The sequence below is a fragment of the Pantoea sp. ME81 genome (genome assembly GCF_903970985.1).
In the GTDB taxonomy this organism is placed as follows: Bacteria; Pseudomonadota; Gammaproteobacteria; order Enterobacterales; family Enterobacteriaceae; genus Pantoea; species Pantoea communis.
Genome location: NZ_CAJCKS010000023.1, coordinates 1 through 45,318, shown reverse-complemented (window position 1 = coordinate 45,318; position 45,318 = coordinate 1). Strand labels below are relative to the sequence as shown.

Below are 45,318 nucleotides of genomic sequence, written 5' to 3'. Positions count from 1 at the left end.
CTCCAGCCCATCGAGGCTTTTAGATGCAAATGTGGTAAATACCACTCACAGCGCTCACACATTTTGCCAAAAAGGGCACAAATGTTGATGGCCTTAGCCCCTCTGCTGCTGCAAGGGCTATCCGCAGCGCTGAGGCTTTTACGTTGGGCCAGGAGATCCACGCAGGGATGCGTGGATCAGTTCGGGGCCGACCAGGGATGGTCGATCCCCGAACGGTCCGTCGGCACGACGTGGAAGCCGAGGGCACCGCGTTAGCGGCGCGAGGACTGCCCGGCAGCAGCAGAGGGGCTAAGGCCCGCACCAACACCCTCCTGGCCTTTAGCCCTTAGCCACGTCATCACCTCACAACGGCTCGGTCTGCGCCTCCACTACCGCTAACGCCACCATATTCACAATGCGCCGAACCGATGCAATCCGCGTCAATACATGCACCGGCTTGCTGATCCCCATCAACACCGGCCCCACCGTCACGCCTTCCGAACACGACACACGTAACAGGTTATAACTAATACGCGCCGCTTCCACGTTCGGCATAATCAGCAAATTAGCCGTGCCTTTCAGCGGACTGTCGGGCATCAGTTCACGGCGGATACTCTCCACCAACGCCGCGTCGCCGTGCATCTCACCGTCGATCTCCAGTTCCGGCGCACGGCTTTGAATCAGCGCCAACGCCTCGCGCATTTTACGCGCCCCCGGCGCATTAGACGTGCCAAAGCTGGAGTGCGACAGCAGCGCCACGCGCGGTTCAATACCAAAGCGACGCACTGTTTCGGCCGCCAGCAGCGTGATATCCGCCAGCTGTTCCGCACTGGGATCTTCATTCACGTAAGTATCGGCAATAAAAGTGTTACCGCTTGGCAGCAGCAGTGCGTTCATCGCCCCGGCGACTTTCACGTCATCGCGGAAACCAAACACCTTCTCCACCACATCGTAATGCTCGCGGTAATCGCCAATGGTGCCGCAAATCAACGCATCGGCTTCGCCACGATGTACCATGATTGCACCGATCAAGGTTGGATTACCGATCACCGCACGCTGGGCGGTTTCCGGCGTCACACCGCGCCGTTTCATGATCTGGTAATACTCGTTCCAGTATTCTTTAAAGCGCGGGTCGGACTCGTTGTTGACGATCTCAAAATCTTTACCCGCTTCAATTTTTAATCCTTGCTTCTGAATACGCATCGCAATCACGTTTGGACGACCAATCAGAATCGGCTTCGCCAGCCCCAGTGATACCAGCTCCTGCGTCGCATGCAGTACGCGCACCTCCTCCCCTTCGGCCATCACCACGCGTTTCGGATCTTTGCGTGCCTGCGAGAAAATCGGCTTCATAAACAGGTTGGTTTTATACACAAATTCGGTGAGCTGCTCGCGATAGGCATCAAAGTCAGCGATGGGCCGCGTCGCCACGCCGGACTCCATCGCCGCTTTCGCCACAGCAGGCGCGATCTGCACAATCAAACGCGGATCAAACGGTTTCGGGATCAGATATTCCGGTCCAAAACTCAGATCCTGATCATCATAGGCGGAGGCCACCACATCGCTCTGCTCGGCCTGCGCTAAGGCCGCAATCGCATGCACCGCCGCCAGTTTCATCTCTTCGTTAATTGCCGTGGCACCCACATCCAGCGCCCCGCGGAAAATAAACGGGAAACACAGCACGTTGTTCACCTGATTGGGGAAATCTGAACGTCCGGTACAGATAATCGCATCCGGCCGTACCTCTTTGGCCAGCGGCGGCATGATCTCCGGTTCGGGATTGGCGAGCGCCAGAATGAGTGGATTGGGTGCCATTTTCTTCACCATCTCTGGCGTCATCGCTTTCGGACCCGAGCAGCCGAGGAAGATGTCCGCACCGGCAATCACCTCATCCAGCGTACGCGCGCCTTTATCTTCTATGGCGTACTCGGCTTTGGTCGGCGTCATATTGGGTTCACGATCGCGGTAAATCACCCCTTTGGAATCACACACCACAATGTTGTGCTTCTGCATGCCGAGCGCCACCAGCAAATTCAGGCAGGCAATCGCCGACGCGCCTGCGCCAGACACCACCAGCCGCACATCTGAGATGGCCTTTTTCACGATGGTCAAACCGTTTAGCACCGCCGCAGTACAGATAATCGCGGTCCCGTGCTGATCATCGTGAAACACCGGAATCTTCATGCGCTCACGCAATTTCTGCTCAATGTAAAAGCACTCAGGCGCTTTGATATCTTCGAGGTTGATGCCGCCAAAGGTCGGCTCCAGCGCGGCGATCACCTCAATCAACTTATCCGGGTCCAGCTCATCCACTTCGATATCGAACACATCAATGCCGGCGAATTTCTTGAACAATACTCCTTTGCCTTCCATCACCGGCTTACCGGCCAGCGCACCGATATTGCCGAGACCGAGCACTGCCGTGCCGTTCGAAATCACCGCCACCAGATTGCCGCGTGCGGTGTATTTGTGCGCCGCCAGCGGATCGGCAGCAATCTCGAGGCAAGGTGCCGCCACACCCGGCGAATAGGCCAGAGCTAAATCACGCTGCGTCGCCAGCGGTTTGGTGGGGGAAACCTGAATTTTTCCGGGAGTGGGATATTGGTGGAAATCGAGCGCACTTTGCTTGAGTTGATCGTCCATTTGGCATCCTTTGGCACGGCTGAAGAACCACCAGTATAGGAATCTGCGGCACAAAAGAGGGTGAAGGCGCTCAAAGAACGAGGGCACAGATTGCCACGGCTTCGCCTGCGGCTTTGGCGCAGCCTGCTATCCTTAATGGTGGCAAAACACGTAGCTGAACCGATCAGGCACCCCCTTCCGTGACAGATGCCCTTCAGCGCCACAATCAGAGAAAACGCATTTTCTTCGTGCAACGTCTGTAGCACTGTGTTGAGCCACGACTCAACAGGAAAGGGCACGACTCGTTTGCCCACATTATTGCTAATCAAGGAGTTAAGCGATGAACCAGCTAGATGCATTGAAACAGTTCACCACCGTGGTGGCGGACAGCGGCGACATCGAATCCATTCGCCATTACCACCCGGAAGACGCGACCACCAACCCTTCGTTGATCCTGAAAGCTGCCGGTCTCGATGCTTATAAACATCTGATTGATGACGCTATCGACTATGCGAAAAAACAGGGCGGCAGCAAAGAGACGCAAATTATCAACGCCAGTGACAAAGTGGCGATCAACCTCGGTATGGAAATTCTGAAAAGCGTACCGGGCCGTGTTTCGACCGAAGTAGATGCGCGCCTCTCCTTCGATCGTGGCATGTGTGTCACCAAAGCGGAGAAACTGGTACGGATGTATGAAGAGAACGGTATTGATCGTTCGCGCATCCTTATCAAACTGGCCTCAACCTGGGAAGGGATCAAAGCCGCTGAAGAACTGGAGAAAAACGGTATCCAGTGTAACCTGACGCTGCTGTTCTCCTTTGCGCAGGCGCGTGCCTGTGCTGAAGCGGGCGTGTTCCTGATCTCCCCGTTTGTCGGCCGTATTTATGACTGGTACAACTCACGCAAACCGCTCGACCCGTATGTGGTGGATGAAGATCCTGGCGTGAAATCTGTGCGTCGTATCTACGATTACTACAAAAAGCATCGTTACAGCACCGTGATCATGGGAGCCAGCTTCCGTAAGGTTGAACAGATTCAGGCGCTGGCCGGCTGTGACCGTCTGACCATCTCCCCTAACCTGCTGGAAGAGCTGGCGAACAGCGATGCACCGCTGGAACGCAAGCTGGAGCCATCAACCGAAGGCTTCCACCAGCCTGCTCCGCTCTCTGAAGCCGAGTTCCGCTGGGAACATAACCAGGATCCGATGGCAGTGGAAAAACTGTCTGACGGCATCCGTCAATTCGCCATCGACCAGCAGAAGCTGGAAGATGTGCTGGCATCACGCCTGTAAATCACCACACTTCTCACGCCGGACGGGCGTCTGCCCGTCCGCTATTGCCCAATCACAAGGGAGTACCCTATGTCTTCACGCAGAGAGTTGGCTAACGCGATTCGTGCTTTGAGTATGGATGCGGTACAGAAAGCAAATTCCGGTCACCCCGGTATGCCGATGGGAATGGCTGATATCGCCGAAGTGCTATGGCGCGACGTTCTCAAACACAATCCCAACAATCCGGCGTGGGCTGACCGCGACCGCTTTATCCTCTCCAACGGCCACGGTTCGATGCTGCAATACAGCCTGCTGCACCTCACCGGTTACGATCTGCCGATGGAAGAGCTGAAAAACTTCCGCCAGCTGCATTCCAAAACCCCTGGCCATCCGGAAATTGGCTATACGCCAGGCGTGGAAACTACCACAGGTCCGTTGGGACAGGGTTTGGCCAATGCGGTGGGCATGGCCATTGCCGAGCGCACCCTGGCGGCGCAGTTTAACCGTCCCGGCCACGACATCGTCGATCACTACACCTATGTGTTTATGGGCGATGGCTGTTTGATGGAAGGTATTTCACATGAAGTCAGCTCGCTGGCCGGCACCCTCGGTCTCGGCAAACTGATTGGTTTCTACGATCATAACGGCATCTCGATTGATGGTGAAACCGAAGGCTGGTTCACCGATGACACGCACAAACGCTTCGAAGCCTACAACTGGCATGTCGTCGGCAGTGCAGAAGGCATTGATGGGCACGATCCGGAAGCTATCGCAGCCGCCATCAAAGAAGCGCAGAGTGTCACCGACAAGCCTTCGCTGATTATCTGCCGCACGGTCATTGGTTTTGGGTCGCCGAATAAAGCCGGTAAAGAAGAGTCACACGGCTCGGCACTGGGCGAGCAGGAAGTGGCCTTAACCCGTCAAAAACTCGGCTGGCACTATCCACCGTTTGAAATCCCGAAAGAGATTTATCAACAGTGGGATGCCAAAGAAGCCGGCAGTCAGCGAGAGAAAGCCTGGGATGAGAAGTTTGCTGCCTATAAAGCGGCACATCCAGATCTCGCCGCTGAGTTTAGCCGCCGTCTGGACGGGGTGATGCCCGCGCAATGGAGTGAGGCGACTCAGGAATTTGTTGATGAGTTGCAGGCCAATCCGCATAAAATCGCCAGCCGTAAAGCGTCGCAAAACACACTGGAAGTGTACGGCAAGCTGCTACCAGAGTTGTTGGGTGGCTCTGCTGACCTTGCGCCAAGTAACCTCACTATCTGGTCAGGTTCGAAATCGATTAAAGAAGACATCGCCGGTAACTACATCCACTACGGCGTGCGCGAATTTGGTATGACAGCGATTGGCAACGGTATTGCCCAACACGGCGGCTTCATTCCGTATACCGCCACCTTCCTGATGTTTGTTGAGTACGCGCGTAACGCGGTGCGCATGGCAGCGCTGATGAAAGCGCGTCAGGTGCTGGTGTATACCCATGACTCGATTGGTCTGGGCGAAGATGGCCCAACCCACCAGCCGGTGGAACAGCTCGCCAGCCTGCGCGTAACACCGAATATGAGCGTCTGGCGTCCGTGCGATCAGGTGGAAACTGCCGTGGCATGGAAAGCCGCTGTTGAGCGCCATCATGGCCCGACCGCGCTGATTCTGTCACGTCAAAATCTGCTGCAGCCAGAGCGCAGCAAAGCACAGGTGGCCGATATCGCTAAAGGCGGCTATGTGTTGCAGGATTGCGCGGGCACACCAGAAGCGATCATCATCGCCACCGGATCTGAGATTGAAATCGCGCTGGGCGCGGCGGATAAACTCGGTGCCAGCGGCCACAAGGTGCGCGTGGTGTCCCTGCCCTGCACCGACGTGTTCGACAAGCAGGATGCGGCCTACCGCGAATCGGTGCTGCCCTCCGGCGTAAAAGCGCGCGTGGCGGTAGAAGCGGGTATCGCCGATTACTGGTTCAAATACGTCGGCCTGGATGGCGCGATTGTCGGCATGACCACCTTCGGTGAGTCTGCACCGGCAGGCAAGCTGTTCCCGGAATTTGGCTTTACGGTGGAAAATATCGTGAGCCATACCGAAGCATTACTCAAGCCGCACTAATCGATCCGGCCCTGCGTCTTTTGACGTAAGGGCCGTTTTTTGATCACAGCCTGATACAGAAAAAAATCCTCCCTTCCCTCTTCACGCCTCGCACAAACTGATTACTATAAGCTTTCCTCCGAATCCTGTTGCGGACGCTTTCCCGTTGAAAAAACGTACTCCTTTTTTACTGGCCTTAATGGTTTCAGTGCTTCCATTAAAAAGCATGGCGCAGACGGTAGCCGATCCGCTGCTGGCCTCGCAGATCGTTGATCGTTATGCCGAGCATATCTTCTATGGCAGCGGCGCAACCGGCATGGCGCTGGTGGCGATTGATGGTAATCAGCGCGTATTTGCCAGCTTTGGCGATACCAGCCCTGGCAATAACGTGCGCCCTCAGCTCGACTCCGTGATTCGCATCGCCTCGCTGAGTAAGTTGATGACTAGCGAAGTGATGGTGAAAATGGCGGAACGCGGACAGATTCGCCTTGATGACCCGTTGAGCAAGTATGCTCCGGCTGGCGCACGCGTCCCGAATTACAACGGTCAGCCGATTCGCCTGATCAACCTCGCCACCCATACCGGCAGCCTGCCGCGTGAGCAGCCGGGCGGCAAACCGCATCGTCCCGTGTTTGTCTGGCCAACCAAAGCCGATCGCTGGCAGTGGCTGCAGGGTGCACAACTGAAAGCCACGCCAGGAACACAAGCCTCCTATTCCAACCTCGGCTTTGACCTGCTGAGTGATGCGCTGTCGAAAGCGGCAGGCACGCCTTATCCCGCCCTGCTGCAACAGCTGGTGACGCGTCCGCTGGGAATGAAAGACACCACCTTTACGCCATCCCCCGATCAGTGCCAGCGCCTGATGATCCCTGAGAAAGGGGCCAGCCCGTGCAATAACACCCTGGCGGCAATTGGCAGCGGTGGCGTGTATTCAACGCCGGATGATATGGGCCGCTGGATGCAGCAATTCCTCAACTCGGCGGTTAATCACCGCACGCCGCAGATTGATCGTCTGCAAACGCTGATCTATCGCCGTGACCAGTTGACCAAAGTGGAAGGTATGGATGTGCCTGGCCGTGCCGATGCCTTAGGCATGGGCTGGGTGTATATGGGGCCAAAAGAGGGACGTCCAGGGATTATCGAAAAAACCGGCGGCGGCGGCGGCTTTATTACTTACATGGCGATGGTGCCACAGAATAACGTCGGAGTATTTGTGGTGGTGACGCGTTCACCGCTGTCACGCTTCACACCGATGAGCGATGGCGTGAATAATCTGTTGGCGGAGTTGGTGGGCAATCAAAATGGCTCACCGATGATGATCAATGCCATACCTTCCCCCTAGATAGTTCGTGATGCAGAAAGGCGGCAATTGAATGAATCCCCAGGAGCTTACATCAGTAAGTGACTGGGGTGAATGAAAACAGCCAACGCATCTGCAGTGCGAATTATGACGGGGGCTGGCTGACCCACAGCGTGGGCCATTTATCACTGCTATGCCATGCGTCACAGGTTTTCTCTTCAGCATACTCTGCCAGCACAAAGTCATTTCCGTCGAACTGCCAACGCGTGGCGACACCACAATCTCCCAGACCGCGGCCTTTACTGAAGGTGTAAAGCAAACCGCTGCTGGCATCGAATTCAGCGTTCACCAACTCCATCTGATTGTCACTGCGTCCGGGTGGCGTGAATGGCAAGGTCAACGTCAGCCCGCGAGCAACGTAAGGCTGGCTACGCGTCACCTCAAAGGCCAAATCAATCACGTTATAGGCACCGGCTTCACAACTGATCAAAAGCAGCGCTTTGGTGTCGGTGAGCGGCGCTACACTCACTTCTCGTCTCAGCGGATCGAGCGAACAGTTGTCGGTATTAACCCGCCAGGTACCGTAATCAATTAACCCGCTGGTTTCTTCCTGAGTTAACGGCGCTGGCTGCGGTAAGCGAGCGGGCAGTTGCGGTACCTGCGGCACAGGGGGAACGTCCGATGGCGCGCGATCGCCCCGCTTCACCCAGGCGCTGGCGCCATTTACCCGCCCCTGAACGTCATCCATCAACAATAGCGCGGCTTTCATACCGCTGAGTGGGATAGTGGCTTTAGCCTGATAGGTCAGTTGCATAGTATGGGCATCCAGCGTTTGCGCCAGAAATTCGTCGATGGCGATGGCATTACTGGTGGCGAGATGGTGTGGCTCCACGCTCCAGTGTTTGAGGTCTGGCGTCAGGCGACGTTGATCCAGCAGCAAATTTTCCTTCAGCGGTCCGCCGGGCAGCTCTCCGCTGTACGCGCTGCCGTAATCAATACGCAGCAGCGGGCGATCGTTAACGCCAGCGCCACGTGATAGGGTCATCACTAATCCGTTGTCCCCCGGAAAGCTGCGTGCCACGCAAAAAGCCGCGTTGTTACAGGTGAGTTGCCAGTCAGAAAATGACTTTTGCAATGGCTCAGCCTGAACGCACGCGACAAACACAAAGGGCAATAAAAGCAGCGACTTCATCCAATAAGACATCAAAAAAAAAGGTCCCCAAATTCCCTGAAAAGAAATCATAGCGTAACGACAACGTGGTCAGCAGGCCGAAACTGTGAGCTGGCCCTAAAAGTGGTACTAACTGCTGAAAAAGCCGTCGCCTGAGGGCGATCTGAGGCTGGAGAAGCAAGAATTCCATCATCCGTTTCGACTGATTTCCGCTCAATCGGATTCGTCGGACTATGGAGTCATGTTTGTCTGAAAGCGTGTATCTGGGTAATACCTCCGTCCGCTCGACGTCATGCCGTCAAAGACGGGTTTGGCTAAAAACAATTTAGCGCACATCACAAATCGGTCAAATACACACAAACGGTCATACTCGGTCATGATAAGGTGTTTTCATACGGTAATAATTGTTTGCTACCGATCCCCCGATTTAGCGCTAACACGCGTGTTTATGTGAATCAGATCTCTATTACATGAAAAATAGATATCTCATTTACATAAAAATTTAACCCATATCACTCTAACGTCGCCGGGCATTTTGACCACTGCGGACTCGTGCGCAGTCCACATTTTCCCGCTGCGGTATCCAGTACTTTATAGCCATCGGAGGGAAGTCATGTTGCCGATTGAAAGACAGCAGCGAATTATTGACGAACTAAATTTAAATGGTCGGGTTATTGTCGCTGAATTAGTCACGTTGTGTCAGGTTTCGCAAGAAACGATTCGTCGTGATTTAACTCAGCTGGAGAAACGTGGGCTGTTGCAACGTAGCCACGGCGGTGCAGTACCAGCAAAACGACAAGCCGCTAACATTCAGGGGAATACGAGGGGTGTTAACGAGTATGAATTATCTTTCCGCCAGCGCATGAATGAACATGTAGATGCAAAGATGGCAATAGCCAAACGTGCACTCGATTTCATCAGCCCCGGCGATTGTATATTACTCGACAGTAGCACCACTTGCTGGTATTTGGCGCGACAGCTACCGGATATTGAATTAACGGTATTAACCAACTCTATCAGAATAGTGCAAACCCTTGCGGCGCGCGGCAGTATCCGCACCATCTGTCTGGGGGGAGAATATTCTGACCGTTATGAAGATTTCCACGGTGTTGTCGCTGAACAGCCTTTACGGGAATTTCAGATCAATAAGATCTTTTTTTCCTGTAGCAGTTTAGGCAATGACGGTTATTTACGTGAAGGTAACGAAAACAACGCACATTTAAAACAACAGATGTTACTGGCAGCAGAAAGAAAACATCTTCTGCTGGATGCCAGTAAATTCCTGCGGCCCTCATTCGCGCGTATTTGTCATTATCGCGATGTGGACTTTCTCATCACTGACCAATTAAAAGACAAAGAGCTGGAACAAGAATTAGCCTGGAACGGCGTCAATATTATTGATTGCTCACAGCGCAACAATTCAATGCAGCTTATAAAAAATTAATCCGGAGTCTTTATGAAAAAACATCTTATCGCCTGTTCTCTGCTTGCTCTGTTTGCCGCTACCGGCGCGCACGCTGCTGACAAATTACGCATGGGCATCGTGGTGAAAATTGGCGGTATTCCATGGTTCAACGCCATGGAAGCGGGCATCAAGAGTGAAGCGGCGAAACGCGGCATTGATGCATGGATGGTAGGCCCAACCGCCGCCGACCCTGCCCTGCAGGTGCGTGCGATTGAAGATTTGATTGCGCAGAAAGTCGACATTATCGGCGTAGTGCCGAATGACCCGAAAGTGCTGGAACCGGTACTGAAACGTGCACGTGAAGCCGGCATTCAGGTGATCACCCACGAATCACCGGATCAGAAAGGCGCGAACTGGGACTTCGAACTGGTGGATGCCCCGACACACGGCATCAACCACATGAAAGCGCTGGCGAAATGCATGCATGAAGAGGGCAAATACGCCATGTACGTCGGCAGCCTGACTGTGCCACTGCATCAACAGTGGACCGATGCCGCGCTGAACTACCAGAAAGAACACTACCCGAAAATGCAGATGGTGACCGACAAGTTCGGCGTCGGCGAATCGCTGGATGACTCCATCCGTACCACTAATGAACTGATGTCCAAATACCCGGATCTGAAAGGCATTATGGCGTTCGGCTCACAGGGCCCAATCGGTGCCGGTCGTGCAGTGATGAACCGCAACAAGATTGATCAGGTGTGCGTCATTGGCGCCTTCAGCCCAGGCCAGGGTGCTTCACTGGTGCAGCGTGGCGCGATCAAAGGCGGCTACATCTGGAACCCGCAAACCGCTGGCGAAGTGTTCATACGTATCGCCGACATGATGCAGAAGAAAGAGCCGATCACCGACGGGATGACCATCGACGGTCTGGGCAAAGTGAAAGTTGACGAGGCGACCCACACCATCCTCGGTAACAACACCGAAAGCCTGGATAAAGAAAACCTGCCAAAACTGGTGAAAATGGGGCTGTAATGATGAAAGAGGTGATCCCACAGACGTTAATTGCGCTCGACAACCTGTCGAAAACATTTGGTGGCAACCGCGCACTGAGCGATATCTCGCTGAGCTTACTGGCGGGCGAAGTGCACTGCCTGGCTGGCACCAACGGCTGTGGCAAGAGCACCTTAATCAAAGTCATTTCCGGGGTACACGCTCCGGACAGTGGCAGCCGCATTACCCTGGGTGATGGCCCGACCTTCCCGCGTCTGACCACCCGTCAGGCGCGTGATTTCGGTATCCAGGTGATTTATCAGGATCTGTCGTTGTTCCCGAATTTGAGTGTGGCCGAGAACATCGCCTTTGAGCACAATCTTAATGGCCTGCTCGGCTGGCACCGCAAGGCGAAGCTGCGTGAAACGGCAACCCGTATTATTGAAGAACTGAAATTCGATCTCGATTTGGATGAGAAAGTCTCGGCGCTGTCGATTGCTGCACGTCAGCAGGTGGCGATTTGCCGTGCACTGGTCGCCGATGCGCGCCTGGTGATCATGGACGAACCGACGGCTTCTCTGACCCGCACCGAAGTAAACCAACTGCTGCGCACTGTGCGCTACCTGAAAGACAAAAACATCTGCGTGGTGTTCGTCAGCCACCGTCTGGATGAAGTATTAGAGATTTCGGATCGCGTGACCGTGATCCGTGACGGACGCAAGATGGGCTGCTGGCCCGCTAAAGAGATGACGCCACATCATCTGACTGAACTGATGACCGGGCTGAAACTCGATTATCAACTGAAAGCCCCAACGCGTAATGCTGATCGCGCCATTCTCGAAGTCGAGAACCTGACACGCGCCGGTCAATACCATGACGTCAATTTCAAGCTGTATCAGGGCGAAGTACTCGGCCTGTGCGGCCTGCTCGGCTCCGGTCGTACCGAACTGGCACTGTCGCTGTTTGGCATGACCAAACCCGATAGCGGCAAAATCTGGCTCGACAGCAAGCCCGTGCGTTTCCGGGGCCATGAAGATGCCATCAAAGCCGGTATCGGTTATGTCTCCGAAGACCGCTTAACCCTCGGTCTGGTGCAGCAGCAATCGGTGGCCGACAACATGGTGCTGCCGATCCTCGACAAACTGCAAAACCGTTTTCACATCATCGACGAATACCGCAAGAACAAGCTGATCCTGCAATGGATTCAACAGCTCGGTGTGCGCGTGGCCGATCCGAATCTGGCGATCTCTACCCTGTCCGGGGGTAACCAGCAAAAGATCGTACTCGCGAAATGGGTGCTGACCCAGCCGCGCATTTTGATTCTGGACTCGCCGACCGTGGGCGTGGATGTCGGCGCTAAAGCCAGCATCTATCAGTTGATCCACGAGCTGGCGAAAGAGGGTCTGTCGATCATTCTGATTTCCGATGAAGTGCCAGAGGTTTGGTACAACTGCGACCGCATTCTGCACTTCCGTGATGGCACCGTTCATGCCGAATACCAACCCGATACCGTTGAGCAAGAACAGCTGGCGGAGGTGATCAATGCCTGATTTTTCTCGTTTACGCCCGCACTCCAGTCAAGGCTGGCTGGCGTGGGTGCTGCTGGCTTTCATCCTGTTTTTCTCGGTGGCCAGCGACCAGTTCCTCTCCGTACAGAACCTGCTGGACCTGGCAGAAAGCTACGCGGTGACCGGCATCTTTGCTCTCGGTCTGTTTGTGGTGCTGGTGACCGGCGGCATCGATATCTCCTTCGCCGCCGTGGCGTCGGTGGTGCAATACCTGATCGCTTCGCTGTTTGTGCAGTTCCAGTTTGATAACGCGGCGCTGAGCATCCTGCTGGCGATTATCTGCGGCACCACCTTTGGCGTGATTAACGCCCTGCTGATTACCTCGCTGCGCGTGGTGTCGATCATCATCACCATCAGTATGCAGTCGCTGCTGTTTGGTCTGCTGATGTGGGTGACCGGCGGTAAGAGCCTTTATTCCCTGCCGGACTGGTGGATCACGCTGCGCAGCGTGCTGCCCTTCACCTGGCAAGGCAACAGTTTCCAGATTGGTTTGCCGCTGATCACCATGCTGGTGATTGCCGGGCTGACCGCGCTGCTGCTCAACAAAACCAACCTCGGCCGCCAGCTGTATGCGGTGGGCGGCGATGCGGAATCCGCACGTCGTATCGGGATTCGCGTCGGTCTGATTCACGTCTTCGCTTACGGCTGGCTCGGTGCGATGGCGGCGATTGGCGGGCTGGTGCAGGTGTATCGCATGGGTGAAGTGGTGCCGAATGCGTTAGTCGGTGGCGAGCTGGATGTGCTGGCGGCCACGGTACTGGGCGGTGCCAGCCTGATGGGCGGTAAAGGTACGGTGAGCGGCACACTGATGGGCGTGTTCCTGATCGCCATCCTGAAGAACGGCCTCAACCTGATTGGCGTCTCCAACTACTTCATGAACATCGTGGTAGGCGGCGTGATCATGGTGGCGATTACCGTCACTCACTACAAAAAACGTAAAGAAACTGACGTCAGTTTCGTCTGACAGGAGCATTCACATGAAATCACTCTCTGCTCTGCGTCCGGACGGCACCAATATTGGCCTGATGCTGCTGATTGCGCTGGCGCTGGCAATCTTCACCTTCATGCTGCCGGGCCGCTTTATGACCGACTCGACCTTTATGAGTATGGCGTTCCAGCTGCCGGAACTGGGCTTGCTGACGCTGGCAATGTTTATCGCCATCCTCAGCGGCGGCCTGAACCTGGCGATTATCGCTACCGCTAACCTGACCGCACTGTTTATCGCCTGGACGCTGATGAGCGCCCTGCCCGCCGATGCCGGCACCGGTCAGCAACTGCTGTGGCTGTTTATCGCCATCGTCGGCGCAATGCTGATTGCTGCCTTTATCGGTGTCATCACTGGTGTGATGGTGACGCGAATTGGTGCTCACCCGATTCTGGTGACGCTGGCAACCATGATGACGCTGAACGGCATCGGCATCTGGCTAACCAAAGGTGCCGCTGTCAGCGGCATGCCATCGGTGGTGCAGGCACTCGGTTCCAACACGCTGTTGGGTATGCCATTGCCGTTATGGGTGTTCCTGATTGCCGCTGCGCTGCTGGCGCTGTTCCTGGGCAAAACCCGCGCCGGTAAATGCATCTACATGGGCGGCAGCAACATTAACGCCACCTGGTTCAGCGGCATCAACACGCATCGCATGGTGGTACTGGTGTACGTCATCTCCAGCCTGCTGTGCGTGTTAGCCGGATTGATCATGATGGCGCGCTTTAACTCAGCGCGTATGGGCTACGGCGATGCATATCTGCTGCTGACCGTGCTGGCGATTATTCTCGGCGGCACCGACCCGAACGGTGGCTTCGGCCGCGTTACGGGTGTGGTACTGGCGCTGATTGCCCTGCAAGTGCTCTCTACCGGTTTCAATCTGATGAACATCAGCCAGCACGTAAGCCTGGCGATGTGGGGCGCAGTGCTGATTGTGGTGTTGGCCTTCAAACAATTCAAAGCCCGTTTTAATGAACATCGTGCCGTCAAGCTGAGCAAGCTCGCTGCGGCCCTTAATCCTCTGACCGAAAAAAAGGAAGTCTAATGCGTATTCAAGTCTCCCCGTCGTTGATGTGTATGAATCTGATGGAGATCAAGCACCAGCTGGAAGTGCTGGACTCCCGCGCAGACTTCCTCCATATCGATATCATGGACGGTCACTACGTTAAGAACATCACGCTGTCGCCGTTCTTTATTGAGCAGATTCGTCCACACACCAAAGTGGCGCTGGATGTGCATTTGATGGTGGAACACCCGACCGACTTCATTGAAGTGATTGCCAAAGCGGGTGCCGACTACATCTGCCCACATGCAGAAACCATTAACCGCGATGCGTTCCGCGTGATCAACCTGATTCGCAGCTTTGGCAAGAAAGTCGGCGTGGTGCTGAACCCGGCCACACCAGTGTCGTTTATCCATCACTATATTCATCTGCTGGACAAAATCACCGTGATGACCGTGGATCCTGGCTATGCCGGACAGCCATTCATCCCGGAAATGGTCGCCAAAGTGCAAGAACTGAAAGCCCTGAAGCAGCAGCATGGCCACAAATATCTGATTGAGATCGATGGTTCCTGCAACACGCGCACTTACAACACGCTGGTTGGAGCAGGTGCAGAAGTACTGATCGTCGGTACCTCGGGCCTGTTTAACATCCATGACGATCTGGCAACGGCCTGGGACATGATGCGTGACAGCATTGATGAAGCTCAGGGCCTGGCGAAGGTATCCGCATGATTCCACGCTGGCTGGGCATCGACATTGGCGGCACCGGCACACGTCTGCAGCTGATGGAAGAGGGACGCATCTGGTCCAGCTTCCGCAAGGTGCCGACGGCCAGCTGGGCGCAGCAGCCCGACGCATTGACGGCACTCGGGCAGTTAATCAGTGAAACACTGGAGCAGCAACCGGTGAGCGGCGTGATGCTGGGATTGCCGGGCATTCTCAGCCGCGATCGTCAGCAGGTGATTTCGCTGCCGTTTATTCAGGCGCTGGATCATCAGCCTGTGGCGGCGATCCTCACCGAGCGTCTTGGCGTGCCAGTGGCGATGGATAAAGATGTTAACCATCTGATGATGTGGGATTTAATGCAGCTGGAACAGTTGCCGGATATCGCGGTAGGTTTGTATCCCGGTACCGGTATGGGCAACAGCTTGTGGATCAATGGTCGCTTTTACCACGGCCAGCACGGCGGCGCGGGTGAATTGGGCCATGTGCCGATTGCCGGTAACGATCTACCCTGCCCGTGCGGCAACCGGGGTTGTGCGGAGACGGTGACTTCGGGCAATTGGTTGAGTCACTGGGCTAAGGCTCACGTGCCGAATACCGATATGTCGGCGCTGTTTACGCAACATGGCGACCATCCGGAGTTGCAGGCATTTGTTTATCGTTTGGCGCAGCTGATTGCCACCGAAATGAACATCCTCGATCCCGAATACCTGATTCTGGGTGGCGGAGTGCTGGCGATGGCGGACTTCCCGCTGGCGCAGTTACGCAGTCAGATTCAGCAGCATCTGCGTCCACCGGCCACGCGTGACAATTTGAAGATCGTGTTTAGTCAATCCACCGATCACACCGGCTGTCGCGGTGCCTGTTTAGCCGCCGAACGCCTGTTCAGGAGTGCATGATGAAAGGAAAAGTGTGTGTGTTTGGCTCGTTCAACCTCGACGTCGTCGCGGTGATGAACCGCTTCCCGATGCCGGGTGAATCACTGACTGCCCATAACAGCATGATGGGACCGGGCGGCAAAGGCGCAAACCAGGCCACGGCGGCGCTGCGTGCCGGGGCGCGCGTGCACTATATCGGCAAGGTCGGTAATGATGATTTTGGCACTTTCGCCCGTCGTCACCTCGAAAAAACCGGCTTTGATGCGATTACGCTGTTTACCTGTAAAGAGAAGCCTACCGGCAACGCACTGATTTATGTGGCCGGGGATGATGCTGAGAACATGATTTCGGTGTTCCCAGGCGCGAACACCACGGTGACGGCGGCGGAAGTGTCGCGCTGTCAGCCTACGGTAGCCGCAGCGGATATCTTGTTGGTGCAGCTAGAGAACAACCTGAATGCCATTCAGCGCATGATTGATAATGCGCGTGCGGGTGGCACCTTTGTGATTTTAAATCCGGCGCCGTGGCAAAAAGTGAGTGATGCACTGCTGGCGAAGGTGGATTTACTGACGCCCAATAGCACCGAAGCGATGCAGATTACCGGCGTAAAGGTGACGGATTTTGCCAGTGCGCAGAAAGCCGCAGAAGTGATGCACCGCAAAGGCGCGCGTCAGGTGATTATTACCCTGGGGATGGCGGGCGCCCTGTTGTCCAATGCGGAACAGCAGCCGCTGCGCATTCCGCTGTTCCCGGCACAACCGCTGGATACCACCGGCGCGGGCGATGCGTTTAACGGCGCGCTGGCAGCGCGTTTAGCTTCGGGTGATGAACTGCCACAGGCGGCTCTGTTCGCATCGGCGTTTGCTTCGTTGTGTGTCGAGCGTTCTGGTGCGGCTAATTCAATGCCGTCGTACGCCGAAGCGCTGGCGCGTATGCAGGCACATCCGGAGTGCGTACCAGAGCCGTTGGAAGTGATGGCTTGAATGACTGTGGGCGGCCATGAAAGTCGCCCTTAGTGATGCACCGGTTAGGCTTTTAACCAACCTGCAATCTGCGCATACTGCAGCAACATGATCGCTTTACCGTCGAGGATGCGGCCATCTTTCACCATCGCCAGCGCTTGCGGAAAAGGCAACTCCAGCACGGTAATCTCTTCATCTTCTACGCCACCACCGGCATTAGCGCGCATTGCATCGCTATACTCTGCCGCGAAAAAATGGACGATTTCTGTTACGCCACCCGGTGACATATAGGCTTCAAAGAGCTTCTCGACCTTGCCGACCTCATAACCGGTCTCTTCGATGGCTTCTTTGCGGATGCAATCTTCCGGCGTGTCGTTATCCAGCAGTCCCGCGCAGGTCTCAATCAATTCACCGCTGGCATTACCGTTAACGTAAGTCGCAATGCGGAACTGACGAATCAGCAGCACGGTATTTTTATCGCGGTTATAAAGCAGGATGGTGGCGCCGTTGCCGCGATCATAGACTTCGCGTTTGTGGCGGATGACTTCGCCGTTGCTACGGGTCAGTTCGTAGGTGAAGTTACGCAGGATAAAGTAATTATCTGACAGTAACTTATCTTTAATGATGTTGATCTTTAACGACATGGCCGCTCCACCGCTTAATGAGGGAGCCTGAGATAATAGGCGTTAGCGGCGGGGAAAACTATCTGAATTCGTGCGGTCAGTGCGCATTGAAGGGCGAAAACGGTCGCGCAATAAATTGCGCCGCTACGGCAAGGTGCAGTGAGTGGTAGCGGCGCGATTTATCGCGCGAATGGATGACAATGCGAAAATCAAAAACCGTTCTTCTGCTCGCTCATATCCGGCAGGTGATGCGCAATTCCTTTGTGGCAATCAATACAGGTTTGCCCATCCTCCACCGCTTTGCTGTGCATTTTTGCTGCCACCGTCTTCTGCGCGGTGAAATCCATATACTCGAAGTTGTGGCAGTTTCGGCACTCCTGCGAATTATTGTTCTTCATCCTGCGCCACTCATTCTGTGCCAGCTCGATACGCGTCTCTTCAAACTTCTGCGGTGTGTCGATCAGGCCGAAGATCTTGGCGTACACCTCTTTGCTGGCTTGCAATTTGCGCAGCATTTTCGGACCCCATTCGTGCGGCACATGGCAATCCGGGCAGGTTGCACGCACACCGCTGCGGTTGTTGTAGTGCACCGTCTGCATATACTCCTGATACACGTTGTTGCGCATCTCATGGCAGCCAATGCAGAACTGCTCGCGGTTGGTCATCTCCATTGCGGTATTAAAACCGCCCCAGAAAATAATCCCACCGGCAAAACCCAAAATCAGCAGCGTGCCGAGTGCTAAGCGGCTGGGGCGTCGCCACCAGCGCCAGATGCGTAATAATCTCTGTTTCATTGATAACCTCACTGCCCAAAGCCGTTAGCCGGTTTAAAGGTGTTCTCCACCACCGGTTTAGCATCGGTTTGCGGGACGTGGCACTGCAAACAGAAGTAGCGGCGCGGCGATACCGTGCTGCTCACCAGGCCATCACGATCGGTAAAGTGTGTTGGGCTCACGCGCGGTGCGCCGGTGGTCAGGTAACTTTGCGTGCCGTGGCACTGCAGGCAGCGGTTGACGTTTTTCGTCACCTGGTAGCCATCGACGCTGTGCGGGATCACCGGCGGCTGATTCACGTAGTTCAGCGGTTTGCGGCTCTGCTCTTTCGGCTGATGGATCGTGCCCTGCTGCGTGGCCGTGACTTCCGGAGATTGTGTGAGATCCACGCCATGACCCGCGTAAACCACGCCGCCCAGCGTCAGGGCGGCAACGGTGATAAGAGTAAATAAGGGTTTCATTGCATCCTGCCTTAAATTTTGACCAGCTTAACGGCGCATTTTTTGTAATCGGTCTGCTTCGATAGCGGATCGGTGGCATCCAGCGTGACGTTATTGGCCAGCACGCCGGCATCGAAGAACGGCATAAACACCAGCCCTTTTGGCGGTTGATTACGTCCGCGCGTTTCGACCGTGGCGACGGTTTCGCCACGGCGTGACACCACGCGGACCTTCTCGCCACGGCGGAAACCGCGATCTTTGGCGTCAAGCGGATGGATATACAGCAGCGCCTGCGGCACGGCACGATGCAACTCCGGCACGCGACGCGTCATGGTGCCGGTGTGCCAGTGTTCCAGCACGCGGCCGGTACAGAACCACATATCGTACTCGGCGTCCGGTGCTTCAGCGGGTGGCTCATACGGCAGGGCAAAAATGGTGGCTTTGCCATCTGGCTTGCCATAGAAACGCACGCCCTCGCCCGCTTTGACGTAGCTGTCAAAGCCTTCGCGGTAGCGCCAGCGCGTCTCTTTGCCATTCACCACCGGCCAGCGCAATCCGCGCGCTTCATGATAGGCATCGAATGGCGCCAGATCGTGACCGTGTCCGCGACCAAAGCTGGCATACTCTTCAAACAGGCCTTTTTGGATGTAGAAGCCAAAATCGCGCGCCTCGTCGTTCAGTCGATCGTCGGCCACTTCGCTCAACGGGAATTGATTAACCTGGCCGTTGGCGTACAGCACGTCATACAAGGTTTTATCCCGCAGCTCTGGCTGTTGGGCAATCAATGCTTCCGGCCAGACTTCCGCCACGCGGAAACGCTTAGCGAAATTCACCATCTGCCACAGATCCGATTTGGCCTCACCCGGTGCTTTCACCTGTTGATGCCAGAACTGGGTACGACGCTCGGCGTTGCCGTAAGCGCCCTCTTTCTCCACCCACATCGCCGTCGGCAGGATCAAGTCCGCACACAAAGCACTGACGGTGGGATAAGGATCGGACACCACGATAAAGTTGCGTGCATCACGCCAGCCTGGCATGCGCTCCTGCGTCAGGTTCGGGCCCGCCTGCATGTTGTTGTTACACATCACCCAGTACGCATTCAGTTTGCCGTCTTTCAGCGCGCGATCCTGAGCGACCGCATGCAGGCCGATTTTGGCGGGAATGGTGCCTTGCGGCAGCTTCCACAGTTTTTCGGCCGTCGCACGGTGCTTATCGTTATTCACCACCATGTCTGCGGGCAGACGATGCGAGAAGGTGCCGACTTCACGTGCGGTTCCGCACGCGGAGGGTTGCCCGGTGAGCGAGAAGGGACCGGTGCCGGGGCGCGAGATTTTTCCGGTCAGCAGATGGATGTTGTAGCACAGGTTATTGGCCCACACGCCGCGCGTATGCTGATTAAAGCCCATGGTCCAGTAGGAGACCACGTTGATGTTTGGGTCGGCATAGAGTTCGGCCAGCGCAATCAGCTGATCCTGCTCTACACCGCTCATCTCACTGGCTTTCTCTACCGTGTATTCGGCAACGAATTTGGCGTACTCGTCGAAGCTGATCGGCGTGGATTCGCCGCTATCCGGGTTTTTCGCTGAGGCCTGACGCGGATCGCTCGGGCGTAATCCATAACCAATATCCGTGACGCCTTTACGCAGCGTGACGTGATTCTGCAGGAAGGCTTTATCGACTTTGTTGTTCTGAATGATGTAGTTGGCGATGAAGTTAAGAATCGCCAAATCGCTTTGCGGCGTAAACACCATGCCGTTATCAGCCAGTTCAAAACTGCGATGACGGTAGGTAGAGAGCACGGCGACTTTAACATTGTCATCGCTCAGGCGACGGGCCGTCAGGCGTGACCAGAGAATCGGATGCATCTCGGCCATGTTCGAACCCCACAGCACAAAGGCATCGGCCACTTCGATGTCATCGTAGCAGCCCATCGGTTCATCCATGCCGAAGGTACGCATAAAGCCCACCACCGCCGAGGCCATGCAGTGGCGCGCGTTAGGATCGAGATTGTTGGTGCGGAAACCGGCTTTCATCAATTTAGAGGCGGCATACCCTTCCCATACCGTCCATTGACCGGAACCGAACATGCCGATGGATTCAGGCCCGTTGGCTTTTAGCGCCGCTTTGAACTTCTGTTCCATGATGTCGAAGGCCTGATCCCAACTCACCGGGGTAAACTCGCCTTCTTTGTCGTAGTGGCCATCGGTCATGCGCAACAACGGCTGCGTCAGGCGGTCTTTTCCGTACATGATCTTCGGCAAGAAATAACCTTTGATGCAGTTCAACCCACGGTTCACTTCCGCCTGCGGATCGCCCTGTGAGGCCACCACGCGTCCCTCTTGCGTGCCCACCAGCACGCCACAACCGGTGCCACAAAAACGACACGGCGCCTTTTCCCAGCGGATCGGGGCGCCCAGTGCGGTCACGGCTTTGGTGACGCTGGGAATCGTAAGTCCTGCGGCCACGGCCGCCGCTGCGGCCGCATTGGCCTTCATAAATTCTCGACGACTGACTTTCATGATGCTTCCTTGTGACGATATTCCGTTTCGTCTTGCTGGTGATACACCAGAGAAACGGCCAATACATGCGGGATATTGCGGGTGGCTTCGATGTTATTCAGCAAGGTGCGACTGTCAGCAGCACCCAGGGTCACGGCCAGCGTGCCGCGTGCGCTGTCTTCAGCGGCGATTTCGCAATCAGAAAGCAACAGCAATGCCTGCTTTACCGCCGGGATGGCGTGAGATCGCGCCTGGATGACCAGACCGCATACGTGCCAACTGCTTTCAGGGAGAATGGAGTGCGTCATGCGCTCACCTCGTTTAGCCAGCTTGAGATGAGGCGTAAAATACCCTGAGCTTTTACAGGGCTATATCACCCGAAAGGTGTATATCCCGATGTGGGATCAAGGGAAGGACAATTGAAATGAAAACGGGGGCCAAAAGGCCCCCGTTGATGAGAATGGCTGCGATTAACGCGAGCTATCTTCCGCCAGCTTAGCTGCCCCATCATCCTGTTCGTCATGATGATGGTCGTGCTCTTTCATGGCTTCCGCATGCACGCGTTTGCGCACACCGAACCAGCCCAGCACCAGTACCACGGCAATCAGCGGGATGGACGCAATAGTGTAGGTACCGTTTGGATAATCAAACGCCATCAACACCAGCACGCTCACCAGGAACAGCAGCGTCAACCATGAGGTGAACGGTGCCCACGGCAGCTTGAAACTGACGTCTTCCGCTTTACCTTCTTTAATCGCTTTGCGCAGACGCATCTGGCACACCACGATAAAGCCCCAGGAAGAGATGATGCCCAATGAAGCCACGTTCAGTACGATCTCAAACACCTGCGATGGCACATAGTAGTTGAGCACCACACCAACCACGTACACCGCGATGGTAACGAGGATACCGGCGAACGGCACCTGCTGTTTGCTCATCTTCGACATGAACTGAGGCGCAGAACCGCCCATCGACATGGAGCGCAGAATACGACCGGTGGAGTACAAGCCCGAGTTGAGGCTCGACAACGCTGCGCTCAGCACCACGATGTTCATCACGCTACCAATGTAAGGCACGCCCAGTTTGGAGAAGAAGGTCACAAACGGACTCTGCCCTGCCTGATAGGCGTTCCACGGCAGCAGCAGTACCAGCAGCACCACCGAACCGACGTAGAAGAGACCAATACGCCAGATCACGCTGTTGATGGCTTTAGGCAGCATGGTTTTCGGGTCTTTACACTCCCCGGCCGCCGTGCCCACCAACTCAATCGAGGCGAAGGCAAACACCACGCCTTGCACTAACACCAGCGCCGGCAGCAAGCCGTGCGGGAAGAAACCGCCGTTGTCAGTGATCAGGTGGAAGCCAGTGGTGTTGCCGTCCAGCGGTTTACCGCTGCCCAGGAACACCACACCGACGATCAGGAACACCACGATCGCCAGCACTTTCACCAATGCGAACCAGAATTCCATTTCGGCGAACCACTTCACGCCGATCATGTTCATGGTACCGACAATCGCCAGTGCGCCAAGGGCAAATACCCACTGCGGCACATCACCAAACGCGCCCCAGTAGTGCATATACAACGCAACTGCGGTGATATCCACGATACCGGTCATCGCCCAGTTAACGAAGTACATCCAGCCTGCCACGTATGACGCTTTTTCCCCGAGGAATTCACGTGCATAAGAAACAAAGCTGCCGCTTGATGGGCGGTGTAATACCAGTTCGCCCAACGCACGAAGGATAAAGAAGGAGAAGATACCGCACACCAGATAGACCAGTGCCAGAGCAGGACCAGCCATCTGCAAGCGCGCGCCTGCACCAAGGAACAGGCCGGTACCGATGGCACCGCCAATGGCGATCATTTGTACCTGACGGTTACCCATTGCTTTGTGGTAACCGCTGTCGTGGGAATTGAGCCAGCGTCTTTTCGCAGCGCGTTGTTCGGCTGCGGTTTTTTTAGTTGAATTCATAGCTTTCCTGTTTGTCCTGACCATCAATCATCGCCTGACCAATCGTTTGCGTGCGGCGGTGCGAAATGGGGTAAAACCCGCTACCGATACGGCGGAACGATGTCGCGCGGTGAGCCGGGAATTTACGGCGATGAATCCTACCCGTTCTGCATGAACGAAGCAAAAAATACCGTTTGGTTGCACGAGTTGATTTGTAAGAATCGGTCGCGGTGCACAAAAAATACCGGCCAGTGAATGGCCGGTAAAGGGGTGGCTACAGGGAAATACTACGGGAGGGGATTAACGGTAAATCTCTGCGGTGCCGCTCCACAGGCTGGAATCGCCTGGGTTTTGCACGCCTATGACGCGGTAATGGCTGGCGCCCATATCTTCCGCTTTCTGCGACAGCTGGCGGGTTGCATCATCGATGGAACCGCGAACGCCGCTGATGGAAACGGTACCGCTGCTTTGCAGGTTTTCCGCCTGCTCAGCACTTAAGGGTTGCGCGGCGAAGGCCGTGAAACTTGCGGTGGCAAGCAGTGCAGCAGTCAGAATGGCAATCGGTGTCTTCATCATTTGCTCCTGTTGTCGTCCGTTCATAAAAGTGATTACGCTGCAAATTATCAGCGAAGTAATGAAAAGCAGGCACAGCAGGCCGTAAAGCCGTTCAATAATTCGCCAGCTAACGACATGCAATCCAGGGAAAGGTAAAGAGAAGTGGATTTCTCTGCTAAAAGTAACCTGATGTGACGATTCCGGCTCGCTGTCTGCCTGACGCTGCCTTATAATCCCACGCTCTTATAAGGGTTTTATTGTGATAGTGAAACGTCCTGTTACCCGCACCATGGCCCGTGCCCTGAGCGCGATTGTGTTGTTGTCGCTGCTCACCACCGGCCTGGCGCTGTTAACGCTCTCCAGCAGTTTGCGTGATGCCGAAGCGGTGAATGTCGCCGGCTCACTGCGCATGCAAATTTACCGCCTTGCCTGGGATACCACGCGCGATCCGCAGCAGTTGACGCAGCACATCCAAATCTATCAGCAAACCCTCAGCTCACCGGCTCTGCAGCATCTGGAACGCCCATGGGTGCCGAAGGAAGTGGCCAGTCGCTATCGCTATCTGCGCGACAGCTGGCCGCAGTTACAGCTGACGCTGCAGCCCGAGCGCGCGCAGATCTATCAGCAACGCGTTGCCAGTTACGTGAGTGAGATTGATCGCTTTGTGCTGGCACTGCAACATTACGCCGAACTGAAAATGCATCTGGTGGCGGCCAGTAGCCTGTTTGGTTTCCTGGCGATTGTGGCACTGGCGCTGTGGACCATCCGCTTTATCCGTCGCAATGTGGTACGCCCGCTGGATTCCCTGGTTACTGCCAGCCAATACGTTGAGCAGGCGAATTTCAGCTTTCCACCGTTGTCCGTCTCTCAGCCCACCGAATTGGGTGTACTGGCACAAGCTTTTACTCACATGGCTGAACGTCTGCACTCGCACTATCGCCTGCTTGAGCTGGCGGTGCGCAATAAAACGGAAGATCTGACGCAAGCCAACCGCACACTGAAATTACTCTATGAATGCTCGCAGGTCCTCACCAGTAGCCCACTTAATCCGGAATTGTTCCAGGGATTGCTGCGGCTGGTTCAACGTCGTGAGGCGTTAACCCTATTGAGCATCACCAGCGACGGTATTGATTTTCAGGCCGGCGTGGCAGAGGAAGGTCTCGAATGGCATCGTTTGCCGCTGCAACAAGAAGATCAGTCACTCGGCGAACTGTGCTGGCAAACACGGCGAGCGCCTCCTGCCGATGAACTGATGCAAAGCCTGGCCAACATGCTGGCGCGTTCGTTATGGATTTGGCAGACGCAAAAACAGTACCAGCAGATGCTATTAATAGAAGAGCGATCCACCATCGCGCGTGAACTGCATGATTCGCTGGCGCAGTCGCTCTCCTTCCTGCGCATCCAGCTCACGTTGTTGCGCCGCAATGTCGATCACACCCAGCCCCAGGCACAATCGATTATTGCCGAGTTTGATCGCGCCCTGGCCGAGGCCTATCAGCAACTGCGCGAGTTACTGACGACCTTTCGTCTGACTATCGAACAGGCAGATTTAGTGCAGGCGATGCAGGCAATGATCGCCCCATTGCAGGAACAGTCTCACGCCGCGATCGCCTTCGATTACCAATCGGGCCTGCAAACGCTGGATGCGCAACAGCAGGTACATGTGCTGCAGATCGCACGTGAAGCCCTGCTGAACGCCATTCGTCACGCACAGGCGCAGCAAATCCATATTTTTTATCAGCGCGATGAAGACGCATTCCATTTGCTGACGATTGAAGATGACGGTTGCGGCATCCGTAGCCTGGAAGAACCTCCAGGCCATTACGGTCTGACGATAATGGCGGAGCGCGCTGCCCGGCTTTCTGGCAGCTTACTGATTACTCCGCAGACGCGTGGCACGCGCGTTACGCTGCGTTTCCCACCGCGACCGGCACACCGGCTGGCTTAACGCGATACACTTATGTTGAATGGACTTTGACTGGAGAATTTATGGCCCCCTCTTCCCTGACTATTATGATCGTTGACGATCATCCGCTGATGCGTCGTGGCATCCGCCAACTGCTGGCACTGGAACCACGTTTGGAAGTGGTGGCCGAAGCCAACAACGGTACAGAAGCGCTGGCTGAAGCACGTCGCCTCTCGCCCGATGTGATATTGCTCGATCTGAACATGAAAGGCATGTCGGGTTTAGATACCCTTAAAGCCCTGCGCCATGAAGGGATCGCTTCGCGCATATTGGTGCTGACCGTTTCCGACGCACGCAATGATATTTACGCCATGGTCGATGCGGGAGCCGATGGTTATTTGCTGAAAGACAGTGAGCCGGAATTATTGCTGGCGCAGGTCATGCGCGGTGCAATGGGTGAGAATGTGTTTAGTGAAGTGGTGGCAGAATATCTGGCAACGCGCCAACCGAGCGCCAATCCTTTCAAACAACTCACCGAGCGTGAACTGGATGTGTTGCAGGAAGTGGCGCGCGGGTTATCCAATAAAGAGATTGCCGCCACCTTGCATATTTCCGAAGAAACGGTAAAAGTGCACATCCGCAATCTGCTGCGTAAACTGGACGTTCGTTCACGCGTCGCCGCCACAGTGCTCTGGCTCGAGAGCCGCAATGTGTAGCAGCGCACAGAAAACCAGCACGACATTTACACTTTCTCCATAATTTATCCACGATTCTCTAATTTGCGCCGCGTACAGTAGGCAGCAGCAGGAGTTTTCGGGATAGCACCTTGCACTCCGCCGACGTGAAGCCGACTGCGCTTCACGTTTTACATAATAAAAGTAAAAAATACGCAGCTGAGGAGTGTCGGTTCCATGTCGAATTTTTTTATCGACCGCCCCATTTTTGCCTGGGTTTTGGCTATTTTGCTTTGTCTTTGCGGCACACTAGCGATCATCTCCCTGCCCATTGAGCAGTATCCCGATCTCGCACCGCCTAACGTGCGTATTACTGCCAATTATCCCGGTGCCTCTGCGGAAACGCTGGAGAACACCGTTACCCAGGTTATCGAACAGAACATGACCGGTATCGATAACCTGATGTATATGTCCTCAAACAGCAGTAACACGGGGCAGGCGCAAATCACCCTCACCTTTACCGCTGGCACCAATCCTGATGAAGCCCGCCAGCAGGTACAAAACCAGCTACAATCCGCACTGCGTAAATTACCCGCCGCCGTTCAATCTCAGGGCGTCACGGTGAATAAAACCGGTGACAGCAATATCCTGATGATTGCGTTTGTCTCTACCGACGGAAGTATGGACAAACAGGATATTTCAGATTATGTCGCCAGTAACATTCAGGATCCGCTGAGCCGCATCGATGGTGTGGGTCAGGTTGACGCCTATGGTTCGCAATACGCGATGCGTATCTGGCTCGATCCTAACAAGCTGATTGCCTATGCGCTGACCACCGATGACGTGGTGACGGCGATTGAATCGCAGAACACCCAGGTGGCGGTCGGCCAGGTTGGCGGCTTGCCATCGGTGGATAAACAAGCGCTCAATGCCACCGTCAATGCGCAGTCGATGCTGCAAACCCCAGAGCAGTTCAAAGCCATCACGCTGAAAACCAACAGTGACGGCTCGGTGGTGACGCTGGGCGATGTGGCTGACGTGGCGATGGGGGCGGAAAAATACGACTTCCTCAGCCGCTACAACGGTCAGGCGGCGTCCGGTCTCGGTATTAAGCTGGCGTCCGGCGCCAACGAAATGAACACCGATAAGCTGGTGCGTGCACGTGTGGAAGAGTTGTCGCACTACTTCCCGCACGGGCTGGAAGCCAAAATCGCCTACGAAACTACGCCGTTTGTGAAAGCCTCGATCACCGACGTGGTGAAAACGCTGCTGGAAGCGATTCTGCTGGTGTTCCTGGTGATGTATCTGTTCCTGCAGAACTTCCGCGCCACGCTGATTCCGACCATTGCCGTACCGGTGGTGCTGCTCGGCACCTTCGCGGTGCTGTATGCCTGCGGATTCAGTATCAACACGCTCACCATGTTCGCCATGGTGCTCGCCATCGGCCTGCTGGTGGATGACGCCATCGTGGTGGTGGAGAACGTTGAACGCATCATGAGTGAGGAAGGACTTTCACCGCGCGCCGCCACGCGAAAATCGATGGGACAGATCCAGGGGGCGCTGGTGGGCATTGCGCTGGTGCTGTCGGCGGTATTCGTACCGATGGCCTTCTTCGGCGGCACCGTGGGCGCTATCTATCGCCAGTTCTCGATCACCATCGTGTCGGCGATGGTGTTGTCGGTGTTGGTGGCGATGATTCTAACGCCAGCCCTGTGCTCGACGCTGCTCAAACCCCTTGAACAAGGCCATCATCATGGACGTCGCGGCTTCTTTGGCTGGTTTAACCGCAACTTTAATGCCAGCGCGGAACGCTACGAACGCGGAGTCGCGCGTATCTTGATGAAGGGCGGGCGCTGGCTGGTGCTCTATCTCGGCATCATCGGCGTAATGGCGTTTCTGTTTATCAAGCTGCCGACCTCGTTCCTGCCGCTGGAAGACCGGGGCGTATTCCTGACGCAGGTGCAGCTGCCGCCGGGCGCGACCTTGCAGCAGACCTCCAACGTGGTGGCGAAAGTTGAAAACTATTACATGACCGCCGAGAAAGACAACGTGCTGTCGGTGTTCTCAACCATCGGCGCCGGTCCGGGTGGTAACGGCCAAAACGTGGCGCGCCTGTTTGTACGCCTGAAAAACTGGGAAGAGCGTCCAGGCAGCGATCGTACCTCATTCGCCATCATCGATCGCGCCACCAAAGCCTTCCATAAAATCAAAGAGGGCCGCGTGATCGCCAGCAGCCCACCGGCGATTACCGGCATGGGCAGCTCCTCCGGTTTTGATATGGAATTGCAGGATCACGGCGGCATTGGTCATACCCAGTTGATGGCAATGCGTGACAAGCTGCTGGAGTTGGCCGACAGCAATCCGGCCCTCTCTCGCGTGCGTCACAACGGTCTGGATGACAGCCCGCAGCTGCAAATTGATGTCGATCAGCGCAAAGCGCAGGCGCTGGGCGTTTCGCTCGACACCATCAATGACACGCTGACCACCGCATGGGGCTCAACCTATGTGAATGACTTCCTCGATCGCGGCCGCGTGAAGAAAGTGTATGTGCAGGCCGCAGCGGAATTCCGCATGCTGCCAGGCGATATCAACAAATGGTACGTTCGCAACAGTAGCGGCACTATGGTGCCCTTCTCCGCCTTCGCCACCAGCCGTTGGGAAACCGGTTCGCCGCGTCTGGAACGTTACAACGGCTACTCTTCACTTGAGATCGTCGGCGAGGCCGCCAATGGCGTCAGTAGCGGCACCGCGATGGATGTGATGGAGAAACTGGTGGGGCAACTGCCGTTAGGCGTTGGCTTCCAGTGGACCGGAGCCTCTTATCAGGAACGTCTCTCCGGTTCACAGGCACCTGCGCTGTATGCGATTTCGCTGCTGGTGGTGTTCCTGTGTCTGGCCGCGCTGTATGAGAGTTGGTCGATTCCGTTCTCCGTGATGCTGGTGGTGCCACTTGGCGTGGTGGGTGCGCTGGTGGCAACCTGGATGCGCGGACTCGAGAACGACGTGTACTTCCAGGTTGGCTTGCTCACCGTGATTGGCTTGTCGGCGAAGAACGCCATACTGATCGTGGAATTCGCCAATGAGATCAACAGCAAAGGACGTGAGCTGATGGAGGCGACGCTGGAGGCTTCACGTCAGCGTCTGCGCCCGATTCTGATGACGTCGCTGGCCTTTATCTTCGGCGTGCTGCCGATGGCGATCAGCAGCGGGGCGGGTTCCGGCAGCCAGCATGCGGTCGGAACGGGCGTCATGGGCGGCATGATCTCCGCGACGATATTAGCGATTTTCTTCGTGCCGCTGTTCTTTGTGCTGGTGCGTCGTCGCTTCCCGTTAAAAGAGAAGTCACACGATTAAAGCCTAAAATAAAACGGGGCCGCGATATTCGCAGCCCCGTTGTTATTTGGATTGAATTACAGCAAGTTGGGAGTGCCCTGCTTTTCTCTTCGCGATTACTTACTACGTAACATCGCTTCAATAAATTCTTTCCAGTTCCCCAATTCGGTGTCGACCATCATACCCTCTCTTATTGTAGTGGTGATTCTACGCCGATTTTTTCTACAGGTGAATACGTTTCCACCACTCAAGACTATCGGCAAAAGCGCAAAAAACCTTCAATTTGTCGAAAATGCGTACTGACGCACATTTCAGCAAGCCGTTAACACCACAGGGAAAAATCACCTGCGTTTTCGGGTAGCACATTTTTTCGATTAGGATAATTCTTAGGAGACTGATGATGCCACCAGGAACTATTCAGGACGTTAATGAAAACGTTTACTGGACCTAATTAATAGAATTGATAACGCAGAAATTATCATTAAAAAACAAATAAAACGCAGCGCCTGATGGCTCAGAGGTCACAGCCAGCAGAGCGCTATGGTAAACTCGCGCTTTATTTTTCACAGGATGGGAACAGTCGATGACAGCGCAGTGGGTGATGTACGGAATTAAAAATTGCGACACCATAAAAAAAGCACGCAACTATTTAGCAGAATCCGGCACCGACTATCGTTTTCACGATTATCGCGTGGATGGCATCGATGACGCGCTACTGCAATCGTTTATCGATCAGCTTGGCTATGAAGTGCTGCTCAATACGCGCGGTACCACCTGGCGTAATCTGCCAGAAGCGGAGCGTGCAGCAGTGACCGATGCGGCCAGCGCGAAAGCCGTGATGCTCGCCCAGCCTGCCATTATCAAACGTCCGGTATTGTCTGCCCCTAACGGTGACTTGCTGGTCGGTTTCAAAGATTCCCTTTATCACGCGTTTATCCAGGAGAAGTCATAACATGTTCTGTCCGGTCATTGAGCTGGCTCAGCAGCTAATTCGTCGTCCGTCACTGAGTCCGGATGATGCCGGTTGTCAGGCGCTGTTAGTGGCACGTCTGGAAGCGATTGGCTTTACGGTCGAACAGATGCACATCGGCGATACCCTGAACTTCTGGGCCACACGTGGTCAGGGCGAAACCCTGGCGTTTGCCGGTCACACCGATGTGGTGCCGCCGGGTGATGCCAATCGCTGGATCAGCCCGCCGTTTGAGCCTTCGATTCGTGATGGCATGCTGTTTGGTCGTGGTGCCGCGGACATGAAAGGATCGCTGGCGGCGATGGTGGTGGCTGCTGAACGTTTTGTCGCGGCTAATCCGCAACATAAAGGACGTCTGGCATTTCTGATCACGTCCGATGAAGAAGCCAGCGCGGTTAACGGCACGGTGAAAGTGGTTGAGCGTTTGATGGCGCGCAACGAGCGCATGGATTACTGCCTGGTGGGCGAGCCTTCCAGTACCGAAATCGTTGGCGATGTAGTGAAAAACGGTCGTCGCGGTTCGATGACCGCCAATCTCACCATTCACGGTGTGCAGGGCCATGTCGCCTATCCGCATCTGGCCGATAACCCGGTGCATCGCGCGATGCCAGCACTGAATGAGCTGGTTGCCACCGAATGGGATCAGGGCAACGAATTCTTCCCACCGACCAGCATGCAGATTGCCAACGTGCAGGCCGGCACCGGCAGCAATAACGTGATCCCCGGTGAATTCTTCGTACAATTCAACTTCCGTTTCAGCACCGAACTCACCGATCAGATGATCAAAGAGCGTGTTGCTGCCCTGCTGGATCGCCATCAGCTGCGTTACACACTGGAGTGGAATGTTTCCGGTCAGCCGTTCCTGACCTCGCGCGGCAAACTGGTTGATGCCGTGGTAAATGCTGTCGCGCACTATAATGAAATTAAGCCACAGTTACTGACCACAGGCGGCACCTCAGACGGACGCTTTATCGCGCGGATGGGTGCGCAGGTCGTGGAACTGGGCCCGGTGAATGCCACCATTCATAAAATCAATGAGTGCGTGAAAGCGTCAGATTTGCAGATGCTGAGTCGTATGTACCAGCGCATCATGGAACAGCTGATCGCTTAAGTAAGCACGCTAAAGGAGCAATGGGATGGAATTCTTTAAAGAGTACTGGTGGATCTTAGTGATCCTGCTGATGGTCGGTATTTTAATGAACGTTTATAAAGACTTAAAACGTATCGATCACAAAAAGTTTATGGATAATAAACCGGATTTACCACCGCATCGCGACTTTAACGATAAATGGGACGATGACGACGACTGGCCGAAGAAAAAATAACTGCGGTTAACACCTTCCCTGTAAACGTAGCGGCGTGATGCGCCGCGCACCTGATAGCGAAGTCGCTACAGAATTGCGCGATTTATCTCGCCGTTACGTTAAGAGCAACCCTCGCTGTTCAACCATCACATCATCATGATGACATCATCATCGCCCGGTTTAGCCCCGCTGAGCGCCTCGTCGAAGTAGCGACGCGGAATGGTATAACGCAGATGATTCAACGCCAGTTGCATGCTGCGATCATCAATGGCATGCGGCAAATCGTCCACCACATCCAGCGTCACATCCCCACCCAGTGCGGTTAACCGTTGCATTGCGGCTTCGGCATGCTCCAGCGGGATCTGATCATCATAATCACCGTGGATCAGATGAATGGTATTACGAGAGCTGACGCGCTCCGGCAGCGTGCTGTAACGACCGCTAAACACAATCGCGCGTCCTGCCAGATCGGCTTGGGCTTTGACGCCTTCCAGTACCATGGTGCCGCCCTGCGAAAAGCCGACCAGCGCGGTAGCTTCCGGCCGGACACCCGATGCCTGCTGCCAGTGACGCACCGATTCCACAAACATCGGCATCACGGCATTCACGCCCTGCTGTTCCGAGCGGTCATGCGCGGGAATATCCGCAAACCATTGGCGACCCTGCGGCTCACTAGCCGGATAGGGCGCACCCACTGAGACAACGAACGCCTCCGGAAACGCTTTGGCGAACCAGTTGCCGACTTGCGCCATCGAATCAGGATTGTCATTCACGCCGTGATACAGCAAAAATAGCTGCGCAGCGTGTGTCGGTTGCTGAACAATTACATATCGTAGTGCCATAAGATCCTCCTCAAATCACTATACGCCGCTGAGGCGGGAGTGATATTGGGAAAATTTGAACGAGATAATGGATTTATTGCAACGATGCCAACTGCTGCTGCCACTGTTCCGCCCGGCTGGTATTGCACTGAATTAACGCCTCAGCCGTCTCCTGGCGTAAGCGTTGCACCAGGGCTTTACGACCACTGAGACCTGCTTGCTGTGTTGCAGCGCTAAGAGGTTGTTTTTGCACAAGGATGGCTTCGAGTATCGGTTGTGGTGATGCGCGCACCAGGCGCTGCAACGCGGCATAGCTCGCCTCATAAGGCCGTTGCGCCCAGGCAAATCCTGCCAGTAGCGGCCAGTCATCCTCGCTCAGTGTCTGAGAGTGATCGGTCGTCTTGAAGGGAACATCAATAATGTCACGCAACCACACCGCGTCACGCGCAAATCGCTGTGCCGCCTGCTGCTGCAGTTGTTCTCCGGCGGGCGTTAAGGCACGTATCGCCATCGCCGCATAGCAGCCACTGCTGGCTTCACGCTGTGAGCCAATGCGTACCAGAGTAAAGCCACAGCGCTGCCAGAACTGCCAGAGCGATTCGGTATAGCCAAAACTCACCGAAAGGAAATCGCATCCTTCCGCCTGCTGCTGTGCCATGGCCACCAACGCGCTGCCAATACCGCGCTGTCGTTGTGCGGCTAACACGGCAATGCGACTGATACGCTGCGAGCGCAAGGTGGCGGCTTCGGCGAATCCCGCATGGGCTGCCAGTGACTGTGCGACCAGATTGCCGCGTGGACGGCGCAACCCCGCCCAGACGGCATCAGCCAGTGATTTGTCTAACCCCCCCTCCTCCACCAGCCACAGAGCGCCGACAATATTTTCCGGTGCTCCTGCCAGCCAGAAACGCATGCCCGGCGCATCCAGCATGCGGCGGAGATCCAGAGGAGAAGTGCGGTAGTGTGCGCTCGCCAGCAAACGATAGCCCGCTTCCAGCGCGCCTTGCTCTGACGTGGCCGGGAAAATCGTTATCTCGCCGCCATCTTCGCTTTCTATCGCATCCTCAAACAACAGCGCCTGGCTTAGCCACTGCTCCAGTGGATCGTGCGCTGACCAGCGCAGTGGTTCATCAAGCTGGAAATAACGCACCTGTGGCAGGGTGGCGCAGAAGCGCAGCATAAAGCCGCGCCCGGTGCCTTCGTAACCCTGCACGGTGGTGATCATCAGCACACGGGGGAAACGCTGCACTAGCTGCTGCAACAACGGTGCTGGAATCGCGGCTGCTTCATCAACAATCAGCCACTGTGCTGACGGCTCAGCATCCATCGCGAGAATGGCATCTGGCGCCATAAAATGAAAATGTTCACCGGCAAACGCTGCTAACACCTCAGTGGAAACCTTGGCCGGAGCCGTCACCAGGCAGTGCTGATTATGCTTCGCCAGCATCCCCGCCAGCGCCGATTTGCCCCGTCCACGTGCAGCCGTAATCACCGCCACGCCGGAGGGCATCTTAAGCAGCTGTTGCAGGATCTGCTCCTGCTGCTGTGGTGCCTGACAGTGCCAATCGGGTAAGTCCAGTAAGGCAGGTGTACGCGCAGGCTGGTGTGGGTGCAGTAATTCGGGTGCGCGCTCAGGTTGATGCTGATGCAGTAATTCAGATGCGCGCTCAGGTTGATGCTGATGCAGTAATCCGGATGCGCGCGCAGGCTGATGTTGCTGCAGCAATTCGGGTGCGCGCTCATGCTCATGCTGGTACTGATGCTGATGCTGATGCTGATGCTGATGCTGATGCTGATGCTGCAACATGACCTGCGGATCCTGTTCAATCAGCTGCTGCAGATGGTGAATAAAATGAGGCGTGGCGATAGGTTCAGCGACATCGGCCCAGCGCAGGCTGTCGCAGTCCGGTTGCGTGGCCCAGTCTTGCCATGGCGGCGTCAGTAACAACAACCAGCTTCCCGCACGCAACGTGCCCGCCAACGCCGCAAAGGCCTCCGCATGGAAACCGCTGCGCGCATCGAAAATCGCGTGCTGGAATTCACGACCCAGCAGCGTACGCAGGGCTGCAGGCGCCACGCGCTGGGGGAAATCATCGCTGTCGCTCAGCGTCAGCCAGTCGCCGGACAGCGCTACACGCCACTCCATTGCCTGCTGCGGCGCCCAGTCAGCGTCACCGGCGATCACACACAAGCGACGAATACCCGCTCGCTGCATCGCGGCGGTGATATCAACTAACGACATCAGTTGGCGGCGAAGGTGTTGCAGTCGCCCGGGTTTCCGCTGTCAAAACCGCGTTTGAACCAGGTATAGCGCTGTTGTGAAGTGCCGTGTGTGAAGCTATCCGGCACCACGCGGCCCTGGCTTTTCTGCTGCAATCGGTCATCACCAATCGCTTCTGCGGTATCCAGCGCTTTCTTGAGGTCGCCCACTTCCAGCATATTTTGCTGCTGCACATAATGGCCCCACACGCCGGCAAAGCAGTCTGCCTGCAACTCCATTTTCACCGACAACTGATTGGCCTGTGTCTGAGTGGCACCCTGCTGCATCTGACGCACTTTAGGCTCGATGCCCAGCAGCTTCTGGATGTGGTGGCCGACTTCATGGGCAATCACATAGCCCTGCGCAAAGTCACCACCTGCACCCAGCTTGGTTTTCATATCATCGTAAAACGACAGATCGATATAGACGGTTTGATCCGCCGGACAGTAAAACGGCCCCATCGCCGACTGGCCAGTGCCGCAGCTGGTTGAGGTGTAATTGCGGTACATCACCAGCTTAGGTGGCACATACTGTTTGCCCATTTTCTGGAACAACGTGCCCCAGGTCTCTTCGGTGGTGGCGAGAATCACCTTAGTGAATTTGGCATCCTCATTATCCTGCGCAGAGTTCACCGGGCGCTGTTGCTGTTGTGTCACCGGCGTGCCGCCTTCCAGCAGCGCGGTGAGGTCGTAACCGTAATAACCCGCCACGGCCACCACAATCAGCAGAATGATGCCGCCCTTGCCGCGTGGAATGCGGATTTGCCGACCGCCGCCGCCCAATCCGGGTGAATCATTGCGACGATCTTCTACATTGTCGCTTTCACGACGACCTTGCCAGCGCATGGCTCGCTCCTGTTAAAAGGTTTTGCATGATTTTAGTTGGCGGCATCACTAATCACCAGCGTTGCGGCGCTAGCGTCGCGAGATTGAGAGAAAGGAGGCGTATTAAATAACGTGCAGGAAGGTAGAAACAGAAAAGGCCGTCACCGATGACGACCTTTTATTTATGACGATACTCTGTTTACCGTGCGCTGGAATGCGCACCGAAAAGGCATCGCTGAAGACTTAATCCAGTTTCACACCCAGGCGATGCGCCACTTCTTCATACGCTTCAATCAGGCCACCGAGGCTCTGACGGAAACGGTCTTTGTCCATTTTGTCCATGGTCTCTTTGTCCCACAGACGCGCGCCGTCTGGCGAGAACTCATCGCCCAACGTCACTTCACCATTGAACAAACCGAACTCCAGTTTGAAATCGACCAGGATCAGACCGGCGTCATCAAACAGTTTGCTCAGTACGTCGTTGGCTTTGAAAGTCAGTTCCTGCATGCGCGCCAGATTGGCTTTGCTGACCCAGCCAAAGGTCTCGCAGTAGGATTCGTTGACCATCGGGTCGTGTTTGGCGTCATCTTTCAGGAAGAGATCAAACAGCGGTGGATTGAGCAACATGCCCTCTTCCACGCCCAGACGTTTTACCAGCGATCCTGCCGCACGGTTGCGCACTACGCACTCCACCGGCACCATCTCCAGCTTTTTGACCAGCGCTTCGTTATCCGACAGCAGCGCTTCCATCTGGGTCGGAATGCCCGCTTCCTGCAATTTGGTCATAATGAAATGGTTGAACTTGTTGTTCACCATTCCTTTGCGATCAAATTGCTCGATTCGTGCACCGTCTCCTGCTGACGTATCGTTGCGGAATTCAAGTACCAGCAGATCCGGATTATCGGTGCTGTATACGGTTTTCGCTTTACCGCGATACAACTCAGCTCGCTTTTGCATCTCATTAACTCCAAACATGAAAGAACCCGTGTTCAGCGGTGTTTCACCGCGCGATGACTGCCTGACGCAATCGTTTACTTCGCCGGGCGCTATTATGCCAAATCCAAAACAAAAAGGCCGGAGAATCTCCGGCCCTTTGGCAATTTATTTGTTCAGTGCACCCTGGAACACCGCCACCAGCGCATCGTTCTGCGCCTGAGTGAGCACGTGGCCCTTAGGATCAATGAACTGCAGACTGCTGCGGTTATCCAGATCGCCAACCTGCAATTTGTAATCGCCGTTTGGCAGCTCAGGATCTTTCGCACCAATCGCGTCAAACGCGCTGCTGCCCGGCTGCTTGTAGGTCACTTTCAGACTACCCTGCGAGCGGTTGTCATCGGTGACTTCCATGCCCACACGCTTCAGCGCCGCTGGCAGACGCTGCCAGGTGACGTTAAACGGTGAACGCAGCACCAGCAGTGGCAGACCGGTATCATCTGCGCCGCTCTGGACATCAATCTGCCCGGTCGCGCGGCCCGCAGCGGCATCAGCACTGGCGGTGTCGATCTTATCCAGACCGGTACTGATGTCGTTCAACATCTGGCCGGTATAGCGTTGGATCTGTGCCGGAGCCGTCACCGTCTCACCTTTCTGCTGCAATTCCAGCAGACGGACTGTCAGCACCTGCTGATAGCTCTGGTTTTGTACGCTGATCTGATAACGACCACGATACTGGTTATCTTCATCCGCACGGTTCCACTGCACCCAATCGGTGGTCAGCTGCTGCCCAGCATCATCACGCTGTGCAATCGGGAACTTGTAGGACTGCATCACATTCACCACCTGTGACCAGATCGAGCCACGGCTGCTCTCAACCGCCAGCACACCGGTATTACCAGTGAACTGTGCACGCGTGCCGTTCAGCAGCGCCAGAGGTTGAGCCGGAGGACGAATATCCAGTTCTTTACCTACTGCACCCTTCGCAACAGTGTGCGGCACATCGTAATCGCCATTCTGCAGAGGCAGAATCATCCCCGCCGGGGCTTTTAAATCATGCAGTTCAGGCGCCTGCAGGTAAGATTCATCACCGCTGACCTGGCGCTTATAACGCTGATCGCTGGAACAAGCTGTTAGCAGCATCAGGGTGGACAAGCCCACCACGGTTGCCAGCGTCGAGCGCTTAACTGAATAACTCATTGATTCTCCCTAATTTATCGCAGACCCGCTTTAATCAGCGCCTGAGCCGTTTTCGCCTGACCGGCTTCGGTCAGTGGCGTCATCGGCAAGCGCAGCGTGTCATCCGCGATTAATCCTAGCTGTTTCGCTGCCCATTTAACCGGGATTGGATTGGGTTCACAGAAAAGCGTCTGGTGCAGGTGCATCAGACGCTGATTCAGGCGACGCGCTTCGGCAAAATTACCCTGTTGCGCCAGCGCACAGAGTTCAACCATTTCACGCGCTGCAATGTTGGCTGTAACCGAGATTACGCCTTTGCCGCCCAGTTGCATGGAGTCCAAAGCTGTCGCGTCATCGCCGCTGACAATAATGAACTCATCATTAACCAGCTCTTGGATCTGAGAAATACGCGATAAGTTCCCGGTGGCCTCTTTGATTCCGATAATATTTTTAATTTCGGCCAGGCGAGCCACGGTTTCTGGCAGCATGTCGCAGCCCGTACGTGATGGTACGTTATACAGCATCTGTGGCAGATCGGTGCTTTCGGCAATCGCTTTGAAGTGCTGGAACAGACCTTCCTGAGTTGGACGGTTGTAGTAAGGCGTCACGGTCAGACAACCCACCACACCGGTGCCGGTAAAGCGCTTCGTGAGAGAGATACCTTCAGCAGTGGCATTGGCGCCGGTACCGGCAATCACCGGGATACGGCCATCCGCCAGCTCCAGGGTCTGCATCACCACATCGCCATGTTCTTCATGGCTGAGGGTAGCGGATTCGCCGGTGGTGCCAACAGAAACAATCGCCGCGGTGCCGCTGGCAACATGATAATCAATCAGTTTTTTCAAACTCTCGCGGCAGACATTACCTTTTTCATTCATTGGCGTAATGAGCGCAACAATACTTCCGGTGAACATGGGCTATCCCCTCGACAAACAAGTGCCTCATGTTACGTTTTACCTCGAAAGAAAAGCAAGCGAGCCAAGCCATTCCTGCCCTTGTCAGCAGTTTTTTTTATGTTTACCTTATGGTTATTAGCGAACGTACAGGAAATGCCATTTTGTCGCAGTCACAGCCTCACCATCTGGTGATCACCGCATTGGGCGTTGATCGTCCGGGTATCGTCAATACCATCACTCGCCACGTCAGTAGCTGCGGCTGTAATATTGAAGACAGTCGTCTGGCGATGCTGGGCGATGAGTTCACCTTCATCATGTTGCTTTCGGGGAGCTGGAACGCGATAACCCTGATTGAATCCACGCTGCCGATGAAAGGGGCTGAGCTGGAACTGTTGATTGTGATGAAGCGCACTAATGCGCGCGCCACCCCACCGATGCCTGCCACGGTATGGGTGCAGGTGGAAGTGCCAGATTCTCCTCATCTCATTGAGCGCTTTACCGATCTGTTCGATAAACATCAGATGAACATTGCCGAATTGGTGTCGCGTATTACCCCGGCACAGGAAGGTGTCCCACCGACACTGTATATTCAGATGACGGCACACAGCCCGGATAATCAGGCCAGCGCACCGTTTGAACAGGCCTTCAACAATCTGTGTGAAGAACTGCATGCACAAGGCTCAATTCGTCTTTATAGTGTCACCGACGATGCCAACAACACCCTGTAAGCTAACGCCGGATTATTTCTCCACACACTCTGCCCTGCGGCATACCGTGTAGTGAAATAACCCAGAGGGTGGCACCCGCTGGTGCTTTTTGCCGCGAGGGTGTATTACCCACAGCATGAAGAAAAAAATGGAGAGTTGTGATGAATCCACTGAAAGCCGGTGATACCGCACCGAAATTTAGCTTGCCCGATCAGGACGGCGAACAAGTAAATTTGGCCGACTTCCAGGGACAGCGCGTTCTGGTCTATTTCTACCCGAAGGCCATGACGCCGGGTTGCACCGTTCAGGCCTGTGGTCTGCGCGACAACATGGATGCGTTGAAAACCGTGGGCGTGGAAGTGCTGGGCATCAGCACCGATAAGCCTGAAAAGCTGTCACGTTTCGCCGAAAAAGAGGTGCTGAACTTCACCCTTTTATCTGATGAAGACCACCAGGTCTGCCAGGAATTCGGTGTCTGGGGTGAGAAAACCTTTATGGGTAAAACCTATGACGGTATCCACCGCATCAGTTTCCTGATCGACGGCAACGGCAAAGTTGAGAAAGTCTTCGACGACTTCAAAACGTCGAACCACCACGACATCGTGCTGGATTATCTGAAGTCGGCATAAAACAAAACGGGTGCACAATGTGCACCCGTTTTGTTTACCCCTGCTGATGTTCCAGCGTGGTTTCCGGCCAGGCGCGCACCACGGCCTTGATTAACGTCGCCAGCGGGATGGCAAAGAACACGCCCCAAAAGCCCCACATGCCACCAAAAATCACCACCGAAAGAATGATCACCAGCGGATGCAGGTTGACCGCCTCTGAGAACAGAATCGGCACCAGCACATTGCCATCCAGCGCCTGCACCACCAGATAAACGATAAACATCGTCCAAAAATCGGTGCCTAAGCCCCACTGGAACAGACCGACGCCAATCACCGGAATGGTGACCACCATAGCGCCGATGTAAGGGATTAGCACGGAAATCCCGACCAGCACCGCCAGCAGCAGCGCATAGTTGAGCCCTAAGACCAGGAAGGCAATCCAGGTGACAAACCCTACCGCGACCATCTCCAGCACTTTGCCACGAATGTAGTTGGTGATTTGCTGATTCATCTCCTGCCACACCACGCCCGCTAACCCGCGATTGCGCGGCAGCACGCGACGCACAGCATTGAGCATCTGTTCTTTATCTTTCAGCAGGAAGAACACCATCAGCGGCACCAGCACCAGATAGATCATCAGCGTCATCAGCCCGACTAGCGAGGCCAGTGAGTACTTCACCAATGACTCCCCCAACCCGGTCAGGCGGCTACGCAGATTCTCCACGATGATATCGATGATGCCCGCATCCACCAGCGCCGGAAAACGCTTCGGCAACCCGGCGGCATAGACGTAGAGCTTGTTGAGCATATTCGGCAGGTCACGCAGCAAATTGATGCCCTGCTGCCAGGCCACTGGCGCAACAATCAGCACCATCACCAGCAAAATACCGGCAAAAACAATCAGTACCATGCTGGTGGCGCAGGTGCGGCTGCATCCCAGGCGCTGTAATCGAACGGTTGGCCACTCCAGCAGATAAGCCAGCACCAGCGCGACCAGCAACGGTGCTAATAATCCACTGAAGAAAAACAGGATACAGAACGCCATCAACAGGATTACCAGCAGGCCAATCGCCTGCGGATCGCTAAAGCGACGTTTGTACCATTGGAAAAGCAGAGCCAGCATTTCACTTCCTTGAAGCCAAAAACGGGATGACGATTGTACAGAAATTTACGGCGAAAACCTGATGTGCATAAACCTGCATCTTAAGAAACCCGATGAGGATCTGCGCTTCGGGGCAGGCGGCAAAGCCTGAGCAGCTAAGGTCCAATAGCGCCTGTTTAATCACCCCATATTGGGCTGGATATTTTGCAGAATCCTGTGCGTCTGTAAACACCGTATAAATCCTGCACTTTGGTGATAGGGTCGCCATTTTGGTCGACCCTTAAGGCACTAGCGGGTAATACTGCTCACCAGCGCATCCTGCCCGGCAATCATCACGCAGTTACGTCCGGCATTTTTCGCCTGATAGAGTGCGGCATCCGCCTGTTTCAAGCTCACATCTTGCGGCTGGTTATCGGCCTCCCAATGTGCGATGCCCACTGAAAGCGTGATATGCCCAACATGGTCAATCCAGCTCTCGGCGATGCTGGAACGCACGCGCTCGGCAATCACCCGCGCTTCTTCCGTCGAGGTGGCTGGCAACAGCATCAGAAATTCCTCGCCGCCGTTACGGCACACCACGTCGGTCTGGCGCGCACTGTTACGCAGGGTACGCGCCACCTGTTTGATCACTTCGTCACCCACATCATGGCCGAAGTTGTCATTCACCCGCTTGAAATGGTCGATATCCAGCGCCAGCACCGCAAAAGGCTGACGCATGGTTTCGAAGTAATCCAGCACCGCACTCAGGCCACGGCGGTTAAGCAAATTGGTCATCGGATCGGTTTGAACTTCCGATTTCAGCCGACCGATTTTGTCCTGTACCAGTCCGATCCCGGTGAGCAAGGCGCGTTTCACCTGTGCGGCTTCGAAGTACCAGGCACGAATACCGCTAATTTCACCCGAGACGCCCTGGGTGTCCATCTGACTGGCTTTACGCGCCAGTTGCCACAGCGGCAAGGCAATCAGACGGGCGAAGATCACCGCCATCAGTAAGGTCAGCAACGCAAACGGCACCGAGTTTTTTAGCACTTTCAGTAGCAAACCCGAGAGCGGTTGCAGAGTGACGTCGGTTGGTTTGAGCGCCACCACCATCCAGCCGGTGGTCGGCACAATGGCGTAACCCGCCAGTTTCGGCGTGTCTTCTTCTTTGACCTGCACCTCGCCATTGGTGCTCTCATTGCGTTGACGCTCGCTGACGATCTCTGGCGCGGTTTTACCAATCAGCTGGCTATTCTGGTGATAAAGCACCTGATTGTTGCGATCCAATACATACACGCGCGTGCCATCCCGGTAGAACTGCTCACCGAGTAAGGCATTGAGGATACTTTTCTTCTTCAGATAGATGGTGCCGCCTACATAGCCGAGGTAGCGTCCTTCGTTGCTCCAGATCGGCCAGGAGACAAACACAATCAGATTGTTGGCAGCAGAGATGGTGGGTTTGCTCACCATCGGTTGGCGCTGTGCCAGCGCTTCCCGCGAAGCCTGGCTGGTGAGCTGCATGCCTTTAAGCATCAGTGACTCAGGCGAAATCGCTTTCACTATCCCATTGGTGTCGACCACCGCAACGGAGTTGAAGCTATTGGTTTGCTCACGCAGACGATTCACTTCCTGCTGCGCCAGTTCCGGATTATCAAAATCCTTGCCCAACTGCGTCGCGCTGTAGTGCAGCTGCGACTGTGCCAGCTGGAAAAAGACTTCCGTGGTGGCAGCCAGTTTGGTGGCATAAGCGCGATTGGCTTCGAGCGTGCTCTCGATCAGCACCATACGCTGCACACGCCAGGTGGCGTACAAGGTATTGGCGAGCGTAATGACGATACTGGTGATCGCCAGCAACGCGATCAGCGTACGCAGGTCAGTTTTTGGCCGGATGCGCATCAGCATGACGCAACCGCCCTGGTGTGAAAATTCATCATTCGCGTGCCTGACAATATAATTATAGTTGGACTAGCTACCCCTAGTGAGTCAACCTCCAATTGTACACCTGCAAACCAGATTGAGCACGAACCATCCTGTCTGACACGCGTAATTATTCAGCAAACGTTGGCGCTAATCGATCAGACCATTCGCATCATAGAACGGCCACGGGCCCGGATAATCGCCGATAGCGCACTGGTGTGTCGTCATACCTTGCTGTGTGTGCCAGCGATGTAGCAGGAAACCCGGCGGCTCCAGCACGAAATTCGCCGGACCATTTTCAGACAAATCAAAGGCCACCTGATGCGACACGCCTGGCGCCACGCAGGCTAACGTACCGGCGAAACGCGCCTGTACCGAACGATGCAAATGACCGCTCAACACGCGTTCCACCTGCGGATGCTGGCGGATAATCGCCGCCAGCGCGTCGGGATTGCGTAGCGGTTGCTTATCCATATGGCCGATGCCGGAAACCAACGGTGGATGGTGCAACATCACCAGCGTAGGCAATTGTGGCTCACGTGACAGCTGTTCTTCCAGCCATTCCAACTGCGCTTGATCCACATAGCCCCACGGCTGCTGCGGCACGCTGGAGTCCAGCGCCAGCAGCTGCACCCCTTTCACCCGCGCCTGCCAGTTGAGGGTTTCGCCACGTTGCAGATAGTGGTGATCCGGGAACGCCGCGCGTAGCTGCTGGCGATCGTCGTGATTGCCCGCCATCAGCATGTAAGGCAGTTGCAAACGTCGCAGCGCCGTTCGCAGCGTTTGATACTCTTCTGCATTACCGAAATCCACCAGATCGCCGGTGATCACCACCATGTCCGGGCGCGGCGTCAAACGATTCAGGGTGTCGATGACCCGCAGCAGCGCCGCCTGGGTATCCACTTTTTTATACGACAGGCGACCGTTCGCCTTGATATGTAAATCACTTATTTGCGCAATCAGCGTCAATGCTTCAGACACGAATTTCTTCCTCAGGATGCAGAAAATTGCAGGGCGGCGTCTTGCGCCAGCGTCCAGCTCACCGGTTGTCCGGCATGCCAGGCTTCACGCGCATGGCGATCGACCTGAATCGGCATTGCAAGGCCGATATCGATCATCAGCCGCTGCGACGCGCCTAAAAAGGTGCTGGCAAGGATAAAGCCCTGGCGTGCGTAGCGATTATCATCGGCGAGTAGCACATCTTCCGGACGACAGAAGCGCTGAGGATTGCCGCGCTTATCCACATCGACGCAGTTAATCGCCCCGACAAAATCCGCGACAAACTTCGAAGCGGGATGCTGATAGATATTTTGTGGCGTATCGATCTGTACCAGACGCCCCTGCTCCATCACCGCGATGCGATCGCCGAGCGCCATGGCTTCTTGCTGATCGTGCGTGACGTACACGGCGGTGATCGCCAGCTTCTTCAATAAGGTGCCGATTTCCAGACGCAGGCGATCGCGCAGACGTGCATCCAGCGCCGCCAGCGGCTCATCAAACAGCAGCACTTTGGGTCTGGCTGCCAGCGCACGCGCCAGTGCCACACGCTGTTTCTGTCCACCGGATAACTTATCAATGCTGCGCTGTGACAACGCGCTGAGATCCACCAGCTCCAGCATCTCCTGCACGCGCGCTTCACGTTCAGCACGCGCCACGCCCTGCACTTTCAAGCCGTAGGCCACGTTCTCGGCCACGTTGAGATTGGGAAACAGCGCATAGTTCTGGAACACCATGCCAACGTTGCGTTTCTCAATCGGCAACGCGGTAACGTTACGATCGTCGAACCACACCTCGCCGCCCGCATCACAGCGTTCAAGCCCGCTGATGATGCGCAAGGTGGTGGTTTTTCCGCAGCCAGAAGGCCCGAGCAACACCAGGGTTTCCCCGGGATTCACGGTCAGATCGAGCGGATGCAATGCCAGTTGGTGATTGAAGTGACGTGAACAACCGCGCAGCGTCACGGTAACGGCCGCAGGATTCATGCCGCCTCCTTGTTTTGGCGCGATACCGCGCGGTTAAGCCAGTGATTCACCGCATTCAGCATCAGCAGTAGCGGCAAAATCATCAGAATGAAAATCAGCGTATAAGCGGAACCCACTTCCAGTCGCATGGAGGCGTAACTGTCCG

40 protein-coding genes and 1 pseudogene are annotated in these 45,318 nt (G+C 55.3%); 19 read left to right on the top strand and 22 right to left on the bottom strand.

Annotated elements, in window-relative coordinates:
• Nucleotides 1-342: 342 nt before the first annotated feature.
• Complete coding sequence (gene maeB / locus H7A81_RS06640; protein ID WP_034825845.1) at nucleotides 343-2,622, bottom strand: NADP-dependent oxaloacetate-decarboxylating malate dehydrogenase; 2,280 nt, start codon at nucleotides 2,620-2,622, stop codon at nucleotides 343-345.
• Nucleotides 2,623-2,941: 319 nt separating this feature from the next.
• On the opposite strand from maeB, the gene tal reads away from it, so the two are divergent.
• The 3 genes from tal to ampH all read left to right on the top strand — a co-directional run bounded on the left by tal (nucleotide 2,942) and on the right by ampH (nucleotide 7,292).
• Complete coding sequence (gene tal / locus H7A81_RS06635) at nucleotides 2,942-3,892, top strand: transaldolase (protein ID WP_045814871.1); 951 nt, start codon at nucleotides 2,942-2,944, stop codon at nucleotides 3,890-3,892.
• Between the two features lie 69 nt (nucleotides 3,893-3,961).
• Nucleotides 3,962-5,971 carry a transketolase gene (tkt, locus tag H7A81_RS06630; protein WP_182057049.1) on the top strand — a complete coding sequence of 670 codons (2,010 nt, stop codon included), beginning with the start codon at nucleotides 3,962-3,964 and terminating at the stop codon, nucleotides 5,969-5,971.
• 145 nt (nucleotides 5,972-6,116) lie between these two features.
• Nucleotides 6,117-7,292: a D-alanyl-D-alanine-carboxypeptidase/endopeptidase AmpH gene (gene ampH / locus H7A81_RS06625; RefSeq protein ID WP_166936379.1), complete on the top strand. Its 1,176-nt coding sequence runs from the start codon at nucleotides 6,117-6,119 to the stop codon at nucleotides 7,290-7,292.
• 103 nt (nucleotides 7,293-7,395) lie between these two features.
• Here ampH and H7A81_RS06620 read toward each other — a convergent pair whose 3' ends face one another.
• Complete coding sequence (locus H7A81_RS06620) at nucleotides 7,396-8,454, bottom strand: DUF1176 domain-containing protein (RefSeq protein WP_182057048.1); 1,059 nt, start codon at nucleotides 8,452-8,454, stop codon at nucleotides 7,396-7,398.
• Nucleotides 8,455-9,034: 580 nt separating this feature from the next.
• Between H7A81_RS06620 and H7A81_RS06615 the strand changes: the two genes are divergently transcribed.
• From H7A81_RS06615 to H7A81_RS06580, 8 genes are read left to right on the top strand one after another with little or no spacing between them, the layout of a single operon-like run.
• On the top strand, nucleotides 9,035-9,865 hold the full coding sequence (locus H7A81_RS06615; protein ID WP_034825836.1) for a DeoR/GlpR family DNA-binding transcription regulator: 831 nt from the start codon (nucleotides 9,035-9,037) through the stop codon (nucleotides 9,863-9,865).
• 12 nt (nucleotides 9,866-9,877) lie between these two features.
• Nucleotides 9,878-10,861, top strand: coding sequence for a substrate-binding domain-containing protein (locus H7A81_RS06610; protein WP_182057047.1), 984 nt, complete (start codon nucleotides 9,878-9,880; stop codon nucleotides 10,859-10,861).
• A 2-nt stretch (nucleotides 10,862-10,863) separates the two neighbouring features.
• Nucleotides 10,864-12,369 (top strand): sugar ABC transporter ATP-binding protein, encoded by a 1,506-nt coding sequence (locus H7A81_RS06605; protein WP_034825973.1) that lies wholly within the window; start codon nucleotides 10,864-10,866, stop codon nucleotides 12,367-12,369.
• Nucleotides 12,362-13,351 carry an ABC transporter permease gene (locus tag H7A81_RS06600; protein WP_182057046.1) on the top strand — a complete coding sequence of 330 codons (990 nt, stop codon included), beginning with the start codon at nucleotides 12,362-12,364 and terminating at the stop codon, nucleotides 13,349-13,351. The genes H7A81_RS06605 and H7A81_RS06600 overlap by 8 nt, the downstream gene beginning before the upstream one ends.
• A gap of 13 nt (nucleotides 13,352-13,364) precedes the next feature.
• A complete protein-coding gene (locus H7A81_RS06595) occupies nucleotides 13,365-14,414 on the top strand; it encodes an ABC transporter permease (RefSeq protein WP_058959087.1) in 1,050 nt (349 codons plus the stop codon).
• Nucleotides 14,414-15,106: a D-allulose 6-phosphate 3-epimerase gene (gene alsE / locus H7A81_RS06590; protein ID WP_038645526.1), complete on the top strand. Its 693-nt coding sequence runs from the start codon at nucleotides 14,414-14,416 to the stop codon at nucleotides 15,104-15,106. The genes H7A81_RS06595 and alsE overlap by 1 nt, the downstream gene beginning before the upstream one ends.
• On the top strand, nucleotides 15,103-15,996 hold the full coding sequence (gene alsK / locus H7A81_RS06585; RefSeq protein WP_038645524.1) for an allose kinase: 894 nt from the start codon (nucleotides 15,103-15,105) through the stop codon (nucleotides 15,994-15,996). The genes alsE and alsK overlap by 4 nt, the downstream gene beginning before the upstream one ends.
• Nucleotides 15,996-16,958, top strand: coding sequence for a ribokinase (locus tag H7A81_RS06580; protein ID WP_034825823.1), 963 nt, complete (start codon nucleotides 15,996-15,998; stop codon nucleotides 16,956-16,958). Before alsK ends, H7A81_RS06580 begins: the two co-directional genes overlap by 1 nt.
• A 44-nt stretch (nucleotides 16,959-17,002) precedes the next feature.
• On the opposite strand, the gene nudK is transcribed toward H7A81_RS06580, so the two are convergent.
• The 7 genes from nudK to H7A81_RS06545 form a co-directional block, all read right to left on the bottom strand.
• Nucleotides 17,003-17,581 (bottom strand): GDP-mannose pyrophosphatase NudK, encoded by a 579-nt coding sequence (gene nudK, locus H7A81_RS06575; RefSeq protein WP_097118572.1) that lies wholly within the window; start codon nucleotides 17,579-17,581, stop codon nucleotides 17,003-17,005.
• A gap of 188 nt (nucleotides 17,582-17,769) precedes the next feature.
• Nucleotides 17,770-18,354, bottom strand: coding sequence for a cytochrome c-type protein NapC (gene napC, locus H7A81_RS06570; protein ID WP_034825804.1), 585 nt, complete (start codon nucleotides 18,352-18,354; stop codon nucleotides 17,770-17,772).
• Between the two features lie 8 nt (nucleotides 18,355-18,362).
• Entirely contained in the window at nucleotides 18,363-18,794 is a 432-nt protein-coding gene (gene napB, locus H7A81_RS06565; protein ID WP_045814877.1) for a nitrate reductase cytochrome c-type subunit, read from the bottom strand.
• 11 nt (nucleotides 18,795-18,805) lie between these two features.
• A complete protein-coding gene (gene napA / locus H7A81_RS06560; protein ID WP_160869383.1) occupies nucleotides 18,806-21,292 on the bottom strand; it encodes a nitrate reductase catalytic subunit NapA in 2,487 nt (828 codons plus the stop codon).
• Nucleotides 21,289-21,579 carry a chaperone NapD gene (locus H7A81_RS06555; protein WP_182057045.1) on the bottom strand — a complete coding sequence of 97 codons (291 nt, stop codon included), beginning with the start codon at nucleotides 21,577-21,579 and terminating at the stop codon, nucleotides 21,289-21,291. Before H7A81_RS06555 ends, napA begins: the two co-directional genes overlap by 4 nt.
• A gap of 162 nt (nucleotides 21,580-21,741) precedes the next feature.
• Complete coding sequence (gene ansP / locus H7A81_RS06550) at nucleotides 21,742-23,244, bottom strand: L-asparagine permease (protein WP_097118576.1); 1,503 nt, start codon at nucleotides 23,242-23,244, stop codon at nucleotides 21,742-21,744.
• A 279-nt stretch (nucleotides 23,245-23,523) separates the two neighbouring features.
• Nucleotides 23,524-23,796, bottom strand: coding sequence for a YdgH/BhsA/McbA-like domain containing protein (locus H7A81_RS06545; protein WP_058959094.1), 273 nt, complete (start codon nucleotides 23,794-23,796; stop codon nucleotides 23,524-23,526).
• A gap of 241 nt (nucleotides 23,797-24,037) precedes the next feature.
• Between H7A81_RS06545 and narQ the strand changes: the two genes are divergently transcribed.
• The 3 genes from narQ (at nucleotide 24,038) to acrD (ending at nucleotide 29,712) form a co-directional block, all read left to right on the top strand.
• On the top strand, nucleotides 24,038-25,726 hold the full coding sequence (narQ, locus tag H7A81_RS06540) for a nitrate/nitrite two-component system sensor histidine kinase NarQ (RefSeq protein ID WP_182057044.1): 1,689 nt from the start codon (nucleotides 24,038-24,040) through the stop codon (nucleotides 25,724-25,726).
• Between the two features lie 41 nt (nucleotides 25,727-25,767).
• Nucleotides 25,768-26,400 carry a response regulator gene (locus H7A81_RS06535; RefSeq protein ID WP_058959096.1) on the top strand — a complete coding sequence of 211 codons (633 nt, stop codon included), beginning with the start codon at nucleotides 25,768-25,770 and terminating at the stop codon, nucleotides 26,398-26,400.
• Nucleotides 26,401-26,595: 195 nt separating this feature from the next.
• A complete protein-coding gene (acrD, locus tag H7A81_RS06530; protein WP_034825785.1) occupies nucleotides 26,596-29,712 on the top strand; it encodes a multidrug efflux RND transporter permease AcrD in 3,117 nt (1,038 codons plus the stop codon).
• A 95-nt stretch (nucleotides 29,713-29,807) separates the two neighbouring features.
• Here acrD and ypfM read toward each other — a convergent pair whose 3' ends face one another.
• Entirely contained in the window at nucleotides 29,808-29,870 is a 63-nt protein-coding gene (gene ypfM, locus H7A81_RS27955; protein ID WP_141399026.1) for a protein YpfM, read from the bottom strand.
• Between the two features lie 404 nt (nucleotides 29,871-30,274).
• Between ypfM and H7A81_RS06520 the strand changes: the two genes are divergently transcribed.
• The 3 genes from H7A81_RS06520 to H7A81_RS06510 are packed head-to-tail and all read left to right on the top strand — an operon-like array spanning nucleotide 30,275 to nucleotide 31,986.
• Nucleotides 30,275-30,643, top strand: a complete 369-nt coding sequence (locus H7A81_RS06520; protein ID WP_034825783.1) for an ArsC family reductase — start codon at nucleotides 30,275-30,277, stop codon at nucleotides 30,641-30,643.
• Nucleotide 30,644: 1 nt separating this feature from the next.
• Nucleotides 30,645-31,772 (top strand): succinyl-diaminopimelate desuccinylase, encoded by a 1,128-nt coding sequence (dapE, locus tag H7A81_RS06515; protein ID WP_034825781.1) that lies wholly within the window; start codon nucleotides 30,645-30,647, stop codon nucleotides 31,770-31,772.
• Nucleotides 31,773-31,797: 25 nt separating this feature from the next.
• A complete protein-coding gene (locus tag H7A81_RS06510) occupies nucleotides 31,798-31,986 on the top strand; it encodes a YpfN family protein (protein ID WP_034825779.1) in 189 nt (62 codons plus the stop codon).
• Between the two features lie 125 nt (nucleotides 31,987-32,111).
• Here the strand turns inward: H7A81_RS06510 and ypfH are convergent, their stop codons facing one another.
• From ypfH to dapA, 6 genes are all read right to left on the bottom strand, one after another.
• Nucleotides 32,112-32,807 (bottom strand): esterase, encoded by a 696-nt coding sequence (gene ypfH / locus H7A81_RS06505; protein WP_182057043.1) that lies wholly within the window; start codon nucleotides 32,805-32,807, stop codon nucleotides 32,112-32,114.
• 73 nt (nucleotides 32,808-32,880) lie between these two features.
• A complete protein-coding gene (locus tag H7A81_RS06500; RefSeq protein WP_255478894.1) occupies nucleotides 32,881-35,028 on the bottom strand; it encodes a tRNA(Met) cytidine acetyltransferase TmcA in 2,148 nt (715 codons plus the stop codon).
• Nucleotides 35,028-35,891 (bottom strand): neutral zinc metallopeptidase, encoded by an 864-nt coding sequence (locus H7A81_RS06490; RefSeq protein ID WP_058959102.1) that lies wholly within the window; start codon nucleotides 35,889-35,891, stop codon nucleotides 35,028-35,030. The genes H7A81_RS06500 and H7A81_RS06490 overlap by 1 nt, the downstream gene beginning before the upstream one ends.
• Nucleotides 35,892-36,113: 222 nt before the next feature.
• Nucleotides 36,114-36,827, bottom strand: coding sequence for a phosphoribosylaminoimidazolesuccinocarboxamide synthase (gene purC / locus H7A81_RS06485; RefSeq protein ID WP_034825771.1), 714 nt, complete (start codon nucleotides 36,825-36,827; stop codon nucleotides 36,114-36,116).
• Between the two features lie 144 nt (nucleotides 36,828-36,971).
• Entirely contained in the window at nucleotides 36,972-38,003 is a 1,032-nt protein-coding gene (gene bamC / locus H7A81_RS06480) for an outer membrane protein assembly factor BamC (protein WP_182057042.1), read from the bottom strand.
• Between the two features lie 14 nt (nucleotides 38,004-38,017).
• A complete protein-coding gene (gene dapA, locus H7A81_RS06475) occupies nucleotides 38,018-38,896 on the bottom strand; it encodes a 4-hydroxy-tetrahydrodipicolinate synthase (RefSeq protein ID WP_034825765.1) in 879 nt (292 codons plus the stop codon).
• 143 nt (nucleotides 38,897-39,039) lie between these two features.
• On the opposite strand from dapA, the gene H7A81_RS06470 reads away from it, so the two are divergent.
• Nucleotides 39,040-39,606, top strand: a complete 567-nt coding sequence (locus H7A81_RS06470) for a glycine cleavage system transcriptional repressor (RefSeq protein ID WP_220458100.1) — start codon at nucleotides 39,040-39,042, stop codon at nucleotides 39,604-39,606.
• A gap of 140 nt (nucleotides 39,607-39,746) precedes the next feature.
• On the top strand, nucleotides 39,747-40,214 hold the full coding sequence (gene bcp / locus H7A81_RS06465; protein ID WP_034825761.1) for a thioredoxin-dependent thiol peroxidase: 468 nt from the start codon (nucleotides 39,747-39,749) through the stop codon (nucleotides 40,212-40,214).
• Nucleotides 40,215-40,248: 34 nt separating this feature from the next.
• Here the strand turns inward: bcp and H7A81_RS06460 are convergent, their stop codons facing one another.
• The 6 genes and pseudogenes from H7A81_RS06460 to H7A81_RS27635 form a co-directional block, all read right to left on the bottom strand.
• Nucleotides 40,249-41,316: an AI-2E family transporter gene (locus H7A81_RS06460; RefSeq protein WP_034825758.1), complete on the bottom strand. Its 1,068-nt coding sequence runs from the start codon at nucleotides 41,314-41,316 to the stop codon at nucleotides 40,249-40,251.
• Between the two features lies 1 nt (nucleotide 41,317).
• Complete coding sequence (locus H7A81_RS06455; protein WP_182057040.1) at nucleotides 41,318-41,527, bottom strand: hypothetical protein; 210 nt, start codon at nucleotides 41,525-41,527, stop codon at nucleotides 41,318-41,320.
• A 56-nt stretch (nucleotides 41,528-41,583) separates the two neighbouring features.
• The gene (locus tag H7A81_RS06450; RefSeq protein ID WP_182057039.1) at nucleotides 41,584-43,176 is read right to left on the bottom strand and encodes a sensor domain-containing diguanylate cyclase; all 1,593 of its coding nucleotides are present in this window, start codon (nucleotides 43,174-43,176) and stop codon (nucleotides 41,584-41,586) included.
• Nucleotides 43,177-43,341: 165 nt separating this feature from the next.
• Nucleotides 43,342-44,172: a phosphodiesterase gene (locus tag H7A81_RS06445; RefSeq protein ID WP_182057038.1), complete on the bottom strand. Its 831-nt coding sequence runs from the start codon at nucleotides 44,170-44,172 to the stop codon at nucleotides 43,342-43,344.
• An 11-nt stretch (nucleotides 44,173-44,183) separates the two neighbouring features.
• Entirely contained in the window at nucleotides 44,184-45,173 is a 990-nt protein-coding gene (locus tag H7A81_RS06440) for an ABC transporter ATP-binding protein (RefSeq protein WP_045814894.1), read from the bottom strand.
• Nucleotides 45,170-45,318 (bottom strand): annotated as a pseudogene (locus H7A81_RS27635) (ABC transporter permease); the annotation flags it as partial. The pseudogene H7A81_RS27635 and the gene H7A81_RS06440, both read right to left, overlap by 4 nt.

Coding starts and splice junctions, on each gene's coding strand:
- napC (WP_034825804.1), bottom strand. CDS start 18,354: ATGAAACAGAGATTATTACGCATCTGGCGCTGGTGGCGACGCCCCAGC.
- H7A81_RS06595 (WP_058959087.1), top strand. CDS start 13,365: ATGAAATCACTCTCTGCTCTGCGTCCGGACGGCACCAATATTGGCCTG.
- H7A81_RS06520 (WP_034825783.1), top strand. CDS start 30,275: ATGACAGCGCAGTGGGTGATGTACGGAATTAAAAATTGCGACACCATA.
- H7A81_RS06580 (WP_034825823.1), top strand. CDS start 15,996: ATGAAAGGAAAAGTGTGTGTGTTTGGCTCGTTCAACCTCGACGTCGTC.
- H7A81_RS06600 (WP_182057046.1), top strand. CDS start 12,362: ATGCCTGATTTTTCTCGTTTACGCCCGCACTCCAGTCAAGGCTGGCTG.
- maeB (WP_034825845.1), bottom strand. CDS start 2,622: ATGGACGATCAACTCAAGCAAAGTGCGCTCGATTTCCACCAATATCCC.
- H7A81_RS06500 (WP_255478894.1), bottom strand. CDS start 35,028: ATGTCGTTAGTTGATATCACCGCCGCGATGCAGCGAGCGGGTATTCGT.
- bcp (WP_034825761.1), top strand. CDS start 39,747: ATGAATCCACTGAAAGCCGGTGATACCGCACCGAAATTTAGCTTGCCC.
- nudK (WP_097118572.1), bottom strand. CDS start 17,581: ATGTCGTTAAAGATCAACATCATTAAAGATAAGTTACTGTCAGATAAT.
- purC (WP_034825771.1), bottom strand. CDS start 36,827: ATGCAAAAGCGAGCTGAGTTGTATCGCGGTAAAGCGAAAACCGTATAC.
- alsK (WP_038645524.1), top strand. CDS start 15,103: ATGATTCCACGCTGGCTGGGCATCGACATTGGCGGCACCGGCACACGT.
- H7A81_RS06450 (WP_182057039.1), bottom strand. CDS start 43,176: ATGCTGATGCGCATCCGGCCAAAAACTGACCTGCGTACGCTGATCGCG.
- H7A81_RS06610 (WP_182057047.1), top strand. CDS start 9,878: ATGAAAAAACATCTTATCGCCTGTTCTCTGCTTGCTCTGTTTGCCGCT.
- H7A81_RS06440 (WP_045814894.1), bottom strand. CDS start 45,173: ATGAATCCTGCGGCCGTTACCGTGACGCTGCGCGGTTGTTCACGTCAC.
- H7A81_RS06615 (WP_034825836.1), top strand. CDS start 9,035: ATGTTGCCGATTGAAAGACAGCAGCGAATTATTGACGAACTAAATTTA.
- H7A81_RS06605 (WP_034825973.1), top strand. CDS start 10,864: ATGAAAGAGGTGATCCCACAGACGTTAATTGCGCTCGACAACCTGTCG.
- H7A81_RS06620 (WP_182057048.1), bottom strand. CDS start 8,454: ATGTCTTATTGGATGAAGTCGCTGCTTTTATTGCCCTTTGTGTTTGTC.
- dapE (WP_034825781.1), top strand. CDS start 30,645: ATGTTCTGTCCGGTCATTGAGCTGGCTCAGCAGCTAATTCGTCGTCCG.
- H7A81_RS06510 (WP_034825779.1), top strand. CDS start 31,798: ATGGAATTCTTTAAAGAGTACTGGTGGATCTTAGTGATCCTGCTGATG.
- napB (WP_045814877.1), bottom strand. CDS start 18,794: ATGAAACCCTTATTTACTCTTATCACCGTTGCCGCCCTGACGCTGGGC.
- dapA (WP_034825765.1), bottom strand. CDS start 38,896: ATGTTCACCGGAAGTATTGTTGCGCTCATTACGCCAATGAATGAAAAA.
- ansP (WP_097118576.1), bottom strand. CDS start 23,244: ATGAATTCAACTAAAAAAACCGCAGCCGAACAACGCGCTGCGAAAAGA.
- alsE (WP_038645526.1), top strand. CDS start 14,414: ATGCGTATTCAAGTCTCCCCGTCGTTGATGTGTATGAATCTGATGGAG.
- H7A81_RS06545 (WP_058959094.1), bottom strand. CDS start 23,796: ATGAAGACACCGATTGCCATTCTGACTGCTGCACTGCTTGCCACCGCA.
- bamC (WP_182057042.1), bottom strand. CDS start 38,003: ATGAGTTATTCAGTTAAGCGCTCGACGCTGGCAACCGTGGTGGGCTTG.
- tkt (WP_182057049.1), top strand. CDS start 3,962: ATGTCTTCACGCAGAGAGTTGGCTAACGCGATTCGTGCTTTGAGTATG.
- H7A81_RS06460 (WP_034825758.1), bottom strand. CDS start 41,316: ATGCTGGCTCTGCTTTTCCAATGGTACAAACGTCGCTTTAGCGATCCG.
- H7A81_RS06535 (WP_058959096.1), top strand. CDS start 25,768: ATGGCCCCCTCTTCCCTGACTATTATGATCGTTGACGATCATCCGCTG.
- ypfH (WP_182057043.1), bottom strand. CDS start 32,807: ATGGCACTACGATATGTAATTGTTCAGCAACCGACACACGCTGCGCAG.
- acrD (WP_034825785.1), top strand. CDS start 26,596: ATGTCGAATTTTTTTATCGACCGCCCCATTTTTGCCTGGGTTTTGGCT.
- H7A81_RS06490 (WP_058959102.1), bottom strand. CDS start 35,891: ATGCGCTGGCAAGGTCGTCGTGAAAGCGACAATGTAGAAGATCGTCGC.
- H7A81_RS06555 (WP_182057045.1), bottom strand. CDS start 21,579: ATGACGCACTCCATTCTCCCTGAAAGCAGTTGGCACGTATGCGGTCTG.
- tal (WP_045814871.1), top strand. CDS start 2,942: ATGAACCAGCTAGATGCATTGAAACAGTTCACCACCGTGGTGGCGGAC.
- napA (WP_160869383.1), bottom strand. CDS start 21,292: ATGAAAGTCAGTCGTCGAGAATTTATGAAGGCCAATGCGGCCGCAGCG.